The sequence below is a fragment of the Enterobacter sp. YSU genome (assembly GCF_016082135.1).
Taxonomy (GTDB): Bacteria; Pseudomonadota; Gammaproteobacteria; order Enterobacterales; family Enterobacteriaceae; genus Enterobacter; species Enterobacter hormaechei_C.
Map to the genome: position 1 here is coordinate 2823461 of NZ_CP059487.1, position 56832 is coordinate 2880292.

Here is a 56832-nt window from a genome sequence, read left to right on the forward strand (position 1 = left end):
CGTGGCCGTAAAAAGCGTGATAACGCCGCTGGGACAATTTTTCTGCGGTGCAGTACACTGCGCCCATCAGGTTCAGACGGAATAATAATATGACCACGATGCTGGAAGTGGCGAAGCGGGCAGGCGTATCAAAAGCGACGGTCTCCCGGGTACTGTCGGGGAACGGTTACGTCAGCCAGGAGACGAAAGACCGCGTGTTTCAGGCCATCGAAGAGAGCGGGTATCGCCCCAATCTGCTGGCGCGAAACCTGGCGACCAAACGCACCCAGACTCTGGGGCTGGTGGTGACGAACACCCTGTACCATGGGGTCTACTTTAGCGAGCTGCTGTTTAACGCCGCGCGGATGACGGAAGAGAAGGGGCGTCAGCTGATCCTGGCGGACGGCAAGCACAGCGCCGAAGAGGAGCGCGAGGCGATCCAGTACCTGCTCGACATGCGCTGCGACGCGGTAATCATCTATCCGCGTTTTCTGAGCGTGGAAGCGCTGGACGAGATCATTGAGAAATGCGAGCAGCCGATCATGGTGCTCAACCGCCGTTTGCGGAAAAACAGCAGTCACAGCGTCTGGTCCGATCATAAAGCGTCGTGTCAGGACGCGGTATCGCAGCTGATTGAGAAAGGCCACCGGGAGATTGCGTTTATCACCGGTTCGCTGGATTCCCCCACCGGGGTGGAGCGTCTTTCCGGCTACAAGGACGCGCTGGCGCAGCACGGGATTGCAGTTCGCGACGCGCTGATCGCCGAAGGGAAGTGGAACCCGGCCAGCGGCGCGGCGGCGGTCTCTCAGTTGCTCACCCGCGGCGAAACGTTTACCGCGCTGGTGGCGAGTAACGACGACATGGCGATTGGCGCCATCAGGCAGCTGCACGAGAGCGGCGTCGCCACGCCGGGCGCAGTGTCCGTCATCGGCTTTGACGACGTGGCAATCGCGCCCTATATCGTGCCGTCCCTCTCCAGCGTGCGTATTCCGGTAACGGAGATGATTCAGGAGACCATCAGCCGTATGATTTTCATGCTCGACGGCGGTGAGTTTAAGCCTCAGCAAACCTTCTCCGGCGAGCTTATCCTGCGCGACTCCGTCATTGACGGCCCGCATCGCTGACGTCGACATCAGTCATCGTCACTAATGACGATGACAGATCCCTCTCTTTTAAATTTCCCTATAAAATCAATGCATTAAATATTGGCACGGTTTATGAATAGCTTCGCGCATAACAGTAATGCCGGAGAAGCAGATGAACCGTTTTATTATGGCCGATGCCAGCAAATGCATTGGTTGCCGTACCTGTGAAGTGGCGTGCGTGGTGTCCCATCAGGCAGAGCAGGATTGCGCCTCTCTCACCCCTGATACCTTCCTGCCGCGCATCCACGTCATTAAAGGCGTGAATATTTCTACCGCCGCTATCTGTCGCCAGTGCGAAGATGCGCCGTGCGCCAACGTCTGTCCGAACGGGGCGATTAAGCGCGAGAAAGGCTTCGTGCATGTGATGCAGGAGCGCTGCATCGGGTGCAAAACCTGTGTGGTGGCGTGTCCGTATGGCGCGATGGAGGTGGTGGTTCGCCCGGTGGTGCGCAACAGCGGTATCGGGCTGAGCGTACGCGCGGAGAAAGCCGAAGCCAATAAATGTGACCTCTGCTACCACCGCGACGCCGGTCCGGCGTGTATGGAAGCCTGTCCGACGCATGCGCTGGTCTGCGTCGATCGCGACAAGCTCGAACAGATGAGTGCCGAAAAACGCCGCCGCGCGGCGTTCGACACCTCGTCATCGCTGCTGTTTTAAGCTGCAATGCGCGTTAATGGCGTACAGCTTCGGGTGCGCGGCAAGGTGCAGGGGGTAGGATTTCGTCCCTTCGTCTGGCAGCTTGCGCACCAGCTGGGGCTGGCAGGCGACGTCTGCAACGACGGAGAGGGTGTCCTGGTGCGTCTCGCGGGCAGTGGGGGTGACTTTACCGCGAGACTGCGCCAGGACTGCCCACCGCTGGCGCGCATCGATCGCATTGAAACGCAGCCGTTCAGCTGGACGACGCTGCCGGACGAGTTTGTCATCCGCCACAGCGAGAGCGGGGCGATGGACACGCAAATCGTCCCGGATGCCGCCACCTGTCCCGCATGCCTGGCGGAGATGCGCGATCCCCGCGAACGTCGCTACCGCTACCCGTTTATCAACTGCACCCACTGCGGGCCGCGGTTTACCATTATCCGCGCCATGCCCTATGACCGCCCGGCCACGTCAATGGCGCCATTCCCGCTCTGTGTGCCCTGTGAAACGGAGTACCTCAACCCGGCTGACCGGCGTTTTCACGCCCAGCCGGTGGCCTGCCCGGATTGCGGACCGCAGCTGGAGTGGCGAGCCGGGGAGGCTGCTGCCACCCGCGAATCGGCGTTAAGCGCGGCGGTGGCGATGCTGGAAGGCGGCGGGATTGTGGCGGTCAAAGGGCTGGGCGGTTTTCACCTGGTCTGCGACGCGCTTAACCCGCAGGCGGTTCGGAAATTACGGGCACGCAAGCAGCGCCCGACCAGGCCGCTGGCGGTGATGATCCCGCATGCGGACGATCTGCCGGAGGCCATCCAGACGCTGTTACGTTCACCCGCTGCGCCGATTGTGCTGACGCCAAAAGCCTGCCTTCCTGCGTTTCCTGAGGAGATTGCGCCGGGGCTGGATACGGTCGGCGTGATGCTGCCTGCGAACCCGCTCCAGCATTTGCTGATGCTGGACTGCCAGCGCCCGCTGGTGATGACCTCCGGCAACCTCAGCGGCCATCCACCCGCCATAAGCAACCAGCAGGCGCTGGAAGAACTCAGTGACATCGCTGACGGCTTCCTGCTGCACAACCGCGACATCCTGCAACGGATGGATGATTCAGTGATGGACCAGGAGGGCACGATGCTGCGTCGCGCACGCGGTTTTGTGCCGGATGCCATCACATTGCCCGCCGGATTCCGCGACATCCCGCCCATGTTATGCACCGGCGCGGAGATGAAAAACACCTTCAGCCTGGTGCGTGGCAACCAGGCGGTGCTGAGCCAGCATTTTGGCGATCTGAGCGACGAGGGGGTAGAGGCGCAGTGGCGCAGTGCGCTCTCGACGATGCAGGACATCTACGCCTTTCAGCCTGAGCGCGTGGTGTGCGATGCCCATCCGGGATATCACGCCCGACAGTGGGCCCGGGCGCAGGCGCTGCCCGTTGAGACCGTGCTGCATCATCATGCGCATGCGGCAGCGTGTCTGGCGGAGAATGGCTGGCCGCTCGACGGCGGGGATGTTATTGCCCTGACCCTGGACGGGATCGGCATGGGCGAGAACGGCGCGCTGTGGGGCGGCGAGTGCCTGCGGGTGAACTATCGCGACTGCGAACGGCTGGGCGGTCTGCCAGCCGTTGCGCTGCCGGGGGGCGATCTGGCGGCAAAACAGCCGTGGCGCAATTTGCTCGCCCACTGTCTGGCGTTCGTACCTGACTGGCAGCAGTACCCGGAAACAGAGGTGGTACAGCGTCAAAACTGGCCGCTGCTGGCAACGGCTGTGTCGCGCGGTATCAATGCGCCGCGGGCCTCCTCCTGTGGTCGTCTGTTCGACGCCGTGGCCTGTGCGCTGGGCATTGAAACGCAACGCTATGAGGGCGAAGCCGCGTGCCGGCTGGAGGCGCTGGCCGAACGCTGCGCAGGGGTTGATCATCCGGTGACGCTCCAGACGGATAACCTTGCGCTGTTCTGGCAACAGTGGCTTACCTGGCGGGCGGAACCCGGCGAGCGTGCCTGGGCTTTTCACGATGCGCTGGCAAAAGGGCTGAGCGAACTGGCGGCAACGCATGCCCGCCGACGGTCGCTCACGACGGTGTGCTTCAGCGGAGGCGTCCTTCACAACCGCCTGCTGCGCGCGCGCCTTCGTCATTACCTTTCTGATTTCACGCTTCTTTTTCCTTCGCGCCTGCCCGCAGGCGACGGAGCGATCTCCTTCGGGCAGGCGGTGGTTGCTGCCGCCCGATCATGTTCACAAGGGATTTAAAATGTTACGACTTTTACGCAATGAACCTCGTGCAGCGTGCCTGCTGCTGGCTCTCGGGATGGCTAACCTGCTGGCCTGGTGGCTGGCGTGGCACACCTTTAGCGGCAGTACGGCGCTGATGGCGGCCAGCCTGCTGGCCTGGTGTTACGGACTGCGTCATGCGGTGGATGCCGACCATATCGCCGCGATTGATACCGTGACGCGTAAAATGATGCAGCAGGGCAAGCGCCCGTCCGGCGTGGGCGCATGGTTTTCCCTCGGACACTCCACCATCGTGGTGCTGGCCTCCATTGCTATCGCCGCGACCGCCACGGCGTTTCAGAAAAACATGGCATGGTTCCACGAAACCGGCAGCCTGATTGGCACCGCCGTCTCCGCCACCTTCCTGCTGGCGATGGCGCTGGTGAATATGGTGATCCTGCGCGGCGTCTGGCGCAGTTTTCAGGCGCTGAAACACGGCAATCCCGTGCAGGGCGACATCACGCTGCCTGCACAGGGCGGCGTCATGAACTGGCTGTTCGGCAAAACCTTCCGCCTCGTCAATAAAAGCTGGCAGATGTACCTGGTCGGTTTCCTGTTCGGCCTGGGGTTCGACACCGCCACCGAAATCGGCGTGTTGGGGATCTCCGCCGCCAGCGCCTCCAGCGGGATGTCGGTGTGGTCGATCATGATCTTCCCGGCGCTCTTCGCCAGCGGCATGGCGCTGGTGGATACGCTCGATAACCTGCTGATGGTGGGTGCCTACGGCTGGGCGTTTAACAAGCCGCAGCGCAAGCTCTATTACAACATGACCATCACCGGCACTTCGGTGGTGGTGGCGCTGTTTATCGGCGGCCTGGAAGCGATGGGTCTGCTGATGGACAAGTTCGCCCTCAGCGGCGGCGTGTGGGATCTGATTGGCGCGGTGAACGATAACCTGGGCGACGCCGGATTTGTGGTGGTCGGGCTGTTTGTCGCCTGCTGGCTGATCTCGATGGCGAACTATCGCTGGCGCGGTTATGACGCGCTGGTGGTGCGCTCCTGACGCTGAAAGTGTAGCGATAAAAAAAGCCCCGGGACATCGGGGCGGTGGACAACAAAATCCAAAGGTTAAGTAAGCGTGGCAGTACTGTAGGCCGGGTAAGCGGAGCGCCACCCGGCATGACGAGGGTTAAGCTGGTAGCGATTTCAGCAGCGCGAAGGCCTCCTTCATTCTGTCTTCGCTGACGACAAAGGCGCGCATCTGACCGTCGGTATCGGTGCCGCGCGCCACCATGCCCTGAGGCGAAAGGACAATCTCCCAGTCCAGATCCTGACGCTGCGTTTCACCTGCGAGATGCAGCGGTAGTTCCGGCGTTTTTACCTTCACCAGCATGGCGGGTAATTTCACCGGTGCGTTGCCGCCGAGCAGGTTTTTCGCCAGGAACATGGCGCTTAACTGAATCGGTTGCAGGAACGGCAGCACCTGGCCGTTAATTTCCGCGCAGTCGCCCAGGGCATAAATGTCCGGCCGGGTGGTTTGCAGGTAGCTATCCACCTTCACGCCTCGATTGATCTCTGCGCCCGCGCGGTGCGCCAGCGCGGTTTCCGGGCGCAACCCCGTCGCCGCAATAACCACATCCACTTCCACGCTGCGGTTGCGGTCGAGCGTCGCACAAATGCCGGTTTCGGTTTTGCTCAGGCTCTGTAACTGCGATTTCAGCAGCAGATGCACGCCCATGTCGGTCAGACGATGCTGTAAGCGACTGCTTACTTCTGCTGGCATCAGCCCTGACAGAATGCTGGCCGCGTGGTCAACCAGGGTGACGGATTTTCCCGCCCGGCAGAAGTCCATCGCCAGCTCGGTGCCAATCAGTCCGCCGCCGACAATCATCACCCGCGTGGCGTCGCGTAACAGGGTCTCGCTGGCCTGATACTCCTGCTGGCTGTTGAGCGTGACCATCAGCTCGCGGCCCTCAACCGGCGGCACAAACGCCGATGCCCCCGTCGCCAGCACCAGTTTGTCGTACTGCCAGGTTTTATCTTTCGCGTTCACCACGTGGGCGTCGGCGTCGATATCGGTGACCCAGGTGTACGGAAACAGACGCAGGTTAAACTGTTCTGCGAACTCCCCCGCCGTCTGGCGGGTGAGATCGTCGGCGCGCTGATTCTGGCTAATGACGTGGCTTAAATCAGGCTTGTTGTACTCATCCATGCTGTCGGCGGCGATCACCGTCAGCGGCACGTTAGCATCCTGTTTGCGGATATTTTTCACCAGCTGGCGGGCGGCAAAGCCCGAGCCGATAATGACGATGCCGTGGCTCATTTTGCCTCCGTTGCCAGTTCATCAAAGACGTCTTTCCCGAGGGAACATTCCGGGCAGAGGAAGTTGTCCGGCACCTCGCTCCACGGCGTACCCGGCGCGACATCCTGCAACGGCTCGCCCAGCTCAGGATCGTAAATCCACTGGCAGACGCTGCACTGCATGCAAGGGCCAAGGTCGGCAGCGGCAGCTTCTGCTACAGCTTTCGGCGTAACCGCCGCGGCGGGTGCGGTTTCCGGCAGCGGCGCAAGCGCCCACTGGCGGGCAATGTCGCGACCGTGCTGACGACAGATTTCCAGCGCGTCGAGATCCGGACGCCATTTCGCCTTCAGGCTCAGGGACATCTCAAAACCGGCATCCTGTAAACGGGTGGAGAGACGGTCTACCGCGCCGCCGCTCCAGCCGTGTGAACCAAAGGCGCTGGCGCGTTTGTTACGAAAGCGCAGGCCGGTCATCTCTTCCACCAGTCCGGCAATTTTCGGCATCATCACGTTATTCATGGTGGAGGTACCCACCAGCACGCCTTTGGAGCGGAAGACGTTGGTCAATACCTCATTCTTATCGCTGCGCGCCACGTTGAAGATTTTCACCGCCACGTTCGGGTCAACTTCGTTGATGCCCTGGGCAATGGCGTCCGCCATCATGCGGGTGTTGTTGGACATGGTGTCGTAGAAGATGGTGATGCGATCTTCCTGATAGTCCGCCGCCCACTTCAGGTACAGTTCGACAATCTGGGTTGGATTTTCACGCCATACCACGCCGTGGGAGGTGGCAATCATATCCACCGGCAGGTTGAAGCCGAGGATCTCGGTGATTTTTGGCGTGACCAGACGGCTGAACGGGGTCAGGATGTTGGCGTAGTAGCGCTGGCACTGTTCGAACAGCTCGGTCTGATCCACTTCGTCGTTGAACAGACGTTCGTCACAGTAGTGCTGGCCGAAGGCGTCGTTACTGAACAGCACCGCGTCACCGGTCATGTAGGTCATCATGCTGTCCGGCCAGTGCAGCATTGGGGTTTCCACGAAGATCAGCTGTTTGCCATTGCCGATATCCAGCGTGTCGCCGGTTTTCACGGTGTGGAAGTTCCACTCCGGATGGTGGTGGTGGCCGTTGATGGAGTCAATGGCGTTGGTGGTGCAGTAGATCGGGGTATCCGGAATGTGGGACATCAGCTCGGTCAGCGCCCCGGCATGATCCTCTTCCGCGTGGTTGATGATAATGTAGTCGATCTCATTCAGATCGATTTCGCTGCGCAGATTCTGCACGAACTCGCGGCTGAATTTGTGATCGACGGTATCGATCAGGACGTTTTTACCTTCACGAATGAGATAGCTGTTGTAGCTGCTGCCGCGCAGCGTTTTGTATTCCGTCCCGTGAAAATCACGTACTTCCCAGTCACGTTGACCCACCCAATGAATGTTATTTTTAACCAGAATAGACATAGCAACCTCAACTTAATACGGCGTTTTCAAATAAGATGACTGTCATATATCAAGTTGCGTGCCAACTTTTTAACTTATTGAAAATAATGTGTTTTCGTTTCGATGCTCTTTAGTGGGTAGTCATTTTGACTATCTTAAAAGTTGTCAATATGACACTATGTATTGTCAAAATGACAGTGAGGCAGAGATGAGCTTTTCCGTAGATGTGCTGGCGAAGATCGCCATAGAACTGCAAACCGGTATTGGTCATCAGGACCGCTTTCAGCGGCTGATCTCCACGTTGCGCCACGTGCTGGATTGCGATGCGTCGGCGCTGCTGCGTTACGAAGGGCGGCAGTTTATTCCGCTGGCTATCGACGGTCTGGCGAAGGACGTACTCGGGCGGCGCTTTACCCTGGAGGGCCACCCGCGTCTGGAAACCATCGCCCGCGCGGGTGACGTGGTGCGTTTCCCGGCAGACAGCGATCTGCCCGATCCTTACGACGGCCTGATCCCCGGACAGGAGAGCCTGAAGGTGCACGCCTGTATCGGCCTGCCGCTGTTTGCCGGGCAGAACCTGATTGGCGCGTTAACCCTCGACGGCATGTCGCCTGATCAGTTCGATACCTTCAGCGACGAAGAGCTACGGCTGATTGCCGCGCTGGCGGCCGGGGCGCTGAACAACGCCCTGCTGATAGAACAGCTGGAGAGCCAGAATATTCTTCCGGGTAGCCCGACGGCGTTTGAGCAGGTGGCGCACACCGAAATGATCGGCCTTTCGCCGGGCATGGCGCAGCTCAAAAAAGAGATTGAGATTGTCGCCGCGTCTGATTTGAACGTGCTGATCTTCGGGGAGACCGGCACCGGTAAAGAGCTGGTGGCAAAAGCGATCCACGAAGCCTCGCCCCGTGCGGTGAATCCGCTGGTCTATCTCAACTGCGCGGCGTTGCCGGAAAGCGTGGCGGAAAGCGAGCTGTTCGGACACGTCAAAGGGGCCTTTACCGGGGCGATCAGCAACCGCAGCGGCAAGTTCGAAATGGCTGATAACGGCACGCTGTTCCTCGATGAAATTGGCGAACTCTCCCTTTCGCTCCAGGCCAAACTGCTGCGGGTGTTGCAGTATGGCGATATTCAACGCGTGGGAGACGATCGCAGCTTACGCGTGGATGTGCGCGTGCTGGCGGCGACGAACCGCGATCTGCGCGAAGAGGTGCTGGCGGGGAATTTCCGCGCCGATCTGTTCCACCGTCTGAGCGTGTTCCCGCTCACGGTGCCGCCGCTGCGCGAGCGGGGCGAGGATGTGGTTCTGCTGGCGGGCTTTTTCTGCGAACAGTGTCGGCTCAAAATGGGGCTTTCCCGCGTGGTGCTAAGTCCCGGCGCGAGGACGCACCTGCTGAGCTACGGCTGGCCGGGTAACGTGCGTGAGCTGGAACATGCGATCCACCGCGCGGTGGTGCTGGCGCGGGCAACGCGTTCGGGGGATGAAGTGGTTATTCATGCGCGCCATTTCGCGCTGCATGAGGAAACGATGCCGCCCGTGAAGCCGGTGATACCTGAGAGCGTGAACGAAAACCTGCGCGAGGCGACGGATGCGTTCCAGCGTCAGATGATCGCCCGCGCGCTGGAGCAGAATAACCGCAGCTGGGCGGCGTGCGCGCGGGCGCTGGAGATGGACGTCGCCAACCTTCACAGGCTGGCGAAACGTCTGGGGCTGAAGGGTTAAATAATCCCCGCCTGGTAGAAGTCTTGCAGGTTGATCGCGCCGCACAGCCTGCCGTGCTCGTCCACCACCGGCGCGGCGGTGATTTTGCGCTTCATCAGCACCTCTTTGGCTTCAATCGCGCGGCTGTCGGCATTCAGCGTCAGCCCGCCCTGGGTCATTGCTTCGGATACCCGCGCCTCCAGCTTGCCGCCGCCCACCAGCCAGCGGCGCAGGTCGCCGTCGGTGAAGACGCCCTTCACCTGGCGGTCATTGTCGCATACCGCAACCAGCCCCAGCCCGGTGCGGCTCAGCTCCAGCATGGCGTCCATCACGCTGGTGTCGAGTTTGACCTGAGGAATGGCATCGTCCGTGCGCATCAGGTGGTGAACTTTGTTGAGCAGACGAGCCCCAAGCGCGCCCGCAGGATGGGAGCGGGCGAAATCTTCCTCATTAAAACCGCGCGCCTGCATCACCGCCATCGCCAGGGCGTCGCCCATCATCAGCGTGTTGACGGTGCTGGAGGTCGGTGCCAGGTGCATCGGACAGGCTTCGCGCTCAACGGAAATATCCAGCGTTGCTTTCGCGGCCAGCGCCAGCGGCGAACGGGATTTGCCGGTCATCGCTAACAGGGCCACCGATTTTTCTTGCAGGCGAGGGATGATGAGATCCAGCTCTTTGGCTGAACCGGAGTAGGAGATAAACAGCATCACGTCGCGGCTTTCGATCATCCCCAGATCGCCGTGCAGCGCTTCGGCAGGATGCACGAAGAACGCCGGGGTGCCGGTGCTGGCAAGCGTCGCGGCAATCTTCTTGCCGATATGACCGGATTTACCGATACCCGCCACGATCACTTTGCCCTCGCAGTGGATAATGGTGTTGGCTGCACGAACAAAATCCTCACCCAGACGTTCCGGCAGGCGGCTGGCTTCCTGTAGCTCCAGCAGCAGGGTCTGACGGCCTGCGTTTAACAGAAAATCACTCATTTTTCTCTCCGGTTACGATCACGTCGATGCCCTTCGCTTCCAGCGCTTTTTTAAATGCCGGATCGATACCTGCGTCGGTAATCAGCTTATCGACGCTTTCAAGGCTACAGACAATGTTGGGGCTTTTACGGCCAAATTTCGACGAGTCCGCCATCAAAATCACTTCCCGCGCGGCGTTGCACATCGCTTTGCTGACGCTGAACACCTCGTTGAAGGTGGTCACGCCCGCGTTGAGGTCGATGCCGTCCGTGCCCATAAACAGCTTATCGAAGCTGAAGTGGTCGAAGGCATTCTCCGCCAGCTGCCCGTGAAACGACGCGGATTTTTTACGGAAGGTGCCACCGGGCATCAGGATGGTCTGCTCGCTGTCGAACTCTGACAGGGCATTGACGATGTGCAGGCTGTTGGTCATCACGGTGATGTTATTAAAGCGGCTGAGCAGCGGGATCATCTGTAGGACGGTACTGCCTGCGTCGAGGATAATGGAATCGCCGTCCTGGATAAATTTGACGGCGGCTTCGGCAATCAGCGCTTTCTGGTGGGTATTGATCAGCGTTTTGTGGTCGATAGGCGGGTCGGTTTCGTCTTTATTGAGCACCACGCCGCCGTAGGTACGAATGACGGCGCCGGAGTTTTCGAGCAACACCAGGTCCTTGCGTATTGTCGTGCCGGTGGTGTCAAAGTAGTGGGCCAGATCCTCTACCGAGCACTTTCCCTGCTTTTGCAGATGCTCAAGTATGGCCGCCTGCCGCTGACGTGGTTTCATAGGCGCTTCGTTCCTTACGTTGCGAAATGATAATTCCGCAAGTTTATAACTTTCACAACGAAATTATCCATGTTTCAGATTGAGCGCTAATGATAGTGCATTCTGACAGAGTGAATCATGGGGAAAGATCACATCAGGTTGTAATTCATGCAGCGAAATGCCGTCGATCGCCTGGATTTTGGTCGGACGGGCAAACACCGTTACGCCGCGCATGATGAGGGAATCGCAAACCATATTGTTTTCATCCAGCGCAACAGCGACGACAACCCGCGGTTTAAAGCGGCCGCCGGAACGCCCGACGCCCACGCGGCCTTTCTGGCACAGGGCATCAAAGGCGCGGTTAAACTGATGGATTTGCCAGCCGCCAAACGCCATCTGGCAAAGCCAGGCGAGGGCGGCGACGGTGATGAGTGCGGTGACCATATCGGCTCCTTAACTGCCGGGTGGCGGCTGTGCCTTACCCGGCCTACGGGGATTGTAGCCCAGGTAAGCGCAGTGCCACCGGGGAATGAACTCAGAACATCACCTGCCCACCGGTGACGTTAATCGACTGCCCGGTGCAGTACGAGGCTTTCGGGCTGGCGTAAAACAGCAGCATGTTCAGCACGTCCTGATAATCGCACCCGCGCTTCAGCGGCACTTTGTCGATGTAGTACTGTTCGACGTCCTCTGCTTTGATGCCAAGTTTGGCGGCATACTGCGGCAGCAGGGACTGGAACATCGGGGATTTCAGCAGGTTACCCAGCATCAGCGCGTGCACGGTTATGCCGTATTCGGCCAGATCCAGCGCCAGAGACTGCGTCAGCCCGACGCCGCCAAACTTCGCCGCGCTGTAGCCGGAGTTGTGCTTGCTGCCCACTTTCCCCGATTTTGAGTTGATCTGAATGATGCGACCCTGAATACCGTCGCGGATCATCAGACGGGAAAATTCGCGGGCGCAGAGGAAATAGCCCACCAGATTCACCTGCAACGAGCGATCAAAATCCCCCAGTTCGAAATCGCTGATAAAGGCCGCTTTCGCAATCCCCGCGCTGTAGACCAGCAGATCGGTGCGACCAAAAATCTCATCCACGCCGCGGGCCAGCGCCATCACGCTCTGCTCGCTGGTGGCGTCGGCGCCAAATCCATACGCCATCCCTTCGCCAAATTCGGTGTTGATGGCGTCCGCTACGCGGGCGGCTTTCTCACTCTGAATATCCACGACCGCCACGCGGTAGCCCTCTGCGGCAAGCCCATGGCAGAGGAACTCGCCTAAGGTTTGTCCCCCACCAATGACAACGGCAACCTGACTCATGTGTCTCTCCTTTATTACGAAATAAATTTTAACGTGCAGCCTGGGGTGACAGCCTGCGGAACCGGCCCCTCAACGTGAACCGTGCCGGGATACTCCGCCCGCGGCTGGCCGTCGAAACGCAAGGTGATGTGCCCCAGCTCGCGCAGGTTTTGCTCGGCGACGTCACCGACGGCGGTTACGGCATAGCGCGCCTTGCCCAGCTCCAGCTGGCCACCGGCCTTCAGCTCGCCGTTTAACTCGCCGTGGCAGTGGATAAAGCAAAACTCTTCGATATCTGCCGGGGCGCCTTCGCGGAAGGTGATCAGCATCTGGTCGCTCAGCGCATCGGCCGCGCTCTGGCCGATGCGGGTAATGGTGGTCTGGTAAATCACGGTCATGGCAGGAACCTCTTATTGATAAATAAAGCCGGAGACAAACCAGGCAATTAGCACCGTTGGCGCGCCCGTCAGGAAGCGGCTGCACGGTCTCCTGGCGCGCTTCCGCCAGCGACAGCCCGACGGGGATGAAGTCGCACGCCGCCTGAGCGTTAATGGCAAACAGGGCGGGCAGGGCGAGGTGCGGGGGAATATTCCCCAGACCAATCTGCACGCCAATCAGCACGCCAATGACCTGGGCAATCACCGCGCCCGGGCCAAGAAACGGCGACAGCAGCGGGAAGGAGCAGATCAGCGCCAGCGTCACCAGGCCGAGCGGGTGGCTGGCGAGCGGGGCGAGGCCGTGGGCAATCCAGTCGCCGAGGCCGGAGGCCATGATGATGCCGATCAGCGCCGAGACGAACGCCATAAACGGCAGAATGGTTTTCAGCACCGTGTCGATGGTGTCGCGCCCGGACTGAAACAGCACCGCCACGGCGGACCCCATCCCCATCCCGACCTTCGCCAGCAGGCCGTCGCTCTGCTCGGTGATTTTTTTGCTGGTGTCGTACTCGCGCGGGGCCGCTTTTTGCGGTGCGGATGTGCCATTCACCAGCGTGATGTTGTCCTCCTTCACGCCCGAGACATAAATATCCTCAAGGATGTACTGCGCCAGCGGGCCTGATTTGCCCGTGGAGTGAATATTCACCGTCGGAATGCGGCGCTTCGGGTAGATGCCGCAGCGCAGGGTGCCGCCGCAGTCGATTACCGCCACGCCGATTTCCGCTTCCGGCGGCTCGCCCTCTTTGAAGCCGTCGACTGCTTCCCAGCCGGTCAGCTCGCGCAGCGTGTCGACGATCGCCGGGCGCGTGCCCGCGGTGATGTAGACGATCTTTTTGCCTTCGGTAGCGTCGAACTCCAGCGGGCCGCCCCAGCCGCCCGTGCCTTTCTCTATGCGGATCCGGTTCATACTGTGGCTCCCGAAAGCTGGACTTTCTCATCAAGCTGAATGCCCATTTTTTTCTCAAAAATGGCGGTAGTGAGGTCCGTTACCCAGCCGCGGAAGAAGTTGGTCACCAGGCCGACCAGCAGATAGCTCACCGCCAGCGGGCCGAGCGGCAGTCCCAGCGTAGTGAGACCGCTGGCAATCCCGAGGTAAACAAACAGCTCGCCGGGGTTAATGTGCGGGAACAGGCCGTTCATTGAATGGCAGCTGTAGGAGGCGGCGGCGTAATAACTCGGCTTGTACTTCTCTGGCATAAAGCGGCCGAGGCTTAAGGTCATCGGGTTGCAGAACACAAAGGTGCCGATGAAGGGCAGGATCAGGTAGCGGGACAGCGGATTGCCGGCACAGCGCTGGGCGAAGCGTTCAATACGCTGCTGGCCGATAAAGTTAATCAGGGCGTTCATGATCACCAGCAGGCTGATCAGCAGGGGCAGGATCCCGGTCACCATGCCGGTGAATACCTCGCCGCCTTTCTGAAACAGCCCGATGAACCACTCGGCGCCGTGGGTGATGGTTTCTATCATTCTTCTCTCCTGTAGGGCGTTTGTTTTTGTCTATCTGCGGCTAATAATAATCACTTTGAAAGGTTTTAAAGTGTTAATAAGATCTCACAATGAAAGAAAAATGTATTATTTTGAAAGTTTATTGGTGAGGTGAATAATTTTTGGTGGAAAAAAGCACGGATTTGCGTCGGGGAGGTGCGTACCGCTTCCTTGAGGAGTTGGGGATGCTTTACCATACTGGGTTCTTACCGAACTCGTTAAATGGATGCCACATGTTCAAGCGTCGTTATGCAGCGCTGTTGCCTGCGCTTATTCTCCTGTCCGCCTGTAGTAGCAAACCCAAGACCGAAGCCGCTCAGCCAACGGCGGGCGCGCCTTCCGGAGGATTCCTGCTGGAGCCGCAGCACAATATGATGCAGATGGGCGGCGACTTCGCGAATAACCCTGCGGCCGAACAGTTCATCGATAAAATGGTGAGCAAGCACGGTTTTGACCGCCAGCAGCTGCATGCCATTTTGTCTCAGGCGAAGCGTCTGGACTACGTGCTGCGCCTGATGGACAGGCAGGCGCCGACAGCCCAGGTGCCGACCGGGCCAAACGGCGCGTGGCTGCGCTATCGCAAACAGTTTATTACCCCGGACAACGTGCAGAATGGCGTGGTGTTCTGGAATCAGTATGAAGACGCCCTGAACCGTGCGTGGCAGGTCTATGGCGTGCCGCCGGAGATCATCGTCGGTATTATTGGGGTCGAGACCCGCTGGGGACGCATTATGGGTAAAACCCGCATCCTTGATGCGCTGGCGACGCTCTCCTTCAACTACCCGCGCCGCGCCGAGTATTTCTCTTCCGAGCTGGAAACCTTCCTGCTGATGGCGCGAGACGAACAGGACGATCCGCTCGATCTGAAAGGGTCGTTCGCCGGGGCAATGGGCTACGGCCAGTTTATGCCGTCCTCCTATAAGCAGTACGCGGTAGATTTTAACGGGGATGGTCACATCAACCTGTGGGATCCCGAAGACGCCATTGGCAGCGTGGCCAACTACTTCAAAGCGCATGGCTGGACGCCGGGCGGCCAGGTGGCGGTGCAGGCGAACGGCGAGGCGTTTGGTCTGGAAAACGGATTTAAAACCAAATACAGCGTGGCGCAGCTGGCAGCGGCAGGCTTAACGCCGTCGCAGCCGCTGGGCAATGTTGACCAGGTGAGCCTGCTGCGCCTGGATGTCGGAACCGGTTATCAGTACTGGTTCGGGCTGCCTAACTTCTACACCATTACCCGCTACAACCACAGCACGCACTATGCGATGGCGGTGTGGCAGCTGGGGCTGGCGGTGTCTCAGGCGCGTGTGCCGGCAGCGTCACCGTTTAGCCAGTAAGTTACCCTGACGGGTAGGCCGGGTAAGGCAACGCCGCCACCCGGCATGGCTGCATGCACGGTGCGGCCTGATGCCCTCACCCTGACCCTCTCCCACGGGAGAGGGGAATTTTGCAGAAACATTTCGCCACACTCCCATTTCACTCCCACCGTTTACATCTTAATCGACTTTCATTATTGTTATGTTATAACATTATTTTTAAATTGAGATTTCCATGTCCCTGTTTTCTCTCTCATCCCCGGTTCGGCTGCTGCTGGCGCTGGTGATAATTCTGTTTCTCGGCCTGGCCGTGCGCTGGGCGGTGGCGTTGCCATGATCGTGATGAACGACCTGGTGGCGGGTTACGATCGCCAGCCCGTTACGCGCGCGCTGTCCGGCGTGATTGAACGCGGGAGCATGACCGCTATCGTCGGGGCCAACGGCTGCGGCAAATCCACGCTGCTGAAAACGCTCGCCGGCTTTATTCCGCCCGTCAGCGGTACGTTTCGCTGGCAGGGGAGACGTCCGGTGGTGAGCTGGCTGGCGCAGCGTCACGCGCTGGAGGCGCAATTTCCTCTGACCGTGCAGGACGTGGTGAGTATGGGCTGCTGGCCAGCAATCTCACTGTTTGCCGGTTTTCGTCGGGATACCCGCATGCGCATTGCCGGCGCGCTGGAGCGCGTGGGGCTGGAGTCCATGGCGTTCTCTACCATAGATGAACTTTCCGGCGGCCAGTTTCAGCGCATGCTGTTTGCCCGCGTTTTGGTGCAGCAGGCGCCGCTGGTGATGCTGGATGAGCCTTTCACCGGCGTCGATGAAGCGACCTGCAACGTGCTGATGGATCTGATGCTGGAGATGTATATGCAGGGGAAGACCCTGCTGGCGGTACTGCACGACAGCGAACGCGTCTCGCGCCACTTCCCACAAACGCTGCGGCTGGACGCTGATACGCCGCACTGGAAAACCGAGCGGGTGAGGGTGGCATGATCTGGCATCTCTTCTTCCAGCCGTTTATTGAGTACGGCTTTATGCGGCGCGCGCTGGTGGTTTGCCTGGCGCTCTCCGTCAGCACCACTGCGCTGGGCGTATTTCTTCAACTGCGTCGGATGAGCCTGATGGGGGACGCCCTTTCTCACGCCATTTTGCCGGGTGTCGCGGTGGGCTATCTGCTCAGCGGGATGTCGCTGCTGGCAATGACTGTCGGCGGGTTTATTGCCGGGATCGCCGTTGCGCTGGTGGCCGGGCTGGTCAGCCGCCGCACGCCGCTTAAAGAGGATGCCAGCTTCGCGGGGTTTTACCTGGGCTCGCTGGCGCTGGGCGTCACGCTGGTGTCGCTGCGCGGTTCAAATGTCGATCTGCTTCATCTTCTGTTTGGCTCCATTCTCGCCGTGGATAGCGCGTCAGCCCTGTTCGTGACGGGCGTTTGCATGTTCACGCTCCTCACGCTGGCGATTTTTTATCGGGGGCTGGTCAGCGAAGCGTTTGATACCGCGTGGTTGCAGGTGAACGCGCGCTGGCTGCCCGGGATGTTACACGGTCTGTTTCTGGCGCTGCTGGTGCTCAACCTGGTAGCCGGTTTTCAGGTGCTCGGCACGCTGATGGCCGTCGGGCTGATGATGTTACCCGCCGTGGCGGCACGCTGCTGGGTGCGCACATTGCCAGGGTTACTTTTGATGGCGGGTATCAGCGGTATTTTTTGCGCGTGGCTGGGCTTAAGCCTTTCCTGGGCAGTGAGTCTGCCCGCCGGGCCCTCCATTGTGCTGACCGCCAGCGCATTGTTCTTTATTTCAGTTTTATTTGGCACGCGCAGCAGGCTGGCGGATAGCCTGCGGGCGCTTTTTTAACGCAAGGGGAAACGATGAAACGTACAGGATTAGCCGTGGCGCTCGCGCTCGGCATGATGACGCACGGCGTAATGGCGAAAACGCTTAATGTGGTGACCAGCTTTTCCATCCTGGGAGACATCACGCAGCAGGTTGGCGGCGATCGTGTGAAGGTGACGACGCTGGTGGGGCCGGACGGTGATCCCCATACTTTCGAACCTTCGCCCAAAGACAGCGCGGCGCTGAGTAAAGCTGACGTGGTGGTGGTCAATGGGCTGGGGCTGGAGGGCTGGCTCGACCGTCTGGTGAAAGCCTCCGGATTCAAAGGCCAACTGGTGGTTGCTTCGGACGGCGTGAAAACGCACACGCTGGAAGAGGACGGTAAAACCGTGACCGATCCGCACGCGTGGAACAGCGCGGCGAACGGCGCGCTGTATGCGCAAAATATTCTCTCAGGGCTGGTGAAGGCCGATCCTGAAGATACGGCGGCGCTTGAAGCTACCGGTAAACCCTATATTGCGCAGCTCTCTCAACTGGACGGTTGGGCTAAAAAGCGTTTCAGCGACATCCCACAGGCGAAGCGCAAAGTGCTGACCAGCCACGACGCCTTCGGCTATTTCAGCCGCGCCTACGGCGTGACGTTTATGGCGCCGCAGGGGCTGTCGTCTGAGAGTGAAGCCAGCGCGGCGCAGGTAGCGGAGATCATCAATCAGATTAAAGCTGACGGCGTGAAAACCTGGTTTATGGAAAACCAGCTTGACCCACGCCTGGTGAAGCAGATTGCGACCGCCACGGGCGCCCAGCCGGGTGGTGAACTTTACCCGGAAGCGCTGTCCGCGAAGGGCGGCGTGGCGGACACCTACGTCAAGGCGTTTCGCCACAATGTGGACACCCTCGCTAACAGCATGAAATAAGCGTCTCTCTGGCCGATGCGTCCGCATCGGCTTTTTTCTGAAGCCCCCTCGTAAAACCCGACGCGCATCCCCATATTTGATGAGAAAGTGCTATCTTGTGCTGCATGTTTTTCTAAGGCCTGGAGCGAGAATGACTGACCATGAATTGATGCAGCTAAGCGAAGTGGTGGGGCTGGCGCTGAAACAGCGCGGCGCGACTCTCACGACCGCAGAATCCTGCACCGGCGGCTGGGTGGCGAAAGCAATTACCGATATTGCTGGCAGTTCCGCCTGGTTTGAACGCGGCTTTGTGACCTACAGTAACGAGGCGAAAGCGCAGATGATCGGCGTGCGTGAAGCCACGCTTGAGCAGCATGGCGCGGTCAGCGAGCCGGTGGTGATCGAGATGGCGATTGGCGCGCTGAAAGAGGCGCGCGCAGATTACGCTATCTCCATCAGCGGTATCGCGGGGCCGGACGGCGGCAGCGACGTGAAGCCTGTCGGCACCGTCTGGTTTGGCTTTGCCACCTCAAAAGGTGAAGGGATCACCCGCCGGGAATGCTTCAGCGGCGACCGCGAAAGCGTGCGTCGTCAGGCAACGGAATACGCGTTAAAAACGCTCTGGCAACAATTTCTACAAAATACTTGATACTGTATGACCATACAGTATAATTGCCTCAACAGAACAGAAGTCCATGGTGAAGCGCAGTTGCTTCTCCCGGCATGACAGGAGTAATAATGGCTATCGACGAAAACAAACAGAAAGCGTTGGCGGCAGCACTGGGCCAGATCGAAAAGCAATTCGGTAAAGGCTCCATCATGCGCCTGGGTGAAGACCGTTCCATGGATGTGGAAACTATCTCCACTGGTTCGCTTTCTCTTGATATCGCACTGGGCGCTGGCGGTTTGCCGATGGGCCGTATCGTAGAAATCTACGGTCCGGAATCCTCGGGTAAAACTACCCTGACGTTGCAGGTTGTTGCGGCGGCACAGCGCGAAGGTAAAACCTGTGCGTTTATCGATGCCGAGCACGCGCTGGACCCGGTCTATGCCCGTAAACTGGGCGTTGATATCGACAACCTGCTGTGCTCCCAGCCGGACACCGGCGAGCAGGCACTGGAAATTTGTGACGCGCTGGCGCGCTCAGGCGCGGTTGACGTGATCATCGTCGACTCCGTTGCGGCGCTGACGCCAAAAGCGGAAATTGAAGGTGAAATCGGTGACTCTCACATGGGCCTCGCGGCACGTATGATGAGCCAGGCGATGCGTAAGCTGGCGGGTAACCTGAAGCAGTCCAATACGCTGCTCATCTTCATCAACCAGATCCGTATGAAAATTGGTGTAATGTTCGGTAACCCGGAAACCACCACCGGCGGTAACGCTCTGAAATTCTACGCTTCTGTCCGTCTGGATATCCGCCGTATCGGTGCGGTGAAAGAAGGGGATAACGTAGTCGGTAGCGAAACCCGCGTGAAGGTTGTGAAGAACAAAATCGCAGCACCGTTCAAACAGGCTGAGTTCCAGATCCTCTACGGCGAAGGTATCAACTTCCTCGGCGAGCTGGTTGACCTGGGCGTGAAAGAGAAGCTGATTGAAAAAGCGGGCGCATGGTACAGCTACAACGGTGACAAGATTGGTCAGGGTAAAGCGAATGCTATCTCCTGGCTGAAAGAGAACCCGGCGGCGGCGAAAGAGATTGAGAAGAAGGTGCGTGAACTCCTGCTGAACAACCAGGACTCTAAACCTGATTTCGTGGTCGACGGCGCGGATGCTGAAGAAACCAACGAAGACTTTTAATCCTCTCGGATAAAAATGAAGGGCTGCTGATGCGGCCCTTTTTGCATTTCTGAATCGACAGGTTTTTTATGAGTGAACCGACATCACGCCGACCAGCCTACTCACGCTTGCTGGATCGGGCCGTGCGCATTCTTGCCGTGCGTGACCATAGCGAACAGGAGCTGCGGCGGAAACTGTCAGCGCCCGTCATGAGCAAAAACGGTCCGGAAGACATTGATGCCACCGCGGAAGATTATGACCGCGTGGTTGCCTGGTGCTACGAGCATCACTATCTGGATGACGGCCGTTTTGCCGCTCGCTTTCTTGCCAGCCGTGGTCGTAAAGGCTATGGGCCAGCGCGTATCCGCCAGGAGCTGAACCAGAAAGGGGTAGCCCGTGAATCGATTGAAAAAGCCATGCGCGAAAGTGAAATTGACTGGTGCGAACTGGCGCGTGAGCAGGCGGTACGAAAGTACGGTGAGCCGCTGCCGCGTGAATTTTCAGAAAAAGTTAAAATCCAGCGCTTTTTGCTCTACCGCGGCTTCCTGATGGAAGATATTCAGGATATCTGGCGTAATTTTACCGATTGAACGCATGCGGGATTTTACTTCCCACTAAAGAAAACTTATCTTATTCCCACTTTTTCCAGTAGCTGGTCCGTCCAACTGTTTACAGATACAGATCTGCTGCGACATTTCGTTAGCTTGATTTCAGGATAATTATGAGCAAGAGCACCGCTGAGATCCGTCAGGCGTTTCTCGATTTTTTCCATAGTAAGGGACACCAGGTTGTTGCCAGCAGCTCCCTGGTACCGAACAATGACCCGACTCTGCTGTTTACCAACGCCGGGATGAACCAGTTCAAGGATGTGTTCCTTGGTCTCGACAAGCGTAATTATTCCCGCGCCACAACCTCACAGCGTTGCGTGCGTGCGGGCGGTAAACACAACGATCTGGAAAACGTCGGTTACACCGCGCGCCACCACACCTTCTTCGAAATGCTGGGTAACTTCAGCTTCGGCGACTATTTCAAACACGACGCCATTCAATACGCGTGGGAACTGCTGACCGGTGAAAACTGGTTCAATCTGCCGAAAGAGCGTCTGTGGGTGACCGTGTATGAGACCGATGACGAAGCGTTCGACATCTGGGAAAAAGAAGTGGGTATCCCGCGCGAACGTATCATCCGTATCGGTGACAACAAAGGCGCGCCTTACGCGTCTGATAACTTCTGGCAGATGGGCGACACCGGCCCTTGCGGTCCGTGCACCGAGATCTTCTACGATCATGGCGACCACATCTGGGGTGGCCCTCCGGGAAGCGCGGAAGAAGATGGCGATCGCTACATTGAGATCTGGAACATCGTCTTCATGCAGTTCAACCGTCAGGCCGACGGCACCATGGAGCCGCTGCCAAAACCGTCCGTAGATACCGGTATGGGCCTTGAGCGTATCGCGGCCGTTCTGCAACACGTTAACTCCAACTATGAGATTGACCTGTTCAGCACCCTGATCAAAGCCGTTGCTGAGGTAACGGGCGCAACCGATCTGAGCAACAAATCACTGCGCGTTATCGCAGACCATATTCGTTCCTGTGCGTTCCTGATTGCTGACGGCGTTATCCCGTCGAATGAAAACCGTGGCTATGTGCTGCGTCGTATCATTCGTCGTGCGATCCGCCATGGCAACATGCTGGGCGCGAAGGACACCTTCTTCTATAAACTCGTTGGGCCACTGATTGGCGTGATGGGCTCTGCCGGTGACGAGCTGAAACGCCAGCAGGCGCAGGTTGAACAGGTTCTGAAAACCGAAGAAGAGCAGTTTGCCCGTACGCTGGAACGCGGTCTGGCGCTGCTGGACGACGAGCTGGCGAAACTCAAGGGCGACACGCTGGATGGCGAAACCGCTTTCCGCCTGTACGACACCTACGGCTTCCCGGTTGACCTGACCGCGGACGTTTGCCGCGAGCGCAACATCAAAGTTGACGAAGCAGGCTTTGAAGCCGCAATGGAAGAGCAGCGTCGTCGTGCGCGTGAATCCAGCGGTTTTGGCGCGGACTACAACGCGATGATCCGCGTTGATAGCGCGTCTGAATTTAAAGGCTACGAAGAGCTGGCCCTGACCAGCAACGTAACCGCGCTGTTTGTTGACGGTAAAGCCGTAGACAGCATTAGCGCGGGCCAGGAAGCGGTTGTTATCCTGGATAAAACGCCGTTCTATGCGGAATCGGGCGGCCAGGTTGGCGATAAAGGCGAACTGAAAGGCAATGGCTTCAGCTTCAGCGTAAGCGATACCCAGAAATACGGTCAGGCAATTGGTCACCAGGGCAAACTGGTTTCCGGCTCTCTGAAAGTGGGCGAGGGCGTTCAGGCCAACGTTGACGAAGCTCGCCGCGCGCGCATTCGTCTGAACCACTCGGCAACCCACCTGATGCACGCCGCCCTGCGCGAAGTGCTGGGTACGCACGTTGCACAGAAAGGTTCTCTGGTTAATGACAAAGTGCTGCGTTTCGACTTCTCGCATTTTGAAGCGATGAAGCCGTCTGAAATTCGTGCGGTGGAAGACCTGGTGAATGCCCAGATCCGCCGTAACCTGCCAATCGAAACCCACATCATGGATCTCGAGGCAGCGAAGAAGAATGGTGCGATGGCGCTGTTTGGCGAGAAATATGACGACCGCGTTCGCGTGCTGAGCATGGGCGACTTCTCTACCGAACTGTGTGGCGGTACTCACGCATCCCGCACCGGTGACATCGGCTTGTTCCGCATCGTTTCCGAGTCGGGGACGGCGGCAGGCGTGCGTCGTATTGAGGCGGTGACCGGGGAAGGCGCAATTGCCAGCCTGCATGCGCAGAGCGACCAGCTGCACGAGATCGCGCAGCTGCTGAAAGGCGATAGTCAGAACCTGGGCGAAAAAGTGCGTGTCGCGCTGGATCGTACCCGTCAGCTGGAAAAAGAACTCCAGCAGCTGAAAGAACAGGCTGCGGCGCAGGAGAGCGCAAACCTCTCCAGCAAAGCGGTAGACATTAAGGGCGTCAAACTGCTGGTCAGCGATCTGGCGGGCGTTGAGCCTAAGATGCTGCGTACCATGGTCGACGATCTGAAGAACCAGCTTGGTTCGACGGTTATCGTGCTGGCAACGGTCGCAGAGGGTAAGGTTTCTCTGATTGCGGGCGTCTCTAAGGATGTGACGGATCGTGTTAAAGCAGGGGAACTGATTGGCATGGTCGCCCAGCAGGTGGGTGGCAAAGGTGGCGGTCGTCCGGACATGGCGCAAGCCGGTGGTACGGATGCGGCGGCACTTCCCGCGGCATTAGCCAGCGTTGAAAGCTGGGTAAGCGCGAAACTGTAATAACTACAAAGCACAAGCAGACGCCATAGCGGTAACGTTATGGCGTCTTGCTCACTGCGCTATCGATAACGATAAAGTCAGGTTGAGTTTGTGTATATCGGCTAAACTTACGTTTAACAGAATGTGATGCCGTGACTGCTTACACTTTACGTGTTTGTCATCGCTTACTTTTTGGCGTTATATGATGGATAATGCCGGGATACAAGAGACCCGACTCTTTTAATCTTTCAAGGAGCAAAGAATGCTGATTCTGACTCGTCGAGTTGGTGAGACCCTCATGATTGGGGATGAGGTCACCGTGACAGTTTTAGGGGTAAAGGGTAACCAGGTACGTATTGGTGTTAACGCTCCTAAAGAAGTATCTGTCCACCGTGAAGAGATCTACCAGCGTATCCAGGCTGAAAAATCCCAGCAGTCCAGTTACTGATATTGTCGCGTCTCGCTGTCGGGCGAGACGCAACCCTCCTGCTATTTTTCCTGCATAAAGTTACCGTTCTATTTCAAACGCTTCGTTTTTGACCACTCTCATAATCTTATCTCATCCAAAAGACGCGCTTCTCTCAACACAATTCTGTGAAGATGCCTGCAAAATCCGCTTATAAAACACTCTCTTTGCGGCTTTTACATGCGAATTGGGTGCGAATTGTGCAAACGAAAAAAGCATGTGGAAAATTGTTTGACTTATAAGTCCCAGAAAGTAATATATGCGCCACGCAGCGACGAGAAGCTCTTAACGAGTTGCTCGAAGCACTCGAAAGAGGCGTTGTGTGGTGAGGTGGCCGAGAGGCTGAAGGCGCTCCCCTGCTAAGGGAGTATGCGGTCAAAAGCTGCATCCGGGGTTCGAATCCCCGCCTCACCGCCATTTTGCATCCGTAGCTCAGCTGGATAGAGTACTCGGCTACGAACCGAGCGGTCGGAGGTTCGAATCCTCCCGGATGCACCATCTATTACTTCATATTGCTTTCGAAGTGATATGAATATCGAGCAGTACAGTAGTAAATCCCGATGCATCCGTAGCTCAGCTGGATAGAGTACTCGGCTACGAACCGAGCGGTCGGAGGTTCGAATCCTCCCGGATGCACCATANNCGATGCATCCGTAGCTCAGCTGGATAGAGTACTCGGCTACGAACCGAGCGGTCGGAGGTTCGAATCCTCCCGGATGCACCATTTACTATTTCTGAAAGCAGTTCCCTGATGCATCCGTAGCTCAGCTGGATAGAGTACTCGGCTACGAACCGAGCGGTCGGAGGTTCGAATCCTCCCGGATGCACCATCTCTTCTTGTGATCCCCTTCGATGTTTAGTTCTTAATCACTCTCATTGTTATCACTTCGCAATCAGCGACAAAAATCCCCTTTTACGATAAAGTAATGCTTTGTTAATCGTTTAGCGAGAGCACGATGTACGCACAGTATGACGGTTTGATCTTCGACATGGACGGCACCCTCCTGGATACCGAACCCACGCATCGTCAGGCCTGGACCGAAGTCCTGGGCCGTTACGGTATGCGTTTCGATTTACAGGCGATGATTGCCCTCAATGGATCGCCCACCTGGCGTATCGCACAGGCCGTGATTGTGCTGAATCAGGCCGATCTCGACCCGCATCAGCTCGCGCGTGAAAAAACCGACGCGGTAAAAGCCATACTGTTAGACACCGTGCAGCCTTTACCACTCATTGACGTCGTCAAGGAGTGGCACGGGCGTCGTCCTATGTCTGTCGGTACGGGCAGCGAGAGCGCGATTGCTGAAGCGCTACTCAACCACCTTGGCCTGCGCCACTATTTTTCTGCCGTCGTTGCCGCCGATCATGTTAAACATCACAAACCCGCACCGGATACCTTCCTGCTCTGTGCAGAATTAATGGGTGTTCCACCTGCAAAATGCGTGGTGTTTGAAGATGCTGATTTTGGCATTCAGGCCGCGCGTGATGCCGGAATGGCGGCGGTGGACGTTCGCTTACTGTGAGTGACGCGCTGTCACTCGCTTCATTATTCGCCAGCAGTTTTTTAAGCTCCACCCTCTTACCGGGGAATTCGGAAGTGGTGCTGGTGGCGATGCTGTTGTCCGGCGTAAGTCAGCCCTGGTTGCTGGTCTTAATAGCAACAATGGGTAATAGCCTTGGAGGGCTGACTAACGTTATTCTTGGACGTTTCTTTCCGCTACGCGAAAAATCTCGCTGGCAGGAAAAGGCAGTGGGCTGGCTAAAACGCTATGGCGCTGCCACGCTGTTATTAAGCTGGATGCCTGTAATAGGCGATTTACTGTGTCTGCTGGCGGGATGGATGCGCATTTCCTGGGGACCGGTGCTCTTTTTTTTGTGCCTTGGCAAGGCGTTACGCTATGTTTTACTGGCATGGGTAACACTACAGGGTATGACGTGGTGGCACTAATTGGTGGAATGAATTCGCGACCTTCAATCGTCAACCATTACAATTATGCTGAGTGACAATTTTTTGACAGGCGGGAGGTCAAATTGATCCCGGACGTATCACAGGCGCTGGCCTGGCTGGAAAATCACCCTCAGGCACTGAAGGGTATTCAGCGTGGGCTTGAGCGCGAAACGCTGCGCGTAAATGCGGATGGTAGCTTAGCGACTACGGGACACCCGAAGGCGTTAGGCTCGGCGCTGACACATAAATGGATCACAACCGATTTCGCCGAAGCGCTGCTGGAGTTCATCACGCCAGTAGACGGTGATATTGATCATATGCTGACGATCATGCGCGACGTGCATCGCTTCACCGCCCGCAACCTCGGCGACGAGCGTATGTGGCCGCTCAGCATGCCGTGCTATATCGAGCAGGGGCAGGATATCGAGCTGGCGCAGTACGGCACCTCGAATATTGGTCGGCTGAAAACGCTGTATCGCGAAGGACTGAAAAATCGCTACGGCGCACTGATGCAGACGATCTCTGGCGTGCACTACAACTTTTCGCTGCCGATGGCGTTCTGGCAGGCGAAGTGCGGTGAAACGGATAAAGAAGCGATCTCCGCGGGCTACTTCCGCCTGATCCGCAACTACTACCGTTTTGGCTGGGTTATTCCGTATCTGTTCGGCGCGTCCCCGGCCATCTGTTCATCATTCCTGCAAGGGAAACCGACCACGCTGCCGTTCGAGAAGACCGAATGTGGTATGTATTACCTGCCGTACGCGACCTCCCTGCGCCTGAGCGACCTTGGCTATACCAATAAATCGCAAAGCAATCTCGGAATTACGTTTAACGATCTGCACGAATATGTGGCAGGCTTGAAGCGGGCGATTAAAACCCCGTCTGAAGAGTACGAAAAAATCGGCCTCGAAAAAGACGGCAAGCGCCTGCAAATTAACACCAACGTGTTGCAGATTGAAAATGAACTGTATGCGCCGATTCGTCCGAAGCGCGTGACGCGCAGCGGTGAAACGCCGTCGGATGCGCTACAGCGCGGCGGGATCGAATACATTGAAGTGCGCTCGCTGGATATCAACCCGTTCTCACCGATTGGCGTTGACGAGCAGCAGGTTCGCTTCCTTGACCTGTTTATGGTCTGGTGCGTACTGGCTGATGCGCCGGAAATGAGTTCCGACGAACTGCTGTGTACCCGTGCCAACTGGAATCGCGTGATTCTGGAAGGGCGCAAGCCGGGTCTGACGTTAGGTATTGGCTGTGAAACGGCTCAGTTCCCACTGTCTAAGGTAGGGAAGGATCTGTTCCATGACCTGAAGCGCGTAGCCCAGACGCTGGACAGCGTGTACGGCGGCGAAGCTTACCAGAAGGTCTGCGACGAACTGGTTGAAAGCTTTGATAACCCGGAACTGACATTCTCAGCACGTATTCTGCGTTCTATGATTGAGCAGGGAATTGGTGGCACAGGGCGTTCACTCTCAGCGGAGTACCGTGAGATGCTGATGCAGGAGCCGTTAGAGATCCTGAGCGAAGCGGATTTTGTGACAGAGCGTGATGCGTCCGTTGTGCGTCAGAAAGAGGTCGAAGCGGCGGATACGGAGTCGTTTGAGGCGTTTCTGGCGAAGCAGGCCTGAACCAAAAAGAAAAAGGCCACATCGCTGTGGCCAAAATATACATCTCTGAATTCAGGGATGATGATAACAAATGCGCGTCTTTCATATACTCAGACGCGCATTCTGTAGAAGAGTTCAGTTTATTTTAAAAAAATCACTATCGGAGGTGACGTATGCCGTTATTAGATAGCTTTACTGTCGACCATACCCGTATGGAAGCACCAGCAGTCCGCGTGGCGAAGACCATGAACACGCCGCACGGCGACACGATCACCGTTTTCGACCTGCGCTTCTGCGTGCCCAATAAAGAAGTGATGCCAGAGAAAGGCATTCACACGCTGGAACACCTGTTCGCCGGATTCATGCGCGACCACCTGAACGGCAACGGCGTGGAGATCATCGATATCTCTCCGATGGGCTGCCGCACCGGTTTCTACATGAGCCTGATTGGTCAGCCTGATGAGAAACGCGTCGCGGATGCGTGGAAAGCGGCGATGGAAGACGTGCTGAAGGTGAAAGAGCAGAACCAGATCCCTGAGCTGAACGTTTACCAGTGCGGCACTTACCAGATGCACTCTCTGGAAGAAGCTCAGGAGATTGCCCGTCATATCATCGAACGTGATGTTCGTGTAAACAGCAATGACGAGCTGGCCCTGCCAAAAGAAAAACTTCAGGAACTGCACATTTAGTATCGTGCCTGTGGATGCCCGGTGGCGCTTCGCTGACCGGGCCTACAATCCTGATGACGACAACCACCACCTTCTCCTTTACCCATCGCCCGCTTGTGCCGTTTTCGCATGATTATGCTCATGGCGACAGCGAGCCGTGGCATCAGCACGACTGCGCGCAGCTCCTGCACAGCCTCACCGGCGTCGTGCGGGTCGATACCGCATCCGGCTGCTGGGTGGTGCCGCCCGGTCGCGGCGTCTGGCTACCTGCGGGTACGCAGCACGCCTTGCGCATCACCGGCAACGTTGCTGCCCGCACGCTGTTTATCGACCCGCTGGCGCGCGCCGATCTTCCGGCGACCTGCCAGATCGTGCAGATCTCGCCCCTGCTGCGCGAGCTGATCCTGACCTCCCTTACGCTTCCTGAATCTTACGCACCCGGAAGCCGCGATGAACGTGTTTATGAACTGATCCTCGATGAAATTCGCCTCATGCCGGTACTGCCGTTTCACCTGCCCGAGCCGGAAAGCGAAGCGCTGCGCCACCTCTGCCAGCAGATTCGAATGGCCCCGGGAGAAAGCTGGAGCAGCGCCCAGGCCGCAGGTATTGTGGGGATGAGCGAACGCACGCTGAACCGCCATTTTCAGCAGCAGACAGGCCTGAGCTACGGCGAGTGGGTGAGAAGGGCGCGACTGCTGGAAGCCTTAGTGCGGCTGGCACAGGGCCAGCCGGTATTACGCGTGGCGCTGGATCTGGGGTATGGCAGCCACAGCGCCTTTACGGCAATGTTTCGCCGGGTAATGGGTCTCTCACCCAGCGATTACTTCAGGAACGACTGACCGCGTTAAAAAGCGCCTGAATCGACGCGCGTGCCACGTCGCTGTCGATGCCCACGCCCCAGCGGCTGGTCCCGTCCTGGAACAGGCAGCGGATATAGGCCACCGAGCGGCTGTCGCTGCGTTCGCCTAACGTATGTTCGTGATAATCCTTGATCACAAACGGTGCGTTGATCCAGCGGCTTAATCCGTGAGCGGCGGCGGAGAGCAAACCGTTTCCCTGGCCTTCCAGCTGGCGGGTGCCCCCTTGCGTGGCGACGCTTGCCGTCAGCCGCAGCTGGCCGTCCTGCTGGCTGTCGCTGCGGTACGATTGCAGCGCTAATGGCGGGCTCGCCACCAGGCCGTAGCGGGCGCGGAACAGCTGCCAGAGCGCATTCTGCGTCATCTCTTTTCCATGGTTATCCGTTTCCTGCTGCACGTGCTGGCTAAAATCCTGTTGCAGGGCGCGAGGCAATTTGAGGCCGTGGTTTTGCTCAATAAGCCAGGCGCTTCCGCTTTTTCCTGACTGGCTGTTCACGCGGATCACCGCTTCATAGGTACAGCCAATATCCTGCGGGTCGACGGGCAGATAGGGCATCTCCCAGCGTTCGCCAGGCTTACGGGCATCGAAACCTTTCTTGATGGCATCCTGGTGCGAGCCGGAGAAGGCGGTGTAAGCCAGACGACCCGCCCACGGATGGCGCGGATGGACGGGCAGCTGGTTGCAGGTTTCTACCGTTTCAACCACCCGATTCATATCACTGAAATCCAGATTCGGGCTAATGCCCTGGCTGTAGAGGTTCATCGCCAGCGTCACCAGGCAGACGTTGCCCGTGCGCTCACCGTTACCAAACAGGCAGCCCTCCACGCGGTCAGCCCCGGCTATGACGGCCAGCTCTGCGCTGGCGACGCCGGTACCGCGATCGTTATGCGGGTGCACGCTGATACAGACGTCACTGCGGCGGCTGAAGTGGCGGCAGAAATACTCGATCTGGTCGGCATAGACGTTCGGCGTGCTCACCTCGACGGTAGCGGGCAGGTTGAGGATCATCGGACGCGCCGCGCACGGCTGCCAGATCTCCGCCACGGCTTCACAAATCTCCAGCGCAAACTCCGGTTCGGTGAAGCAGAAGGTTTCCGGGGAGTACTCGTACTGCCAGCGGGTGTCAGGGTTCTCTTCACACAGCTGACGAATCAGGCGCGTCGCGCGCGTCGCCAGCTCGACGATTTGCGCTTTCTCCATGCCGAATACCAGACGGCGGAACAGCGGGGCGGTGGCGTTATACAGGTGAACGGTGGCCTGCTTCGCGCCGCGCAGGGAGTCGAAAGTGCGACGGATAAGATCGTCCCGCGCCTGCGTTAACACCTGAATGGTGACGTCATCCGGGATGCGGTTCTCCTCAATCAGCTGACGCACAAAATTGAAGTCCGTCTGCGAGGCGGACGGGAAGGCGACTTCGATTTCTTTAAACCCGCAGCTCAGCAGCAGATCCCAGAATTGCAGCTTGCGCGCGCTGTCCATCGGCTCGGCCAGCGCCTGGTTACCGTCGCGTAAGTCGGTCGAGAGCCAGCGCGGGGCGCGGGTGATAATCTGCTCCGGCCAGCGGCGGTCGGGCAACGAAAGGGTGGGGTAAGGCTGGTATTTGTCGGCGGGTGTGTTCAGCATGGTGCGCTCCTGTTGTCTTTTCACTATCGTGAATCGATTTCAGGCGCGCTGCTTTATCGGAACTGACAATCGCTGTCGCGTTTTGGACAAGGGGGGCGATTGTTGACCGGTGGCGCTGCGCTTACCGGGCCTACGATCGTAGGCCGGGTAAGGCGTAGCCGCCACCCGGCAACCCGTGCACAGGGCTAGTGCGCCCCACCGCCCCCGCTACCGGCCCCAAACGGTGGTTTGGCAAACCACACCAGCCCCAGCAGGACGATGAAGATCCCCGCCGATATCCAGAAAATCTCGTTTGCCGAGATAATCAGCCCCTGGTTGGTGATCTGCTGGGCAAGCCAGCCGGACGCCTGCTGCTCCGTCATCCCCATCCCCTCAAGCTGGCTATACATCTGCTGAGCGTTAGGGTTGAACGGGTTCACCGCTTCGGTGAGTTGAGCATGGTGCATCGATTCCCGGTTGGTCCACAGCGTGGTGGTGATCGAAGTCCCGATGGAGCCCGCCAGCGTACGGGTGAAGTTCGACAGGCTCGATGCCGCCGCCATCCGCTCAGGCGGTAAGCCGGAAAGCGTAATGGTGGTCAGCGGCATAAAGAAGCACGCTACGGCGAAGCCCTGAATAAACTGCGGCCACGCGGAGGCGCCAAAGTCCATTCCCGGTTCAAACGTATACGCGCGCCAGTAGAAGCACACGGCGTACATGATGAAGCTGAACGTCACCAGCCTGCGCATGTCGAGCTTATGGGCGAAACGGCCAATAATCGGCGACAGCAGAACCGGAATTAACCCCACCGGCGCGGAGGCCAGCCCCGCCCAGGTTGCGGTATAGCCGTACACCTCCTGCAACAGCTGCGGCAGCAGAACAATCGCGCCGAAGTAGAGCATATAGGCGAGGCTGATACAGAGGCAGCCGATGGTGAAGTTTCGCGATTTAAACAGCGAGAGGTCGACTATCGGATTATCGTCCGTCAGCTCCCAGACAATCAGGAAGCTGATGGCAACCACGGCCACCACCGTCAGCACAATGATTTCCGTAGAGGCAAACCAGTCCAGCTCTTTGCCGCGGTCGAGCATGATTTGCAGGCTGCCGATGCCGACAACCAGCAGTGCCAGCCCGATGCCGTCGATCCGCCGCTGTTCGGTCCGCGTTTCGCGACCACGCAGAGACTGTAGCGTCATCAGCACCACCAGCGCACCGATGGGCACGTTGATGAAGAAGATCCAGCCCCAGTGATAGTTATCGCTGATATAGCCGCCGAGGATTGGCCCGCAAATTGGGGCGACGATCACCGTCATCGACCACAGCGCGAGCGCGATGGAGCGCTTGGCGGGCGGATAGTTGTTCAGCAGCAAACTCTGCGACAGCGGAATCAACGGCCCGGCGACAATCCCCTGGATGACGCGGAAGAAAATCAGCATCGTCAGGCTGCTGGACATGCCGCAGGCCCAGGAGGCCAGCACGAACAGGATCGTCGACCAGAGGAACAGCTTCACTTCACCGACGCGCTTCGCCAGCCAGCCGGTGATGGGAATGGAGATGGCGTTCGCCACCCCGAACGAGGTAATGACCCAGGTCCCCTGGCTCAGCGATGAGCCAAGGTTCCCGGCGATCGTAGGGATCGCCACGTTTGCGATGGTGGAGTCCAGCACCTGCATGAATGTCGCCAGCGACAGCGCAATGGTCATAATGACCAGCTGCGCCCCCTCCAGCGGTTTTTGCGGCTTTTGCTGTTGCATAACGCTCACCTTCGGCTTAACCGGCGTTTGCCTTCACGATGTCATCGATCAGCTTATTGACCGGATCGAGGCTAATTTCACGGGCGTTACTTTCATAAGCTGGCGTACTGCGCACCTGGCTTGCGAGGATCTGACCGTCGCGGTTAGCGGTATCGACCGTCACCAGCGTGGAAAGGCCAATTCGCAGCGGATGGTCTGCCAGCTGCTTAGGATCCAGCTCGATACGCACAGGCAAGCGCTGTACCACTTTGATCCAGTTGCCGGTGGCGTTCTGTGCAGGCAGCAGGCTGAACGCGCTGCCGGTCCCCATGTCCAGACCGACCACTTTTCCGGTGTACTTGACGTCATCGCCGTAAATATCGCTGACCACGGTCGCGGTCTGGCCGATACGCATATGCGCCAGCTGGGTCTCTTTGAAGTTCGCATCGACCCACAGATTGTTCGCCGGAACGACCGCCATCAGCGGCGTGGTGGTGCTAATCTGCGCCCCAGGCTGTACGGAACGACGGGAAACGTAGCCGGTCATCGGGCTGACGATTTTGGTACGTTGCAGGGCAAGCCATGCGTTACGCACTTCGGTCGCCGCCTGTTTCACCGCTGGCTGGTTTTCCAGAGAGGTGCCCAACACCATCGCCTGGTTGGCGTTGTACTGTTGGATCGCCACGTCCAGCTGCGCCTGTGCGCTGGCCACCGCATCGCGGGCGTGCTGCAACTCTTCACGGCCAATCAGGTTGGCGGTGCCGAGAGGAACACGACGATTGAGGTCGCTCTGCGCCTGAGCCAGGGCCGTTTTCTGCACGTCGATATTGGCCTGAAGCTGCTTGCTGTTGATCATCAGCTGGCGGGTCTGGCGAACGCTGGAGGCCAGCGCCGTCTGTGCTTTTTCAAACGCCTGTTGGGCGTCGGTCGGGTCGAGCGTGACCAGCACATCGCCTTTTTTCACAAAGTCGGTGTTATCAGCCCAGACTTTCGTCACGCTGCCTGACACCTGGGCCATGATTTGAACCTGATTCCCTGCCACGTATGCATCGTCTGTCTCTTCAACATGACGCAAGACTAAAAACCAATAGATCCCATATGCCACGGCAATAATAATAAAGAGCAAGGTCAGCAGAATAAGGGCGCTCTTACGTTTGCCCTTTTTGTTGGCCGGTTGCTGCGGGAGGGTGTTCTCCGCATTTGCGCTCATTGTTGTTCTCCACGATCTTTTTATTTTCACATCGGCTGAGCCGACCTGTTGTCAGAAAGGCCAGCAGTTTCACGTGCTGGCCTGTCAGTTTTTCTTTTTAGCAATCTGGAATGTTGAGCGGATCGTCGCGTTAGCGCAGCGCCTCAAGGATGACGCCGTCTTCATCCATCTGGTCCAGACGGGTGAGCAGCTTGCGAGTAATGTGCTCAAGCTGGTCGCGCTCGGCGGTGCTGAGGGCAGACCAGAGCTGGTGCAGGCAGTTGTGCTGCGGTGGCAGCACTTCGCGCAAGAATTCGTGACCTTTCTCGGTCAGTTGCAGATGCAGGCAGCGGCGATCGTTATCGCTTTCACGGCGTTCAATCCAGCCGCGCTTTTCCAGTTCATCCGCGATACGCGTCGCATTGGTACGGGATGACCCCAGCGCACAGCTCAGTTCCGACGGCTGAATGCTGTGATTTTCCTGAGACTCCAGCGTAATCAACGCCATAAACAACGTCTCGTTAATCCCCTGCGCTTTCAGCATCTTGTTACGATTTTCCAGCAGCTTACCCTGCATGTGCATGCACAGGCGGGTCAGCAGGATTTCCTGATACGGGAAGTCCTCATGACGACTGGCGCGGAACTTAAGCATTTGTTCAATGGGCGTAAACGAACTATCCATTTTGGGCATAACCTCATTAATTACAGCCGATATAGTAACGACAGTGACAAATAATGTAAATGAATTATTTGTGCGGTTATATCCGCCAAACGTATGTCACCATCAGAAAGCGCCGGGTAAATCCGTGACCCGGTGAGCACAGAGAGCGTGGGGTGTGTACCCGCGAAAGAGGGGATGTGAGGACAGGGGTCTGAACTATTCATGCCGGTAGTAAATATGTCACCCACAGTAAAATTTCTGGGATAAATGATTACCGTTACCTTAACAGATGCAGGCCCCCTTTACACCCCAGGGGGCCCAAAGCAATGTAAAACTTAGTGAATTGCTTCCTGACGGTGATAGCCGCGCCACCATACCAGCAGATTTATCGCCGCGACGATGGCGCCGATGGCGCACACGCCCGTCCAGCCCGCATGCTGCCAGGCGGAGGCTGAGATGAGCGAGCCCGCCGCGCCGCCGATAAAGTAGCTGGTCATGTACCCGGCCGTCAGACGGTTACGGGCATCCGGCTTCACGCGGTAAATCACGGTCTGGTTGGTGATATGTACACCCTGCACGGTGAGGTCGAGCACCAGAATACCGACAATCAGCGCCAGCACAGAGACGTGTCCGTACCAGATGGCCGCCCAGGAGAGCAGGAGTAAAACCAGCCCTGCGGAGGTGGTCATATGAGATTTGCCTTTGTCGGCCAGCCCACCCGCCGGGCGCGCGCCCAGTGCGCCAGCCGCGCCTGCCAGCCCGAACAGGCCAATCACGCCTTCTGAGTAGTTAAACGGCGGTGCGGCGAGCAGAAACGCCATCGACGTCCATAAGATGCTGAAGTTAGCGAAGGTAAGACACCCCAGAACGGCGCGCGTGCGCAGGAGTTTATCCCGGGTGAAGAGGCTGAAAACGGAGGCGAGGAGCTGCGGATAGTTCAGGTGATTTTCCTGCTTCACCTTTGGCAGGCCGCGCCACAGGGCCAGCGCCATGATAACCATCAGCACGCTCGCCACCCAGTAAACGGTGCGCCAGCCGCCGAGGCTCGCCAGCAGCCCGGCAACGGTTCGCGCCAGCAGGATGCCCAGCAGCAGGCCGCTCATGATAGTGCCGACCACTTTGCCGCGTTTTTCCGGGGAAGCCAGCGTCGCGGCGAGGGGAACCAGAATTTGCGCCACCACCGAGAACAGCCCCGTCAGCGCGGTGCCGATAATCATCATCGTTAACGACTGGCTGCTGGCGGTGATCAACATCCCGCCCGCCGCCAGCAGTGTCATGGAGACGATAAGCATCCGGCGCTCAAACATATCGCCTAATGGCACCAGGAACAGCAGCCCGGCCGCATAGCCGAGCTGTGCGGCGGTGACAATAAACCCGGCGGAGCTGGCTGAAAGATCGAAGGCGCGTGCGATGGTGTCGAGCAGTGGTTGTGCGTAATAGTTGCTGGCGACGGCCAGACCCGTTGCCACGGACATTAAAAGGATGAGTGCGGGGCTAAGCCCTTGAGTTGTTTTTGTCATTAGTTTCAGGAATCGTGAGTTAAGTGATTATTTTTCCGGAAACATAATAACCAATGATGGTGAATGTTGGGGAATTGTTACGTGGTGGATTGTGCGGTTAAGGTTGGGTGCGGTTTGATCCCCTCACCCCGACCCTCTCCCAGGGGGAGAGGGTGGTCATCGTTCCCTCTTCCCCTGGGAGAGGTTAGGGTGAGGGAAAATGTTTTACTTCTGCGCCTCAAGCGCCTCTTTCACCCAGCCATCGAACTGCTGCTGGTGGGCTTTGATCCAGCCATCCACGTGGCCTTTGATATCAGCTTCGGATGATTTACCCGCGTGCATCATCGCGTTCTGGGCGTTAATGTCTGCCAGCGGCAGTTTCATCACCGAGAACAGCTTCGCCGCCGCCGGGTTTTTCTCGGCCCAGGCTTTGTTCGCCACGATATGCATGGTGTTCACCGGGAAGCCATAGTTCATGCCGTTTGGCAGTTTGGTGTCGATATCTTTCTGCTCGCCCGGCAGGGAGGAGAAGGGCACCTGCAACCACACCACGTCTTTGCCCGGCTTCAGCACGTCGCTCACCCAGTACGGCGTCCAGGTGTAGTAGATCACCGGCTTGCCTTCTTTAAAGCGGGCGATGGTGTCGGCCATCATCGCAGAGTAATTGCCGTGGCTCACGTCGACGGTCTTCGCCAGATCGAAGGCTTTGTTCTGGTGGTTAATCACCGCTTCACAGCCCCAGCCCGGCGAACAGCCCATCATGTCGGCTTTACCGTCACCGTTGGTATCAAACAGTTTTGCGATCTTCGGATCTTTCAGCTGTTCAATATTGGTGATGTGATACTTATCGGCGGTTTTCTTGTCGATCAGATATCCCTGCGCAGCGCCGGTCACAAAGGTGCCTTCGCGGTAGAATTTCTTGTCACCGCCTGCGGCGGCATACATGTCGTCGTGCAGCGGCTGCCAGTTCACGGCGGTAAAGGTGGCGTCACCAGAGGCAATGGAGGTATAGCCCACGTTGTAATCCACTTCGCTGGCGGTATTCACCGTATAGCCCAGTTTCTCCAGCGCACGGCTGACAATCTGGGTCTGGAAGGACTCTTCCGAAATGGTGCTCTGCACCGGCTGCACGGTAATGCCTTTGCCCGGCAGGTCAGCGGCAACTGCGCTGGTGGAGACAAGGGTCGCAAACGCTGTGGCAAAAAGTACGTTATGTCGCATCGTTGTTCCTTATTTTGTAAATGGGCGGGTGAGTAACCCGACAGGGCCGGTGGTGTACCAGCGACGGTTGCCGCGACTACGTGAATCACGACCGACAGCCTGGGTCAGGCGGTCAAGAATGATGGCGAGGATCACAATCCCGACGCCGCCGACGGTCGCCAGCCCCATATCGAGACGGCCAATGCCGCGCAGTACCATCTGACCTAACCCGCCAACGGCAATCATCGAGGCGATCACCACCATCGACAGCGCCAGCATCAGCGTCTGGTTAACACCTGCCATAATGGTCGGCATCGCCAGCGGAAGCTGAACCTTAAACAGCATCTGACGCGGGCTGGCGCCGAACGAGCGCGATGCCTCTATCAGATCCGCAGGCACCTGGTTAATGCCCAGAATGGTCAGGCGAATAATCGGTGGCAGGGCGAAGATAATGGTCACGACCACCCCCGGTACGTTACCGATGCCGAACAGCATCACGATAGGCACCAGGTAAACGAACGCTGGCGTGGTCTGCATCGCATCCAGCAGCGGGCGGATAATCTTCGCCGCCCGGGGGCTGCGCGCCAGCCAGATCCCCATCGGCAGGCCGATCACCACGCAGAACAGCAGGGCGGTCAGCACCAGCGCCAGGGTGATCATCGCCTGAGACCACGCGCCAATCGCGCCGATGGCAATCAGGGAGATCAGCGTGGCGATCCCCATACCCGCGCTGCCGAACTGCCATGCGATCAGCGAGAACAGGATAATCGCCACCGGCGCGGGCATGCCCAGCATCAGCTGCTGGAAGCCGTTCAGGATGTAATCCACCGGGATGCGGATCCCCTGGAACACCGGACGGAAGTGGGTAACGACCCAGTCGATCCCCTCCGTTACCCAGCTATCCAGCGGGATCAGCGTCTTGTGGAACGGATCCATAATATTGAAATGCTCTGGGGCAGGCGCTGGTGCGCTGTTGAGCCAGTCTGCCGCGCCGCCGCCATCGGCAGGCGCAGGCGTCGACCCCCACGCATCGGCAGATTGCGCCGCGCTGTCCGCTGCTTCAGTGGTGCCCCATGGGTTTGATTGATCAGCCATTGTTTGTCCCCTCGCGATCTAAAGCCTGTAGCAGCATCCGTTTTGAGATGATGCCAACGTACTGTTGTTCTTCACCGACGACCGGCACGGCGCACGGCGCCTGACCCACGTGAGAGAGCAACTCGCTGAGCGGCGTTTCGGCGTCCACGGCAAGCGGAGCGTCAATCAACGCCGCATCGATTCCCTGGTTTTCGCTCAGGGCGGTTTTCAGAGAGTCGATGGAGACCACGCCGACAAATTTATTGCCGCGTTCAACCAGATAACCGTATTCACGGTCTTCGTCCTGCAACAGCTTCAGCGCGGAGCGCGGGCCAAAACCTGGCGTTTTACGAATAATGCCGTTTGGTGTTCGACGGGCAATATCTTTCGCACTGAATACGTGGCTAATATCCACGCCGCGGAAGAAGGTGCGCACATAATCATTCGCCGGATTATTGAGAATTTCATCCGGTGTGCCGACCTGCACCACTTCACCATTTTGCATAATGGCGATACGGTCGCCAATACGCATGGCTTCATCCAGATCGTGAGAAATAAAAACAATTGTGCGCTGATGTTTGGCCTGTAATTTTACCAGCTCATCCTGCATCTCGGTGCGAATTAAGGGATCGAGCGCCGAGAAGGCTTCGTCCATTAATAAAATGTCCGGATTAATCGCTAATGCACGCGCTAATCCCACACGCTGACGCATACCGCCGGAGAGTTCATCCGGATACGCATGAGCATAATTTTCCAGCCCGACCTGACGCAGTGCATCAAGGGCTTTTTCCTGACGTTCCTGAGCGGGCGTGCCGGCTAACTCCATGCCAAAGGCGGTATTATCGAGTACCGTCATGTGCGGCATCAGTGCAAATGACTGAAACACCATCGCAATTTTCTTTCTGCGCACCTCACGGAGATCTGCGTCTGATATTCTGGCGATATCCACGCCGTCTATCAGCACCTGTCCGCGGGTGGGTTCAATCAGGCGATTGAGAAGGCGAACCATAGTGGATTTACCCGAACCGGATAATCCCATGATGACAAAAATCTCGCCTTCTTCAATGGCCAGACTGGCGTCTTTAACGCCAAGCGATAGCCCGGTTTTTTCCAGAATTTGCTCTTTCGTAAGGCCTTTCTCAATATATTTTAATGCGCGCTGCGGGTGCTCGCCAAATACTTTATAAAGATTTTTTACTTCTAATTTAATTGCCATGCAATAGAGAGTGTCCTGTTATTTGTTTATGTCGATATGATTACCATGGTAAATAGTTAACTGGCATTACCCTAACATACTCAGAATCTGAGACAACCCTGGACCGGCCTGAGGGCGGAATTTTGCCGCAAGCGAAACGGCTGAATTTCCCATGAATAAAGGGCTGAGGGCGGTTTGAATTTTTCTCAATTTTTTGCTGCTGCATGGGACAATTTCGCCTGAATTGGTGTGATTCAGGCGAATATGACGGGGAAATTACAGTGTAGTACGTAGTGTAATATTCGGCTGGAAATAATGAAATGCAGAGTTAATTAATGAACGTTAATTCATTCATTAAAAATCCCAGTCCTCGTCTTGCGTCTCCACCGCTTTACCCATCACGTACGACGAGCCGGACCCGGAAAAGAAGTCGTGGTTTTCATCGGCGTTGGGCGACAGCGCTGCGAGGATCGCCGGGTTCACCTCCGCCATTTCTGGTGGGAATAACGCTTCGTAGCCCAGGTTCATCAGCGCCTTGTTGGCGTTATAGCAGAGGAAGGCTTTTACGTCCTCTTCCCAGCCCGTTCCGGCGTACAGCTCTTCGGTATAGCTCAGCTCGTTGTCATACAGATCCATCAGTAAATCGAGGGCAAAACCTTTGAGTTCCTCGCGTTTTTCCGCGCTGACTTTCTCCAGCCCTTTCTGATACTTATAGCCGATGTAATACCCGTGTACCGCTTCATCGCGGATGATGAGGCGAATCAAATCGGCGGTGTTGGTGAGCTTGCCCCGGCTCGACCAGTACATAGGCAGCCAGAAGCCGGAATAGAAGAGGAAAGATTCCAGGAACACGCTGGCGATCTTCTTCTTCAGCGGCTCGTCGGCCCGGTAATATTCCAGCACCAGATCTGCCTTGCGCTGCAATGACGCGCTCTCTTCACTCCAGGCGTAGGCCGCGTCCACGTCTCTGGTCTGGCACAGGGTGGAGAAAATCGAGCTGTAGGAGCGGGCATGCACCGCCTCCATAAAGCTGATATTCGACATTACCGCCTCTTCGTGCGGGGTCAGCGCATCACTCATCAGCGCGGGCGCACCCACGGTATTCTGAATGGTGTCCAGCAGCGTCAGGCCGGTAAAGACGCGGATTGTCAGCTGCTGCTCGGCATGGCTCAGGGTTTGCCAGGCCGGAATATCGTTGGAGAGCGGGACCTTTTCCGGCAGCCAGAAGTTGCTGGTCAGGCGGTTCCAGACCTCCAGGTCTTTATCATCCTGAATTTTGTTCCAGTTAACGGCACTTACGCGTGACAGTTTCATCCTTTCTCCTTACAGCGCGCAGGACACGCAGCCTTCAATTTCGGTGCCTTCCAGCGCGAGCTGACGCAGGCGAATGTAGTACAGCGTTTTGATGCCTTTCTTCCAGGCGTAGATCTGCGCTTTGTTGATATCCCGCGTGGTGGCGGTGTCCGGGAAGAAGAGCGTCAGCGACAGCCCCTGATCCACATGTTTAGTCGCCTCGGCGTAGGTATCAATGATCTTTTCCGGGCCAATCTCATAGGCGTCCTGGTACAGCGCCAGATTCTCGTTGGTCATAAACGGGGCAGGGTAGTAGACACGCCCGGTTTTGCCTTCCTTACGGATTTCAATCTTCGACACGATGGGGTGGATGCTCGACGTGGCGTGATTGATATAGGAAATGGAGCCGGTTGGCGGCACCGCCTGAAGGTTCTGGTTATAAATGCCGTAGCGCATCACCTCTTCACGCAGCTGTTGCCACATCTCACGCGTCGGCAGGGTGATGCCAGCGCGGGCAAACAGCGCGCGTACTTTTTCGGTTTTCGGCTGCCAGTCGCCTTCCAGATACTGGCTGAAATACTCTCCGCTGGCGTAGCGGGACTGCTCAAAGCCTGCGAACCGCTGGTGGCGTTCGCGCGCCAGCATCATCGAGGTATGCAGCGCATGCCAGGTGATGGTGTAGAAATAAAGGTTGGTGAAATCCAGCCCTTCCGGGCTGCCGTAGGCGATGCCCTCCCGCGCCAGATAGCCGTGCAGGTTCATCTGCCCAAGGCCGATGGCATGCGACGCGGCGTTGCCCGCCTCAATGGACGGTACGCTGCGGATGTGGCTCATGTCCGATACCGCCGTCAGCCCGCGAATGGCGGTCTCTACCGTGCGGCCAAAATCGGGTGAATCCATGGTATGGGCAATATTTAGCGACCCGAGGTTACAGGAGATATCCTTGCCCACGTCCGCGTAGTCGAGGTTCTCGTCGTAGCTGGACGCGCTGTTGACCTGCAAAATCTCCGAGCACAGATTGCTCATGTTGATGCGCCCGGCAATCGGGTTCGCGCGGTTCACCGTGTCCTCGTACATGATGTACGGATAGCCGGACTCAAACTGAATTTCAGCCAGCGTCTGGAAGAAATCGCGGGCGTTGATGGTTTTTTTGCGAATGCGATCGTCGGCCACCAGCTCGTCGTACAGCTCGCTTATCGCCACGTCGCCAAAGGCTTTGCCGTAAATCCGCTCAACGTCATACGGTGAGAAGAGCGCCATGTCGGCATTCTCTTTAGCCAGCTTAAACGTGATATCCGGGATCACCACGCCGAGCGACAGGGTTTTGATGCGGATCTTTTCGTCGGCGTTTTCACGTTTGGTATCCAGAAAACGTAGAATGTCCGGGTGGTGCGCGTGCAGATAAACCGCACCCGCGCCCTGACGTGCGCCAAGCTGGTTGGCGTATGAGAAGGCATCTTCCAGCATCTTCATCACCGGGATGACGCCGGAAGACTGGTTTTCGATGCGCTTAATCGGCGCGCCCGCTTCCCGCAGGTTCGAAAGCAGAAACGCCACGCCGCCGCCGCGTTTCGAAAGCTGTAGCGCCGAATTCACCGCACGGCCAATCGACTCCATATTGTCTTCAATACGCAGCAGGAAGCAGGAGACCAGTTCGCCGCGCTGGGCTTTCCCGCAGTTAAGGAACGTTGGCGTGGCGGGCTGGAAGCGACCGGAGAGGATCTCCTCCGTGAGTCTTTCGGCCAGCGCTTCATCGCCCTGCGCCAGCGTCAGCGCCACCATCACCACCCGATCTTCAAAGCTTTCTAAATAGCGTTTGCCGTCAAAGGTTTTCAGGGTGTAGCTGGTGTAATACTTCCACGCGCCGAGAAACGTCTGGAAGCGAAAACCGCTGGCGTGCGCCCGTTCAAACAATGCCACCACGAAGGCGCGGTCGTAGCGGGTCAGGACACGCTCTTCGTAATAACCCTCTTTTACCAGCCAGTCGAGACGTTCCTGCTGGCTGCCAAAGACGACGCTGTTCGGGCGTACGTGAGCGGCAAAAAAGGCGTCCACCGCCTCACGATCTTTGCCAAACTGAATGCGCCCCTCGCGGTCATAGAGGTTTAGCATGGCGTTTAATGCGTGGTAATCCGGCGTCGTCTGAATCACGCGTTCTGCGGTTGTCGTTGCCAAAATTCGTTCACTCCTTTACGCACGTTCTCTACGTCCTGCTGTGTCCCCATCAGTTCAAAACGATAGAGATACGGCACGCCGCATTTTTGAGAGATGACATCCCCGGCGCGGGCAAAGGCCTCGCCGAAGTTGCGATTGCCTGCGGCGATCACGCCGCGAATCAGCTGCCGGTTATGGGGATCGTTCAGAAAGCGGATCACCTGACGAGGCACAGCCCCTGCGGTGCCGCCACCGCCATAGCTGGGCACCACCAGAATGTAGGGTTCGTCTACCTGAATACGCTCCCGCTCGTTCAGCGGAATGCGTATCGCGGGCAGCCCGAGACGCTCCATAAACCGAAGCGTGTTTTCCGAGCTGCTGGAAAAGTAGACCAGCGTGCTCATGCACTGACGCCCTGAGCGGCAAGGCGGTTGATCATGTCCGGACGGAAGCCAGACCAGCTGGTGTCGCCGGCAACGACAACCGGAAGCTGACGAAACCCCTGCGCCCGCAGGGTGTCTGCCGCGTCGGGCACCTGATCAATATTGACCATCTCAAATGCCACGCCGCGGCTCTCCATCGCCCGTTTCGTGGCGTGGCACTGAACACAATCGTTACGAGTGTAAATAATAATGCTCATGATTCGTATTTCCATTTAGAATGAGAGAACGGCGCGAGTAAACGCGTCATGTTGTGTGTGTCTTGCTAAAGGGAATACTAGATGTAGTTGCGATAAGTTTCAACCACACAAGATATGGGAAATGCAGATTAATAAGGCCCCAATGATGAGCCTGGCGGGGCAGGGCGGGCTGTGCGGGTTTTTCAGGCTGTCAGGCAAAGAAAAGCCCCGGCGCCTGAAGCGACCGGGGCTGAGAACGCGCGCTTACTTACGCAGGCTAAGCAGGGCGCCGACAAAAATCCCGACCGCCGCGACCGTTCCCAGCGTACAAAGTGGTTTTTCACGTACGAAGGTGGTGGCGCAGCTGGCCATGTCGCAGGCCGCCTGAGTGGTACGTGAGCGGCCATTCATCCTTGCCCGCGTTTCACGCAGCAGAGACTGAGCCTTACGTTTCGCGGCATCTGCTTCGTCCTTCGCGTCAGAGCCCCAGGATTTCAATACGGCTTCCAGCGTGTCCGCTAATTGGCTGACATCGTTACGAATATCCTGTGTGTCGTCATTAATATCGTTTCGGTTCGGTCTGTTAAACATACGATCCTCCATAATTTGTGTTCCCGTTTAGTTTAGTCCAGAAATGTAATATCTGAAGCGAGTCACGGCTTATCGGGCAGTTTATGGAATATTCTGAAAGCCCTGCTAATGCTGAATACTGTAAGGTTGCCGGGCAGGAATGATAATGAGGAAAAGATATGTATTTACGACCCGATGAGGTGGCGCGCGTTCTTGAAAAAGAAGGGTTCACCATGGATGAGGTAACATCAAAAGCGTACGGATATCGCCGTGGTGAGAATTATGTTTACGTCAACCGTGAAGCAAGAATGGGGCGTACTGCTCTCATTATTCACCCGACACTCAAAGACAGAAGCCTGTCATTTGCTGAGCCCGCCTCGGATATTAAAACCTGCGATCATTATCAGCAATTTCCGCTCTATTTAGGCGGCGAGACGCATGAACATTATGGTATTCCGCACGGTTTCAGCTCGCGTATGGCGCTGGAGCGGTTCCTGAAAGGGCTGTTTGGCGACGTACAATAACTCTGCGACTGGCCTGAGCCAGTCGCCTTACCTTACGCTTTTGCCTGGCTATAAGGGCTGACTTTAAACAGGCGGCGGCAGTAGTCAAGAAAGTAACCGTACACCGCACCCATCAGCATGGATACCACGATATTTGAACTTACCGCAGCGGCGATTTGATGCCAGTCTGCGCCCACCGTCAGCAAAATAACCACATACACCGGGGACTGGAACGTTACGTAAGCCAGCACGTCCGCCAGGTTTTTTACCCAACTCGCCGGGCTAATACGCCGCGCTAAACGCATCACTGCATCGCGATACAGGCCGTACGGCCAGGCAATCATGATATTCACCGGAATGGCCACCAGGCGCGACGAGAGGGATTGCTCAAAGGACATTCCCGACAGGAAAATTTCAATCAGCATATTCACGACGGAACAGTAAACGACCATCGCGAACGTATCCGCTACCGCATGGCGCAGGCGAGACTGCGGTGAGAACATGTCTGAACTCCTCGAACAGGACAAAAAAGTGGCGTTTTACCTGCGGCCTTTAGTGCTTTAGGTTGGTTTGTTATGAGTGTATAGCGTATCTCTCTGGCTTTTAACTAACAAGTAGTGATTAATTTTTATTTACTGGCGCTTTAGCCATAAAATTCTCTAAAATTGTGCGTTTTTTGCTCGCTTCGTTATTTTCTCTCTTTGTCCATATTTTATTAAAATAAATCAATGGATTAGTTTATCAGTGCGCGTGTGAAACCTCTGTTGTGTGGGAGAGTGGAGGCGGTTTTTTGAACTGTTTTAAACAGGGGTTTTTGGCCTGGGGAAGGGCGGTATATTACGCATTAAAACAGACATATATTTCGGGGTTATATTAACGGGGTATTCTAAAACATTTACAATAATGTCAAAACGTCAGGGTGGGTAGATATCAGAACAAAAATCAATTATTCTGTTGCTTGATTTATGTTATACACACGAAGAAAGGTTTTTCATTATTATGGCTTTAACGTTACAGAATCTTAATAATATTCGTACCCTCCGGGCGCTGGCACGTGAATTATCCATGGATGTTCTGGAAGAAGTGCTGGAAAAATTCCGGATTGTCACTGAAGAAAAACGCAGCGAGCAGGCTGAATTAGAGCGTCAACGCGCTGAACAGCAGGATAAAATTAATGCTCTGCTGGAACTGATGAAAGCTGACGGTATTTCTCCGAGCGATCTGTTAGGCAGTGATCTGGCGCAGGTGGGTCAGCCGACGAAAAAACGTAAAGCGCGTGCGGCGAAATATCGTTTTACTGACGCGAACGGTGAAGAAAAAACCTGGACCGGCCAGGGGCGTACGCCAAAGCCAATTGCAACCGCACTGGCAAACGGTAAATCGCTGGACGATTTCCTGATCTGATGATTATTCGGGCGGTGTATTCCGCCCGATTATTGACTTAGCAGACGCCAAAGTCACCGTCTTCGGAGTACAGAACCACGTCCGCCGCTTTCAGGTGATATTTCTCGCCCTGCTCATTGCTGGCCTGCACAGCCACAATGTTTTCACCATTCACTTCGAGCACTTTCAGTTTCGGACCGCCCTGACGCGGTTGGACATAATCACCGACAGAAAACATAGCACCTCCTCATCATTGTCATGATCTTCACCATAGCCCACGTCCGGGGGCGGGGTACAGCCTAATCTTTCAGATACTCCTTATCAGGTACGTCGGTTCCACGGCATCACTTTCAGCAATCAGCGCGTTTGCCTGCTGCGGCGAAATAAGAGGAAGAGACATTGCGTTTCCTTACGGTCAATTTCAGAACAGTAGAGCATTTAAGGCGGGGGTTTAAGCCAGTGTAAAGAGGGTAAAGGCAGGTAAAAGCGCGAGAGACGCATGGCAGTTAACCGTAAACTGGCTACGCTTAGAGAAGTGTCTTTTATAATTTTCAATTGGTTAGCTTGCACGGAGTTTTTTATGGGTTTTTGGCGCGTTGTTTTTACGATTATTCTCCCGCCGCTGGGCGTGCTGCTTGGCAAGGGGCTGGGCTGGGCGTTTATTCTGAATATCCTTCTGACCATCCTGGGCTACTTCCCCGGTCTTATCCACGCGTTTTGGGTTCAGACGAAGAGCTAGGTACGCCACAGTAAGTCACTGTAGATCCGGGTCAGCACGCCTTCCGGGCCAAACTGCTGTTTGATCCAGCGCGTGACCTGACCGGTCGCCGCATGCTGCGTGGCGAGCAGCATGCGCGAATCCTGACGTGGATTATTGATCCGCCGCGTTACCAGCAGCCCTTCCTCCACCGCCTCACGCGTCATATATTCCGGTAAAAAGCCAATACCTTCCCCCAGGATCTGACACTGGCATTTCGTGTTGAAGTCCGGCACCAGAATCGCCTCCTGACCGTGAAGCAGCCAGCCCACCTTCTTGTTGATGGTATGCGCGGTGTCCTCGACCATGATATTGGGATACAGACGCAGCTGACTTTCGGAAATGGGCTCCGGGGCGAACGCCAGCGGATGCGTGGGCGCGATGGCAAATACCCAGCGGATCGCCCCTATCTCGGTGTAATCAATGCCGCCGCCGTCCAGCAGCGTATCCGGCGCGCCAATGGCGATGTTGGCCTGATTATTAATGATGGAATCCCAGACGCCGTTATACACCTCGGTCGTCACCGTGATCTGGCAGGTGGGAAACTGTTTTTTCAGCACCTGGAGCAAACGCGCGGTATGGCGTGGCGTATACAAAAGCTGGTTTATGCAGATGCGCACCCGCGTCTCAATGCCCTGAGAAATGGTATCAATCCCGCGCTTGATGGCATGAAAGTCATTCAGCAGGTCGGTCGCTTTACGATAAAAATAAAAACCGGATTCGGTCAGCTCAATGCTGCGCGTGTTGCGTACAAACAGCACCACGTCCAGTCCGGTCTCCATGCGTTTGATGGTGTAACTGATGGCGGAGGTGGTCACGCCCAGCTCGGCAGCCGCTTTGCTAAAACTGCCAAAACGTGCCGCGGTGGTGAAGGCCAGCAAATTCTCTTCGGTAAAGATGGAATTCATATTATGGCTCCTGGTGACCATCAGTTTTGAACATATTTTAACGGCGGCGTTACATCATAGTTGATGTCGATCACAGTTCTGGATTTTTACGTAGAACCGCGCTGTGTAAGGCTTTTTCAGCCATAAGGATAATGCAGCCTGAAGCGCGTAAAAGCGGTAAAACATAAGAAAAAGGTTGCACAGACGCACATTTCTCCCGGACTGTTGAATTTAACTCAACAATGAATTGCGTGTCGATGAATCATTTTTAAGCGGATTCTTTTATGACCAGGCTGTTGCTATTCTCAGGTCATCAGAAGTGAAACATAGGGAGTCTGAATATGTCTGCAACTGCACTGGTTACAGAATTTCTGCTGGCGGCAGAAGAGGGCAATATCGATGCGCTAAAAGCCTGCCTGGAGAAAGGCGTGGATATTAACGCGACCAACCGCCAGAAAAGAACCGCCATTATTATTGCCAGTCTGAAAAGGCATTACGCCTGTGTGGAGTTTTTAATTGCCGCCGGGGCGGATATTGATAAACAGGACCAGACCTGTTTTAACCCCTTCCTGATCGGCTGCCTGACCAATGATTTAACCCTGCTGCGCATTGTTCTTCCGGCAAATCCGGATCTCGATCGTCTGACGCGCTTTGGCGGCGTGGGCATTACCCCTGCCAGTGAAAAAGGGCACGTTGAAATCGTGCGTGAGCTGCTGGAAAAAACCGACATCAACGTCAACCACACCAATTTTGTCGGCTGGACGCCGCTGCTGGAGGCCATCGTATTAAACGACGGCGGCGCAAAGCAGCAGGAAATTGTGAAGCTGTTGCTCGATCACGGCGCGAACCCGCACATGACCGATAAATACGGCAAAACCCCGCTCGAGCTGGCGCGGGAAAAAGGCTTCAACGCGATCGCAGACCTGCTGCTGGCGGCAGGCGCATAGTGCATTCGGTCAGCCTTCCCCTGGCTGGCCGTTAATCAATAAACGCATTGTTACCGACGTGCATTTAGCACGACGGCGGCCCCCTTTTATCTTAAACAGGTGAAAATAATGCCAACCAAAATCGTCATAAAAAAGAATACGTATTTCGATTCGGTTTCCTTAATGTCGGTTTCCACCAAAGCCAATAAATTGCCGGGCGTCGAGCAGGCGTTTGTGGCGATGGCGACGGAAATGAACAAAGGGGTATTAAAAAACCTCGGGCTATTAACGCCGGAATTAGCGGACGCGAAAAACGGCGACCTGATGATCGTTATTAAAGGCGACGCGGCGAATGAGGAAACCCTGGCCGCCATTGAAGCGCTGTTCACGCGTAAAGAGCGCACTGGCTCCCATGATGCACGCTACGCGACGATTGCCAGCGCCAAAACCCATCGTCCGGACAGCAACCTTGCGGTGATTTCCGTCAACGGCACCTTCGCCGCACGGGAAGCGCGCCAGGCGCTGGAAAACGATCTTAACGTGATGCTGTTCTCCGATAACGTATCGCTCGACGACGAGCTGGCGCTGAAGCAGCTGGCGCATGAAAAGGGTCTGCTGATGATGGGGCCAGACTGCGGCACCGCCATTATCAACGGCGCGGGGCTGTGCTTCGCCAACGCGGTGCGTCGCGGGCAGATTGGCATCGTTGGCGCCTCCGGCACCGGCAGCCAGGAGCTGAGCGTGCGCATTCACGAGTTCGGCGGCGGCGTGTCGCAGCTGATTGGCACCGGCGGACGCGATCTCAGCGAGAAGATCGGCGGCCTGATGATGCTCGATGCTATCGACATGCTGGAGGCGGACGACGCGACCCGGGTGATAGCGCTCATCTCCAAACCGCCTGCACCCGCGGTGGCTGAGAAAGTACTGGCCCGTGCGCGCGCCTGCCGCAAGCCTGTGGTTGTGTGCTTCCTGGGCCGCAACGAACCGCCAGCCGATGAAGACGGTTTGCAGTTTGCTCGTGGCACTAAAGAGGCGGCCCTGAAAGCGGTGCTGCTTACCGGCATTAAAAAAGACGACCTGGATTTACATCCGCTCAACTGGCCGCTGATCGAAGAGGTACGCGCCCGCCTGACGCCGCAGCAGAAGTACATTCGCGGCCTGTTCTGCGGCGGCACCCTGTGCGACGAAGCGATGTTTGCCGCGCTGGAGAAATTTGACGATGTTTACAGCAACATCCAGCCGGATCCGGCCAGGCGTCTGAAAGACATCAGCGTCAGCCAGGCCCACACCTTCCTTGATTTCGGTGACGACGACTTCACCAACGGCAAGCCACACCCGATGATCGACCCGACCAACCGCATCAGCCGCCTGCTACAGGAGGCGCGCGATCCGCAGGTGGGGGTGATCGTGATGGATTTCGTGCTTGGCTTTGGCGCGCATGACGATCCGGTTGGGGTGATGATCGAGGCGATCAAAGAGGCACAGGCGATCGCGAAAGCCGACAACCGTCCGCTGGAAATTCTCGGCTACGTGCTCGGCACCGATCAGGATCCGCAGTCGTTGGCGCAGCAGTGCCAGCTGCTGACTGACGCAGGCGTCATCTGGGCCAGCAGCAGCACCAATACCGGATTACTGGCACGCGAATTTGTCTGCAAAGGGGAGAGAGCATAATGACGACCTTATTCAACCAGCCGCTGAACGTGATTAACGTCGGGATTGCGATGTTCAGCGACGACCTCAAAAAACAGCACGTTCCCGTGACCCAGCTCGACTGGACGCCGCCGGGGCAGGGCAATATGCAGGTGGTGGACGCGCTGGATCGGCTGGCGGAAAAACCGCTGGCGGAGAAAATTGCCGCCGCGAACAAAATTGCCCTTGAGCGGATTATTCAGTCCCATCCGGTGCTGGTGGGCTATGACCAGGCCATCAACGTGGTGCCGGGCATGACCCGCACGACCATTCTGCACGCCGGTCCGCCTGTTACCTGGGAAAACATGTGCGGGGCGATGAAAGGCGCGGTTACCGGCGCGCTGGTGTTTGAAGGGCTGGCGACGGATCTGGACGATGCGGCAAGGATCGCCGCCTCCGGAGATATTACGTTCTCGCCTTGCCACGAGCATGACTGCGTGGGCTCGATGGCGGGCGTCACCTCCGCGTCGATGTTTATGCACATCGTTGAGAACAAAACTTACGGCAACCGCGCCTTCACCAACCTCAGCGAGCAGATGGCGAAGATCCTGCGCATGGGGGCTAACGACCAGAGCGTGATCGAGCGCCTGAACTGGATGCGCAACGTGCTCGGCCCGATGCTGCGCGACGCGATGAAGATTATCGGCGAAATCGACCTGCGCCTGATGCTGGCCCAGGCGCTGCACATGGGCGACGAGTGCCACAACCGCAACAACGCGGGCACCACGCTGCTTATTCAGGCGCTGACGCCGGGGCTGATCCAGGCGGGCTATCCGGTGGCGCAGCAGCGTGAAGTGTTCGAGTTTGTCGCCAGCAGCGACTACTTCTCCGGTCCGACGTGGATGGCGATGTGTAAGGCCGCGCTGGATGCCGCTCACGGCATTGAGTACAGCACCGTCGTCACCACCATGGCGCGCAACGGCTACGAGTTCGGCCTGCGCGTTTCCGGCCTGCCGGGGCAGTGGTTCACCGGCCCGGCGCAGCAGGTGATCGGCCCGATGTTCGCGGGCTATAAGCCGGAAGACTCCGGGCTGGATATCGGCGACAGCGCGATTACCGAAACCTACGGCATCGGCGGCTTTGCAATGGCGACGGCCCCGGCCATCGTTGCGCTGGTGGGCGGCACGGTGGAGGAAGCCATCGATTTTTCTCGCCAGATGCGCGAAATCACCCTCGGCGAAAACCCGAACGTCACCATTCCGCTGCTGTCGTTTATGGGCATCCCGACCGCCATCGACATCATGAAGGTCGCGGGCAGCGGCATTCTGCCGGTCATTAATACCGCCATTGCCCACAAGGACGCCGGGATCGGCATGATTGGGGCGGGCATCGTTCACCCGCCGTTTAGCTGTTTTGAAAAGGCGCTGTTAACCTTCCGCGATCGCTACGTTCTATAAGGTATGCATCCATGAAAAACATGAAACTGGAGTGGAAAAGAGGTGACTGGGCAGCTTATTTCGGGTTGATGACCAACAACCTGACCAATTTGCTGACCATGATGGGGCTGCTCATTTTTGTCGTCGGCATCCCGAAGGAGATTGTTTATGGACGCATCGCGCCAGCCTTCGGGCTGGCGGTGCTGGTGGCGAGTCTTTGCTATACGTGGTTTGGCCTGCAAATGGCGCGCGCCACCGGACGAACGGACGTCACCGCGCTGCCGTCCGGCCCAAGCGCGCCGTCGATTTTTACCGTGACCTTCCTGGTCTTAATGCCGGTTTACCAGCAAACCGGCGATGCGGATTTCGCGATTCAGATTGGCCTGGTGTGGTGCTTTGTGGAAGCGATGATCCTCGCGGGCGGTTCCTTCCTGGGGGAAACCATCCGCAAGATGATCCCGCGTACCGTGCTGCTGTCGTGCTTGTCCGGTCTTGGCCTGCTGCTGCTGGCGATGAACCCGATGTTGCAGGCGTTCGAAGCGCCGACCGTGTCGTTTATCGTCCTGCTGCTGATCTTCATTAACTGGTTCGGTAAAAAGCCGATTTTCGCCAAAATCCCGACCGGCCTGCTGCTGTTAATTGCCGGTACTCTGCTTGCGTGGATCTCCGGCCTGCAAAGCCCGGATGCCATTAAAGCGTCCATGTCATCATTCGGCTTTAACCCGCCAGAAGTGCACGTGGACAGCTCCATGCAGGGACTGCCGCACGCGCTGCCGTATCTGGCGTCCGCCGTACCGCTGGGGCTGGCGAACTACATCTTTGACCTGGAGAACATCGAAAGCGCCCACGCGGCGGGGGATGAATACCCGACCCGCAAGGTAATGCTGGCGAACGGTCTGGCCTCGATGCTCGGCTGCCTGATGGGCAATCCGTTCCCGGTCACGGTATACGTCGGCCATCCTGGCTGGAAAGCGATGGGCGCCAGCATCGGCTACACCCTGGCGTCCGGCGTGACCATGTTCATCGTGCCGCTGTTCGGGCTGGGGGCCTTTATGCTCGCCATCATACCGATGACCGCCATCGTGCCGATTCTGGTGTTTATCGGCGTCGTCACCGCCAACCAGGTGGTGAGGGAGACCCCGAAAGTGGAGGTGCCCGTCATCTTCATCTGCCTGTTCCCGTGGATCGCCAACTGGGCGCTGACCATGATGAACAGCGTGATGAGCGCGGCGGGGACCAGCGCGGCGAAAATCGGCACCGACGTGCTGCACAGCAAGGGGATCTACTACGAAGGCCTGATGCATCTCGGCAACGGCGCGCCGCTCGCCAGCATGCTCTGGGGCTGTATCGCCATTTTCGCCATCCTCAACAAACCGCTGCGTGGGGCCGTCGCGGCGGCCGGTGGAGCGCTGCTGGCGCTGTTTGGGGTGATCCACGCGCCGGTGGTGGGCTTTGCCGGGGGCAGTTCCCTGATGTTCGTCACGGCCTACCTGATGATGGGCGGGATGTTTGTGGTGAAGCATGTGCTGGATACCTCTGTTAATCCCCCTCTCCCTGTGGGAGAGGGCCGGGATGAGGGCACCAGAACGCACCTTCTAAAGGAAACAAAATGAAAGAGCTTATGGTCGTCGCCATCGGCGGCAACAGCATTATCAAAGACAACGCCAGCCAGTCGATTGAGCATCAGGCGCAGGCGGTCAAAGCGGTGGCAGAGTCGGTGCTCGAAATGCTGTCCTCGGACTATGACATCGTGCTCACCCACGGCAATGGCCCGCAGGTGGGGCTGGATCTGCGCCGCGCCGAAATCGCCCACGAGCGGGAAGGGCTGCCGCTGACCCCGCTGGCAAACTGCGTGGCGGATACCCAGGGCGGGATCGGCTACCTGATCCAGCAGGCGCTCAACAACCGCCTGGCGGCGCGCGGGGAACAAAAAGCGGTCACGGTCGTCACCCAGGTGGAGGTGGATAAAAACGATCCTGGCTTTACGCACCCGACGAAACCCATCGGCGCGTTCTTCAGCGAGGCGCAGCGCGACGAACTGCAACTTGCGCACCCGGACTGGCATTTTGTTGAGGATTCAGGCCGGGGGTATCGCCGCGTGGTGGCTTCACCGCAGCCGCGGCGCATCGTTGAGTCGGATGCCATCAAGGCGCTGACGCAGAAAGGATTTGTGGTGATCGGCGCGGGGGGCGGAGGCATTCCTGTGGTGCGCAGTGAACAGGGCGATTACCAGAGCGTGGACGCGGTGATAGATAAAGATCTCTCCACCGCGCTGCTGGCGCGCGAGATCCGCGCCGACGTGCTGGTGATCACCACCGGCGTGGAGAAAGTGTGCATCCACTTCGGCAAGTCAAACCAGCAGGCGCTGAGCACGGTGAACGTGGCGCAGATGACGCGCTACATGGAAGAAGGGCATTTTCCGGCGGGCAGCATGTTGCCGAAAATCGTCGCCTCGCTGGAATTTTTACGCCATGGCGGCAGGCGGGTGATCATTACCTCGCCGGACTGCCTGCCCGCGGCGCTGCGCGATGAAACGGGTACCCACATTATTAATGAAGGAAGATAAGATGAGTGAGAATAAAAGCCGCCGCGAGTTTATCAGCCAGAGCGGCAAAATGGTTACCGCCTGCGCGCTGTTTGGCGCCACGGGTTCCGTCGCGTATGCTGCCGATTCTGCAAAGGCAACCTGCGAGACGGGTAAACCGATGAACATCACCGCAAAACATTACTATCTCGACAACGTGCTGCTGGAAGCCGGGTTTAACTTCGACGGCAGCGTGGCGACAAGTACCCGCACCGAGCTGAAAACGCTGGAAATCAAAGACGGGAAAATCGTCGCCCTGCGCGACAACAACAGCCACGCGGACGCGACCCTGCCGCACTTCGACGCGGGCAAAAAGCTGATGCTCCCGGCGATGCGCGACATGCACATCCATCTGGATAAAACCTTCTACGGCGGCCCGTGGCGCTCCCTGAACCGTCCGGCGGGCACCACCATTCAGGACATGATCCGCCTGGAGCAGAAGCTGCTGCCGGAGTTACAGCCCTACACGCAAGAACGCGCCGAAAAGCTGATCGACCTGCTCCAGTCCAAAGGGTCCACCATCGCCCGCAGCCACTGCAACATAGAGCCGGTTTCCGGCCTGAAAAACCTGGAAAATTTGCAGGCGGTACTGGCGCGCCGGGGCGCAGGCTTTGACTGCGAAATCGTTGCCTTCCCGCAGCACGGCCTGCTGCTGTCTCATTCTGAAAAGCTGATGCGCGAGGCGATGCAGGCGGGGGCGCATTACGTGGGCGGGCTGGACCCGACCAACGTCGACGGCGCGATGGAGAAATCCCTCGACACCATGTTCCAGATTGCGCTGGATTATGACAAAGGGGTGGATATCCATCTGCATGAAACCAGCCCGGCGGGCGTGGCGGCGGTGAACTACATGGTACAAACCGTGGAGAAAACGCCGGCGCTGAAGGGGAAGCTGACCATCAGCCACGCCTTCGCCCTGGCGACGCTTAACGAGCAAGAGGTGGATGAGATCGCCACCCGCATGGCGGCACAACAGGTGACCATCGCCTCCACCGTGCCGATTGGCACTCTGCACATGCCGCTGAAGCAGCTGCGTGATAAAGGCGTGTTTGTCATGACCGGTACCGACAGCGTGATCGACCACTGGTCGCCGTACGGTCTGGGGGACATGCTGGAGAAAGCCAACCTCTATGCACAGCTCTATATTCGCCCGAATGAGCAGACGCTTTCGCGTGCGCTGGGCATCGCCACCGGCGACGTACTGCCGCTGAACGACAAAGGCGAGCGCGCGTGGCCGAAAGCGCAGGATGACGCCAGCTTTGTGCTGGTGGATGCCTCCTGTTCCGCCGAGGCCGTGGCACGCATCTCTCCGCGTACCGCGACGTTCCATAAGGGGAATCTGGTCTGGGGCTCTGTGGGCTAATGTGGTGCCGGGTGGCGCTGCGCTTACCCGGCCTACGGTTCGGAGATTTTGTAGGTCGGGTAAGGCGAAGCCGCCACCCGACAATGCAGTATACTGCTATGCACATTCTTAAAGAGGGATCTGCCATGGCACAAAACATCTACGACAATCCGGCGTTTTTCGAAGGCTACGCTCAGCTTCCGCGCTCGGTGCAGGGGCTGGACGGCGCGCCGGAGTGGCCTGCGCTCAGGGCGATGCTGCCGGATTTAACCGGCAAATCGGTTATCGATCTTGGCTGCGGCTATGGTTGGTTCTGCCGCGCGGCGCGTGAGCTGGGCGCGTCTGACGTCACGGGCGTGGATATCTCCGAAAAGATGCTCGCTCGCGCAGTGGAGCTCACCGCCGATCCACAGATTCACTATCAGCGTAGCGATCTGGAGTCTCTCAAGCTCAACGAGAACAGCCTCGATCTGGTCTACAGCTCGCTGGCGCTGCACTATCTGCCGGAACTGAACACATTATTTGCCCACGTTCAGCGCGCGCTTAAACCCGGCGGTTGCCTGGTCTTCTCAATGGAGCACCCGATTTACACCTGCGCCTCCCGTCAGGGCTGGCTGACGGACAACAGCGGCGAGCGGTTCTGGGGCGTGAACCATTATCAGGACGAAAGCCAGCGCGTCAGCAACTGGCTGGCAGACGGGGTGATTAAATACCACCGTACGCTGGGCACCACGCTTAACGCGCTGATCAAGGCCGGATTAACAATAAGCGAAGTCAATGAGTGGGGACCAACGCAGGCGCAAATTGACGCCTGGCCCGCGCTGGCAGAAGAGGCAGAGCGCCCGATGCTGGTGCTGATCGCCGCCCGTAAGGCTTAATAACCGACTTTATACACCCGCCCGCTCTGCACCCCTTCGACGCTGCGGCGGTAAGCCTGCGCAACGGTCGCGGCGGGAACGCTTTCAAAGCCCGGGAAGAAGCCGTCGTACGCTTCGGCGGATTCGGTCAGCACCGTCGGGCTGATCAGATTAATGCGAATACCGCGCGGCAGTTCACAGGCCGCGGCGCGCACAAACCCTTCCAGCGCGGCGTTAACCGTGGTGGCATTCACGCCCTGGGCAATCGGCTCGTGCGCCACAATCCCGCTTATCAGCGTAATCGAGCCACCTTCGTTCAGGAAGTGCTGGCCGGTCAGCGCCAGACGAACCTGCCCCAGCAGCTTATCCTGCAAACCCTGGTTGAACTCGCCGTCGGTCATGGTTGAGAGCGGGCCGAAGTGCAACCCTCCGCTGGCGGAGACAATCGCATCCACCGGACCGATCTTTTTGAACAGCGCCTGCACGCTCGCCTGCGAGGTGATATCCACCTGATGATCGCCCTGCGTGCGACCCACGCGGATCACCTCGTGGCGACGGCTTAGCTCTTCTGTCACAGCATGACCGACCGTACCGCTGGCACCAATAATGACGATTTTCATAGCAGACTCCTTATGTTGTGAGCCTTCATTCTTAAATAAATAAAAATTCAGATAAACTGGGCTGATGTTAGAAGATTACTAACCAG

General features: G+C 57.4%; 54 protein-coding genes, 5 tRNA genes and 1 pseudogene. 34 read left to right on the top strand and 26 right to left on the bottom strand.

The window, feature by feature from the left end; translation table 11 throughout:
* Nucleotides 1-65 precede the first annotated feature (65 nt).
* The 4 genes from H2Z33_RS13720 (at nt 66) to H2Z33_RS13735 (ending at nt 5029) form a co-directional block, all read left to right on the top strand.
* The gene (locus H2Z33_RS13720; RefSeq protein WP_323132051.1) at nt 66-1103 is read left to right on the top strand and encodes a LacI family DNA-binding transcriptional regulator; all 1038 of its coding nucleotides are present in this window, start codon (nt 66-68) and stop codon (nt 1101-1103) included.
* A gap of 133 nt (nt 1104-1236) precedes the next feature.
* Nucleotides 1237-1782, top strand: coding sequence for an electron transport protein HydN (gene hydN / locus H2Z33_RS13725; RefSeq protein ID WP_017382793.1), 546 nt, complete (start codon nt 1237-1239; stop codon nt 1780-1782).
* Nucleotides 1783-1788: 6 nt separating this feature from the next.
* A complete protein-coding gene (gene hypF, locus H2Z33_RS13730) occupies nt 1789-4005 on the top strand; it encodes a carbamoyltransferase HypF (RefSeq protein ID WP_032654782.1) in 2217 nt (738 codons plus the stop codon).
* Between the two features lies 1 nt (nt 4006).
* On the top strand, nt 4007-5029 hold the full coding sequence (locus H2Z33_RS13735; protein WP_063134887.1) for a HoxN/HupN/NixA family nickel/cobalt transporter: 1023 nt from the start codon (nt 4007-4009) through the stop codon (nt 5027-5029).
* 126 nt (nt 5030-5155) lie between these two features.
* Here H2Z33_RS13735 and norW read toward each other — a convergent pair whose 3' ends face one another.
* Both norW and norV read right to left on the bottom strand, forming a co-directional pair.
* Nucleotides 5156-6289 (bottom strand): NADH:flavorubredoxin reductase NorW, encoded by a 1134-nt coding sequence (norW, locus tag H2Z33_RS13740; protein ID WP_032654776.1) that lies wholly within the window; start codon nt 6287-6289, stop codon nt 5156-5158.
* A complete protein-coding gene (gene norV, locus H2Z33_RS13745; RefSeq protein WP_063134888.1) occupies nt 6286-7728 on the bottom strand; it encodes an anaerobic nitric oxide reductase flavorubredoxin in 1443 nt (480 codons plus the stop codon). The genes norW and norV overlap by 4 nt, the downstream gene beginning before the upstream one ends.
* A 187-nt stretch (nt 7729-7915) precedes the next feature.
* Here norV and norR point away from each other — a divergent pair, with 187 nt between their 5' ends.
* The gene (gene norR, locus H2Z33_RS13750) at nt 7916-9430 is read left to right on the top strand and encodes a nitric oxide reductase transcriptional regulator NorR (protein ID WP_017382788.1); all 1515 of its coding nucleotides are present in this window, start codon (nt 7916-7918) and stop codon (nt 9428-9430) included.
* Here norR and gutQ read toward each other — a convergent pair.
* The 7 genes and pseudogenes from gutQ to srlA form a co-directional block, all read right to left on the bottom strand.
* The gene (gene gutQ, locus H2Z33_RS13755) at nt 9427-10392 is read right to left on the bottom strand and encodes an arabinose-5-phosphate isomerase GutQ (RefSeq protein ID WP_015571677.1); all 966 of its coding nucleotides are present in this window, start codon (nt 10390-10392) and stop codon (nt 9427-9429) included. The two genes, norR and gutQ, sit on opposite strands and share 4 nt — an antisense overlap.
* Entirely contained in the window at nt 10385-11158 is a 774-nt protein-coding gene (gene srlR, locus H2Z33_RS13760) for a glucitol operon DNA-binding transcriptional repressor SrlR (RefSeq protein WP_045907400.1), read from the bottom strand. Before srlR ends, gutQ begins: the two co-directional genes overlap by 8 nt.
* Nucleotides 11159-11221: 63 nt before the next feature.
* On the bottom strand, nt 11222-11581 hold the full coding sequence (gutM, locus tag H2Z33_RS13765; protein ID WP_017692785.1) for a transcriptional regulator GutM: 360 nt from the start codon (nt 11579-11581) through the stop codon (nt 11222-11224).
* Between the two features lie 91 nt (nt 11582-11672).
* Nucleotides 11673-12452, bottom strand: coding sequence for a sorbitol-6-phosphate dehydrogenase (gene srlD, locus H2Z33_RS13770; protein ID WP_017382786.1), 780 nt, complete (start codon nt 12450-12452; stop codon nt 11673-11675).
* Nucleotides 12453-12466: 14 nt separating this feature from the next.
* Nucleotides 12467-12829 (bottom strand): PTS glucitol/sorbitol transporter subunit IIA, encoded by a 363-nt coding sequence (gene srlB / locus H2Z33_RS13775; protein WP_017692786.1) that lies wholly within the window; start codon nt 12827-12829, stop codon nt 12467-12469.
* Nucleotides 12830-12841: 12 nt separating this feature from the next.
* Nucleotides 12842-13775 (bottom strand): annotated as a pseudogene (locus H2Z33_RS13780) (PTS glucitol/sorbitol transporter subunit IIB).
* Nucleotides 13772-14335, bottom strand: coding sequence for a PTS glucitol/sorbitol transporter subunit IIC (gene srlA / locus H2Z33_RS13785; protein ID WP_015571673.1), 564 nt, complete (start codon nt 14333-14335; stop codon nt 13772-13774). Before srlA ends, H2Z33_RS13780 begins: the two are co-directional and overlap by 4 nt.
* A 251-nt stretch (nt 14336-14586) precedes the next feature.
* Between srlA and mltB the strand changes: the two genes are divergently transcribed.
* The 19 genes from mltB (at nt 14587) to H2Z33_RS13880 (ending at nt 29014) form a co-directional block, all read left to right on the top strand.
* Nucleotides 14587-15687: a lytic murein transglycosylase B gene (mltB, locus tag H2Z33_RS13790; protein ID WP_015571672.1), complete on the top strand. Its 1101-nt coding sequence runs from the start codon at nt 14587-14589 to the stop codon at nt 15685-15687.
* A 312-nt stretch (nt 15688-15999) separates the two neighbouring features.
* Entirely contained in the window at nt 16000-16653 is a 654-nt protein-coding gene (locus H2Z33_RS13795) for a metal ABC transporter ATP-binding protein (RefSeq protein ID WP_063134889.1), read from the top strand.
* Nucleotides 16650-17510, top strand: a complete 861-nt coding sequence (locus H2Z33_RS13800; RefSeq protein ID WP_015571669.1) for a metal ABC transporter permease — start codon at nt 16650-16652, stop codon at nt 17508-17510. Before H2Z33_RS13795 ends, H2Z33_RS13800 begins: the two co-directional genes overlap by 4 nt.
* 14 nt (nt 17511-17524) lie before the next feature.
* Nucleotides 17525-18403, top strand: a complete 879-nt coding sequence (locus H2Z33_RS13805) for a metal ABC transporter substrate-binding protein (RefSeq protein WP_022649141.1) — start codon at nt 17525-17527, stop codon at nt 18401-18403.
* Between the two features lie 130 nt (nt 18404-18533).
* Entirely contained in the window at nt 18534-19031 is a 498-nt protein-coding gene (pncC, locus tag H2Z33_RS13810; RefSeq protein WP_003862172.1) for a nicotinamide-nucleotide amidase, read from the top strand.
* Nucleotides 19032-19120: 89 nt separating this feature from the next.
* Nucleotides 19121-20179 carry a recombinase RecA gene (gene recA, locus H2Z33_RS13815; RefSeq protein WP_015571667.1) on the top strand — a complete coding sequence of 353 codons (1059 nt, stop codon included), beginning with the start codon at nt 19121-19123 and terminating at the stop codon, nt 20177-20179.
* A 68-nt stretch (nt 20180-20247) separates the two neighbouring features.
* A complete protein-coding gene (gene recX / locus H2Z33_RS13820) occupies nt 20248-20748 on the top strand; it encodes a recombination regulator RecX (RefSeq protein ID WP_017382782.1) in 501 nt (166 codons plus the stop codon).
* Between the two features lie 131 nt (nt 20749-20879).
* Nucleotides 20880-23507 carry an alanine--tRNA ligase gene (gene alaS / locus H2Z33_RS13825; RefSeq protein ID WP_058686083.1) on the top strand — a complete coding sequence of 876 codons (2628 nt, stop codon included), beginning with the start codon at nt 20880-20882 and terminating at the stop codon, nt 23505-23507.
* 241 nt (nt 23508-23748) lie between these two features.
* Complete coding sequence (gene csrA, locus H2Z33_RS13830) at nt 23749-23934, top strand: carbon storage regulator CsrA (protein ID WP_000906486.1); 186 nt, start codon at nt 23749-23751, stop codon at nt 23932-23934.
* Between the two features lie 342 nt (nt 23935-24276).
* Nucleotides 24277-24369, top strand: a tRNA-Ser gene (locus tag H2Z33_RS13835).
* 4 nt (nt 24370-24373) lie between these two features.
* Nucleotides 24374-24450: transfer RNA gene (locus tag H2Z33_RS13840), tRNA-Arg, on the top strand.
* A gap of 64 nt (nt 24451-24514) precedes the next feature.
* Nucleotides 24515-24591, top strand: a tRNA-Arg gene (locus H2Z33_RS13845).
* 8 nt (nt 24592-24599) lie between these two features.
* Nucleotides 24600-24676: transfer RNA gene (locus H2Z33_RS13850), tRNA-Arg, on the top strand.
* Between the two features lie 29 nt (nt 24677-24705).
* A tRNA-Arg gene (locus H2Z33_RS13855) sits at nt 24706-24782 on the top strand.
* A 126-nt stretch (nt 24783-24908) separates the two neighbouring features.
* The gene (gene yqaB, locus H2Z33_RS13860) at nt 24909-25475 is read left to right on the top strand and encodes a fructose-1-phosphate/6-phosphogluconate phosphatase (protein ID WP_063134890.1); all 567 of its coding nucleotides are present in this window, start codon (nt 24909-24911) and stop codon (nt 25473-25475) included.
* Entirely contained in the window at nt 25472-25900 is a 429-nt protein-coding gene (locus tag H2Z33_RS13865; RefSeq protein ID WP_017692791.1) for a YqaA family protein, read from the top strand. The genes yqaB and H2Z33_RS13865 overlap by 4 nt, the downstream gene beginning before the upstream one ends.
* 83 nt (nt 25901-25983) lie before the next feature.
* Nucleotides 25984-27528: a glutamate--cysteine ligase gene (gshA, locus tag H2Z33_RS13870; RefSeq protein ID WP_045331244.1), complete on the top strand. Its 1545-nt coding sequence runs from the start codon at nt 25984-25986 to the stop codon at nt 27526-27528.
* Nucleotides 27529-27680: 152 nt separating this feature from the next.
* Nucleotides 27681-28196: an S-ribosylhomocysteine lyase gene (gene luxS / locus H2Z33_RS13875; protein ID WP_017382778.1), complete on the top strand. Its 516-nt coding sequence runs from the start codon at nt 27681-27683 to the stop codon at nt 28194-28196.
* 53 nt (nt 28197-28249) lie between these two features.
* Nucleotides 28250-29014, top strand: a complete 765-nt coding sequence (locus H2Z33_RS13880; RefSeq protein WP_003862181.1) for an AraC family transcriptional regulator — start codon at nt 28250-28252, stop codon at nt 29012-29014.
* On the opposite strand, the gene leuA is transcribed toward H2Z33_RS13880, so the two are convergent.
* The 13 genes from leuA to H2Z33_RS13945 all read right to left on the bottom strand — a co-directional run bounded on the left by leuA (nt 29001) and on the right by H2Z33_RS13945 (nt 43843).
* The gene (leuA, locus tag H2Z33_RS13885; RefSeq protein ID WP_063134891.1) at nt 29001-30656 is read right to left on the bottom strand and encodes a 2-isopropylmalate synthase; all 1656 of its coding nucleotides are present in this window, start codon (nt 30654-30656) and stop codon (nt 29001-29003) included. The genes H2Z33_RS13880 and leuA overlap by 14 nt on opposite strands.
* Nucleotides 30657-30841: 185 nt before the next feature.
* Nucleotides 30842-32389, bottom strand: coding sequence for a multidrug efflux MFS transporter permease subunit EmrB (gene emrB / locus H2Z33_RS13890; RefSeq protein ID WP_006811709.1), 1548 nt, complete (start codon nt 32387-32389; stop codon nt 30842-30844).
* Nucleotides 32390-32405: 16 nt separating this feature from the next.
* A complete protein-coding gene (emrA, locus tag H2Z33_RS13895) occupies nt 32406-33578 on the bottom strand; it encodes a multidrug efflux MFS transporter periplasmic adaptor subunit EmrA (protein ID WP_017382776.1) in 1173 nt (390 codons plus the stop codon).
* 130 nt (nt 33579-33708) lie between these two features.
* Nucleotides 33709-34239 (bottom strand): multidrug efflux transporter EmrAB transcriptional repressor EmrR, encoded by a 531-nt coding sequence (gene emrR, locus H2Z33_RS13900; RefSeq protein ID WP_017694792.1) that lies wholly within the window; start codon nt 34237-34239, stop codon nt 33709-33711.
* 314 nt (nt 34240-34553) lie between these two features.
* Entirely contained in the window at nt 34554-35738 is a 1185-nt protein-coding gene (locus H2Z33_RS13905) for an MFS transporter (RefSeq protein WP_017692795.1), read from the bottom strand.
* A gap of 204 nt (nt 35739-35942) precedes the next feature.
* Nucleotides 35943-36938, bottom strand: coding sequence for a glycine betaine/L-proline ABC transporter substrate-binding protein ProX (gene proX / locus H2Z33_RS13910; RefSeq protein ID WP_017382774.1), 996 nt, complete (start codon nt 36936-36938; stop codon nt 35943-35945).
* Nucleotides 36939-36947: 9 nt separating this feature from the next.
* Nucleotides 36948-38012 carry a glycine betaine/L-proline ABC transporter permease ProW gene (proW, locus tag H2Z33_RS13915; RefSeq protein WP_015571659.1) on the bottom strand — a complete coding sequence of 355 codons (1065 nt, stop codon included), beginning with the start codon at nt 38010-38012 and terminating at the stop codon, nt 36948-36950.
* Entirely contained in the window at nt 38005-39207 is a 1203-nt protein-coding gene (proV, locus tag H2Z33_RS13920; RefSeq protein WP_063867054.1) for a glycine betaine/L-proline ABC transporter ATP-binding protein ProV, read from the bottom strand. Before proV ends, proW begins: the two co-directional genes overlap by 8 nt.
* Nucleotides 39208-39540: 333 nt before the next feature.
* Nucleotides 39541-40500, bottom strand: a complete 960-nt coding sequence (gene nrdF / locus H2Z33_RS13925; RefSeq protein WP_017382773.1) for a class 1b ribonucleoside-diphosphate reductase subunit beta — start codon at nt 40498-40500, stop codon at nt 39541-39543.
* Nucleotides 40501-40509: 9 nt separating this feature from the next.
* Complete coding sequence (gene nrdE, locus H2Z33_RS13930; RefSeq protein ID WP_063134893.1) at nt 40510-42654, bottom strand: class 1b ribonucleoside-diphosphate reductase subunit alpha; 2145 nt, start codon at nt 42652-42654, stop codon at nt 40510-40512.
* A complete protein-coding gene (gene nrdI / locus H2Z33_RS13935; protein ID WP_015571656.1) occupies nt 42627-43037 on the bottom strand; it encodes a class Ib ribonucleoside-diphosphate reductase assembly flavoprotein NrdI in 411 nt (136 codons plus the stop codon). The genes nrdE and nrdI overlap by 28 nt, the downstream gene beginning before the upstream one ends.
* Nucleotides 43034-43273 (bottom strand): glutaredoxin-like protein NrdH, encoded by a 240-nt coding sequence (gene nrdH, locus H2Z33_RS13940; RefSeq protein WP_017382770.1) that lies wholly within the window; start codon nt 43271-43273, stop codon nt 43034-43036. The genes nrdI and nrdH overlap by 4 nt, the downstream gene beginning before the upstream one ends.
* A gap of 243 nt (nt 43274-43516) precedes the next feature.
* Nucleotides 43517-43843: a DUF883 domain-containing protein gene (locus tag H2Z33_RS13945; protein WP_017382769.1), complete on the bottom strand. Its 327-nt coding sequence runs from the start codon at nt 43841-43843 to the stop codon at nt 43517-43519.
* Nucleotides 43844-44001: 158 nt separating this feature from the next.
* On the opposite strand from H2Z33_RS13945, the gene H2Z33_RS13950 reads away from it, so the two are divergent.
* Nucleotides 44002-44346 (top strand): DUF2002 family protein, encoded by a 345-nt coding sequence (locus H2Z33_RS13950; protein ID WP_006811693.1) that lies wholly within the window; start codon nt 44002-44004, stop codon nt 44344-44346.
* Nucleotides 44347-44378: 32 nt separating this feature from the next.
* On the opposite strand, the gene alaE is transcribed toward H2Z33_RS13950, so the two are convergent.
* A complete protein-coding gene (gene alaE / locus H2Z33_RS13955; RefSeq protein WP_063134894.1) occupies nt 44379-44828 on the bottom strand; it encodes an L-alanine exporter AlaE in 450 nt (149 codons plus the stop codon).
* A gap of 496 nt (nt 44829-45324) precedes the next feature.
* Here alaE and stpA point away from each other — a divergent pair, with 496 nt between their 5' ends.
* Nucleotides 45325-45729, top strand: coding sequence for a DNA-binding protein StpA (gene stpA, locus H2Z33_RS13960; RefSeq protein ID WP_058689519.1), 405 nt, complete (start codon nt 45325-45327; stop codon nt 45727-45729).
* Nucleotides 45730-45766: 37 nt separating this feature from the next.
* On the opposite strand, the gene H2Z33_RS13965 is transcribed toward stpA, so the two are convergent.
* Nucleotides 45767-45946, bottom strand: coding sequence for a hypothetical protein (locus H2Z33_RS13965; protein WP_015571651.1), 180 nt, complete (start codon nt 45944-45946; stop codon nt 45767-45769).
* 342 nt (nt 45947-46288) lie between these two features.
* On the opposite strand from H2Z33_RS13965, the gene H2Z33_RS13970 reads away from it, so the two are divergent.
* Nucleotides 46289-46447, top strand: a complete 159-nt coding sequence (locus H2Z33_RS13970; RefSeq protein WP_003862203.1) for a YqaE/Pmp3 family membrane protein — start codon at nt 46289-46291, stop codon at nt 46445-46447.
* On the opposite strand, the gene H2Z33_RS13975 is transcribed toward H2Z33_RS13970, so the two are convergent.
* Nucleotides 46444-47373: a LysR substrate-binding domain-containing protein gene (locus tag H2Z33_RS13975; RefSeq protein ID WP_023295311.1), complete on the bottom strand. Its 930-nt coding sequence runs from the start codon at nt 47371-47373 to the stop codon at nt 46444-46446. The genes H2Z33_RS13970 and H2Z33_RS13975 overlap by 4 nt on opposite strands.
* 320 nt (nt 47374-47693) lie before the next feature.
* Here H2Z33_RS13975 and H2Z33_RS13980 point away from each other — a divergent pair, with 320 nt between their 5' ends.
* The 7 genes from H2Z33_RS13980 (at nt 47694) to H2Z33_RS14010 (ending at nt 56147) form a co-directional block, all read left to right on the top strand.
* Nucleotides 47694-48299 carry an ankyrin repeat domain-containing protein gene (locus H2Z33_RS13980; protein WP_017382766.1) on the top strand — a complete coding sequence of 202 codons (606 nt, stop codon included), beginning with the start codon at nt 47694-47696 and terminating at the stop codon, nt 48297-48299.
* Between the two features lie 108 nt (nt 48300-48407).
* The gene (gene fdrA / locus H2Z33_RS13985) at nt 48408-49949 is read left to right on the top strand and encodes an acyl-CoA synthetase FdrA (RefSeq protein ID WP_032669338.1); all 1542 of its coding nucleotides are present in this window, start codon (nt 48408-48410) and stop codon (nt 49947-49949) included.
* Nucleotides 49949-51364, top strand: a complete 1416-nt coding sequence (locus H2Z33_RS13990; protein ID WP_063134895.1) for a DUF1116 domain-containing protein — start codon at nt 49949-49951, stop codon at nt 51362-51364. The genes fdrA and H2Z33_RS13990 overlap by 1 nt, the downstream gene beginning before the upstream one ends.
* An 11-nt stretch (nt 51365-51375) precedes the next feature.
* Nucleotides 51376-52956, top strand: coding sequence for a hypothetical protein (locus H2Z33_RS13995; RefSeq protein ID WP_063134896.1), 1581 nt, complete (start codon nt 51376-51378; stop codon nt 52954-52956).
* Nucleotides 52953-53909, top strand: coding sequence for a carbamate kinase family protein (locus H2Z33_RS14000; protein ID WP_063134897.1), 957 nt, complete (start codon nt 52953-52955; stop codon nt 53907-53909). The genes H2Z33_RS13995 and H2Z33_RS14000 overlap by 4 nt, the downstream gene beginning before the upstream one ends.
* 1 nt (nt 53910) lies before the next feature.
* Nucleotides 53911-55290: an amidohydrolase family protein gene (locus tag H2Z33_RS14005; RefSeq protein WP_045141884.1), complete on the top strand. Its 1380-nt coding sequence runs from the start codon at nt 53911-53913 to the stop codon at nt 55288-55290.
* 125 nt (nt 55291-55415) lie between these two features.
* The gene (locus H2Z33_RS14010; protein WP_017382760.1) at nt 55416-56147 is read left to right on the top strand and encodes a class I SAM-dependent methyltransferase; all 732 of its coding nucleotides are present in this window, start codon (nt 55416-55418) and stop codon (nt 56145-56147) included.
* On the opposite strand, the gene H2Z33_RS14015 is transcribed toward H2Z33_RS14010, so the two are convergent.
* Complete coding sequence (locus H2Z33_RS14015; RefSeq protein WP_033487546.1) at nt 56144-56746, bottom strand: short chain dehydrogenase; 603 nt, start codon at nt 56744-56746, stop codon at nt 56144-56146. The genes H2Z33_RS14010 and H2Z33_RS14015 overlap by 4 nt on opposite strands.
* Nucleotides 56747-56832: the final 86 nt, after the last annotated feature.

Bases quoted from the DNA above. Each gene is read 5' to 3' on its own strand.
- H2Z33_RS14015 (WP_033487546.1), bottom strand. From the start codon at position 56,746: ATGAAAATCGTCATTATTGGTGCCAGCGGTACGGTCGGTCATGCTGTG.
- alaE (WP_063134894.1), bottom strand. From the start codon at position 44,828: ATGTTCTCACCGCAGTCTCGCCTGCGCCATGCGGTAGCGGATACGTTC.
- luxS (WP_017382778.1), top strand. From the start codon at position 27,681: ATGCCGTTATTAGATAGCTTTACTGTCGACCATACCCGTATGGAAGCA.
- srlA (WP_015571673.1), bottom strand. From the start codon at position 14,335: ATGATAGAAACCATCACCCACGGCGCCGAGTGGTTCATCGGGCTGTTT.
- H2Z33_RS13980 (WP_017382766.1), top strand. From the start codon at position 47,694: ATGTCTGCAACTGCACTGGTTACAGAATTTCTGCTGGCGGCAGAAGAG.
- nrdF (WP_017382773.1), bottom strand. From the start codon at position 40,500: ATGAAACTGTCACGCGTAAGTGCCGTTAACTGGAACAAAATTCAGGAT.
- norR (WP_017382788.1), top strand. From the start codon at position 7,916: ATGAGCTTTTCCGTAGATGTGCTGGCGAAGATCGCCATAGAACTGCAA.
- emrA (WP_017382776.1), bottom strand. From the start codon at position 33,578: ATGAGCGCAAATGCGGAGAACACCCTCCCGCAGCAACCGGCCAACAAA.
- emrR (WP_017694792.1), bottom strand. From the start codon at position 34,239: ATGGATAGTTCGTTTACGCCCATTGAACAAATGCTTAAGTTCCGCGCC.
- gutM (WP_017692785.1), bottom strand. From the start codon at position 11,581: ATGGTCACCGCACTCATCACCGTCGCCGCCCTCGCCTGGCTTTGCCAG.
- nrdH (WP_017382770.1), bottom strand. From the start codon at position 43,273: ATGAGCATTATTATTTACACTCGTAACGATTGTGTTCAGTGCCACGCC.
- gutQ (WP_015571677.1), bottom strand. From the start codon at position 10,392: ATGAGTGATTTTCTGTTAAACGCAGGCCGTCAGACCCTGCTGCTGGAG.
- csrA (WP_000906486.1), top strand. From the start codon at position 23,749: ATGCTGATTCTGACTCGTCGAGTTGGTGAGACCCTCATGATTGGGGAT.
- H2Z33_RS13970 (WP_003862203.1), top strand. From the start codon at position 46,289: ATGGGTTTTTGGCGCGTTGTTTTTACGATTATTCTCCCGCCGCTGGGC.
- recA (WP_015571667.1), top strand. From the start codon at position 19,121: ATGGCTATCGACGAAAACAAACAGAAAGCGTTGGCGGCAGCACTGGGC.
- leuA (WP_063134891.1), bottom strand. From the start codon at position 30,656: ATGCTGAACACACCCGCCGACAAATACCAGCCTTACCCCACCCTTTCG.
- H2Z33_RS13965 (WP_015571651.1), bottom strand. From the start codon at position 45,946: ATGTTTTCTGTCGGTGATTATGTCCAACCGCGTCAGGGCGGTCCGAAA.
- pncC (WP_003862172.1), top strand. From the start codon at position 18,534: ATGACTGACCATGAATTGATGCAGCTAAGCGAAGTGGTGGGGCTGGCG.
- H2Z33_RS13990 (WP_063134895.1), top strand. From the start codon at position 49,949: ATGACGACCTTATTCAACCAGCCGCTGAACGTGATTAACGTCGGGATT.
- norW (WP_032654776.1), bottom strand. From the start codon at position 6,289: ATGAGCCACGGCATCGTCATTATCGGCTCGGGCTTTGCCGCCCGCCAG.
- srlD (WP_017382786.1), bottom strand. From the start codon at position 12,452: ATGAGTCAGGTTGCCGTTGTCATTGGTGGGGGACAAACCTTAGGCGAG.
- stpA (WP_058689519.1), top strand. From the start codon at position 45,325: ATGGCTTTAACGTTACAGAATCTTAATAATATTCGTACCCTCCGGGCG.
- H2Z33_RS13795 (WP_063134889.1), top strand. From the start codon at position 16,000: ATGATCGTGATGAACGACCTGGTGGCGGGTTACGATCGCCAGCCCGTT.
- hypF (WP_032654782.1), top strand. From the start codon at position 1,789: ATGCGCGTTAATGGCGTACAGCTTCGGGTGCGCGGCAAGGTGCAGGGG.
- H2Z33_RS14005 (WP_045141884.1), top strand. From the start codon at position 53,911: ATGAGTGAGAATAAAAGCCGCCGCGAGTTTATCAGCCAGAGCGGCAAA.
- H2Z33_RS13905 (WP_017692795.1), bottom strand. From the start codon at position 35,738: ATGACAAAAACAACTCAAGGGCTTAGCCCCGCACTCATCCTTTTAATG.
- hydN (WP_017382793.1), top strand. From the start codon at position 1,237: ATGAACCGTTTTATTATGGCCGATGCCAGCAAATGCATTGGTTGCCGT.
- H2Z33_RS13995 (WP_063134896.1), top strand. From the start codon at position 51,376: ATGAAAAACATGAAACTGGAGTGGAAAAGAGGTGACTGGGCAGCTTAT.
- H2Z33_RS13805 (WP_022649141.1), top strand. From the start codon at position 17,525: ATGAAACGTACAGGATTAGCCGTGGCGCTCGCGCTCGGCATGATGACG.
- yqaB (WP_063134890.1), top strand. From the start codon at position 24,909: ATGTACGCACAGTATGACGGTTTGATCTTCGACATGGACGGCACCCTC.
- norV (WP_063134888.1), bottom strand. From the start codon at position 7,728: ATGTCTATTCTGGTTAAAAATAACATTCATTGGGTGGGTCAACGTGAC.
- H2Z33_RS14010 (WP_017382760.1), top strand. From the start codon at position 55,416: ATGGCACAAAACATCTACGACAATCCGGCGTTTTTCGAAGGCTACGCT.
- H2Z33_RS13735 (WP_063134887.1), top strand. From the start codon at position 4,007: ATGTTACGACTTTTACGCAATGAACCTCGTGCAGCGTGCCTGCTGCTG.
- H2Z33_RS13975 (WP_023295311.1), bottom strand. From the start codon at position 47,373: ATGAATTCCATCTTTACCGAAGAGAATTTGCTGGCCTTCACCACCGCG.
- recX (WP_017382782.1), top strand. From the start codon at position 20,248: ATGAGTGAACCGACATCACGCCGACCAGCCTACTCACGCTTGCTGGAT.
- srlR (WP_045907400.1), bottom strand. From the start codon at position 11,158: ATGAAACCACGTCAGCGGCAGGCGGCCATACTTGAGCATCTGCAAAAG.
- alaS (WP_058686083.1), top strand. From the start codon at position 20,880: ATGAGCAAGAGCACCGCTGAGATCCGTCAGGCGTTTCTCGATTTTTTC.
- H2Z33_RS13880 (WP_003862181.1), top strand. From the start codon at position 28,250: ATGACGACAACCACCACCTTCTCCTTTACCCATCGCCCGCTTGTGCCG.
- H2Z33_RS13950 (WP_006811693.1), top strand. From the start codon at position 44,002: ATGTATTTACGACCCGATGAGGTGGCGCGCGTTCTTGAAAAAGAAGGG.
- proX (WP_017382774.1), bottom strand. From the start codon at position 36,938: ATGCGACATAACGTACTTTTTGCCACAGCGTTTGCGACCCTTGTCTCC.
- nrdI (WP_015571656.1), bottom strand. From the start codon at position 43,037: ATGAGCACGCTGGTCTACTTTTCCAGCAGCTCGGAAAACACGCTTCGG.
- H2Z33_RS14000 (WP_063134897.1), top strand. From the start codon at position 52,953: ATGAAAGAGCTTATGGTCGTCGCCATCGGCGGCAACAGCATTATCAAA.
- fdrA (WP_032669338.1), top strand. From the start codon at position 48,408: ATGCCAACCAAAATCGTCATAAAAAAGAATACGTATTTCGATTCGGTT.
- H2Z33_RS13800 (WP_015571669.1), top strand. From the start codon at position 16,650: ATGATCTGGCATCTCTTCTTCCAGCCGTTTATTGAGTACGGCTTTATG.
- srlB (WP_017692786.1), bottom strand. From the start codon at position 12,829: ATGACCGTGATTTACCAGACCACCATTACCCGCATCGGCCAGAGCGCG.
- mltB (WP_015571672.1), top strand. From the start codon at position 14,587: ATGTTCAAGCGTCGTTATGCAGCGCTGTTGCCTGCGCTTATTCTCCTG.
- proW (WP_015571659.1), bottom strand. From the start codon at position 38,012: ATGGCTGATCAATCAAACCCATGGGGCACCACTGAAGCAGCGGACAGC.
- emrB (WP_006811709.1), bottom strand. From the start codon at position 32,389: ATGCAACAGCAAAAGCCGCAAAAACCGCTGGAGGGGGCGCAGCTGGTC.
- proV (WP_063867054.1), bottom strand. From the start codon at position 39,207: ATGGCAATTAAATTAGAAGTAAAAAATCTTTATAAAGTATTTGGCGAG.
- H2Z33_RS13945 (WP_017382769.1), bottom strand. From the start codon at position 43,843: ATGTTTAACAGACCGAACCGAAACGATATTAATGACGACACACAGGAT.